This window comes from Pseudomonas sp. Irchel s3h9, assembly GCF_900187475.1.
GTDB lineage: Bacteria > Pseudomonadota > Gammaproteobacteria > Pseudomonadales > Pseudomonadaceae > Aquipseudomonas > Aquipseudomonas neuropathica.
This window is the reverse complement of the sequence record NZ_FYDH01000013.1, coordinates 1-54,566: the sequence shown is the minus strand read 5'-3', so window position 1 is coordinate 54,566 and position 54,566 is coordinate 1. Positions and strand designations below refer to the sequence as shown.

Annotated in this window: 59 protein-coding genes and 1 pseudogene (1 of these 60 running past the window's edge); 29 read left to right on the top strand and 31 right to left on the bottom strand. The window is 57.8% G+C overall.

Features of this window, described 5'->3' with window-relative positions:
• Window positions 1-307, bottom strand: partial view of an MFS transporter gene (locus tag CKW26_RS21145; protein ID WP_095050034.1) — the beginning only. The gene continues 1,061 nt to the left of window position 1, outside the view; the window shows 307 of its 1,368 coding nt (coding positions 1-307); it begins with the start codon at window positions 305-307; its stop codon lies off the left edge, out of view.
• A 117-nt stretch (window positions 308-424) separates the two neighbouring features.
• On the opposite strand from CKW26_RS21145, the gene CKW26_RS21140 reads away from it, so the two are divergent.
• Window positions 425-1,345, top strand: a complete 921-nt coding sequence (locus CKW26_RS21140; protein WP_095050033.1) for a LysR substrate-binding domain-containing protein — start codon at window positions 425-427, stop codon at window positions 1,343-1,345.
• A 118-nt stretch (window positions 1,346-1,463) separates the two neighbouring features.
• On the opposite strand, the gene CKW26_RS21135 is transcribed toward CKW26_RS21140, so the two are convergent.
• The 6 genes from CKW26_RS21135 to CKW26_RS21110 all read right to left on the bottom strand — a co-directional run bounded on the left by CKW26_RS21135 (window position 1,464) and on the right by CKW26_RS21110 (window position 9,160).
• Entirely contained in the window at window positions 1,464-2,069 is a 606-nt protein-coding gene (locus CKW26_RS21135) for a DUF6338 family protein (protein ID WP_095050032.1), read from the bottom strand.
• A 102-nt stretch (window positions 2,070-2,171) separates the two neighbouring features.
• The gene (locus CKW26_RS21130) at window positions 2,172-3,785 is read right to left on the bottom strand and encodes a GMC family oxidoreductase (RefSeq protein ID WP_095050031.1); all 1,614 of its coding nucleotides are present in this window, start codon (window positions 3,783-3,785) and stop codon (window positions 2,172-2,174) included.
• Between the two features lie 163 nt (window positions 3,786-3,948).
• Window positions 3,949-5,166, bottom strand: a complete 1,218-nt coding sequence (locus CKW26_RS21125; protein ID WP_095050030.1) for a mandelate racemase/muconate lactonizing enzyme family protein — start codon at window positions 5,164-5,166, stop codon at window positions 3,949-3,951.
• 1 nt (window position 5,167) lies between these two features.
• Entirely contained in the window at window positions 5,168-6,487 is a 1,320-nt protein-coding gene (locus CKW26_RS21120; protein WP_095050029.1) for a nitrate/nitrite transporter, read from the bottom strand.
• A gap of 82 nt (window positions 6,488-6,569) precedes the next feature.
• Entirely contained in the window at window positions 6,570-7,994 is a 1,425-nt protein-coding gene (aldA, locus tag CKW26_RS21115) for an aldehyde dehydrogenase (RefSeq protein ID WP_095050128.1), read from the bottom strand.
• 233 nt (window positions 7,995-8,227) lie between these two features.
• Window positions 8,228-9,160, bottom strand: a complete 933-nt coding sequence (locus tag CKW26_RS21110; RefSeq protein ID WP_095050028.1) for a LysR substrate-binding domain-containing protein — start codon at window positions 9,158-9,160, stop codon at window positions 8,228-8,230.
• Between the two features lie 186 nt (window positions 9,161-9,346).
• Here CKW26_RS21110 and CKW26_RS21105 point away from each other — a divergent pair, with 186 nt between their 5' ends.
• Both CKW26_RS21105 and CKW26_RS21100 read left to right on the top strand, forming a co-directional pair.
• Window positions 9,347-10,525, top strand: a complete 1,179-nt coding sequence (locus tag CKW26_RS21105) for a hypothetical protein (RefSeq protein WP_095050027.1) — start codon at window positions 9,347-9,349, stop codon at window positions 10,523-10,525.
• A 209-nt stretch (window positions 10,526-10,734) separates the two neighbouring features.
• Window positions 10,735-11,610 (top strand): LysR substrate-binding domain-containing protein, encoded by an 876-nt coding sequence (locus CKW26_RS21100; protein ID WP_095050026.1) that lies wholly within the window; start codon window positions 10,735-10,737, stop codon window positions 11,608-11,610.
• Window positions 11,611-11,910: 300 nt separating this feature from the next.
• On the opposite strand, the gene CKW26_RS21095 is transcribed toward CKW26_RS21100, so the two are convergent.
• The 5 genes from CKW26_RS21095 to CKW26_RS21075 all read right to left on the bottom strand — a co-directional run bounded on the left by CKW26_RS21095 (window position 11,911) and on the right by CKW26_RS21075 (window position 17,101).
• Window positions 11,911-13,275 carry an MFS transporter gene (locus CKW26_RS21095; RefSeq protein WP_095050025.1) on the bottom strand — a complete coding sequence of 455 codons (1,365 nt, stop codon included), beginning with the start codon at window positions 13,273-13,275 and terminating at the stop codon, window positions 11,911-11,913.
• 169 nt (window positions 13,276-13,444) lie between these two features.
• Window positions 13,445-14,878 (bottom strand): NAD-dependent succinate-semialdehyde dehydrogenase, encoded by a 1,434-nt coding sequence (locus CKW26_RS21090; protein WP_095050024.1) that lies wholly within the window; start codon window positions 14,876-14,878, stop codon window positions 13,445-13,447.
• Window positions 14,875-15,909, bottom strand: a complete 1,035-nt coding sequence (locus tag CKW26_RS21085; RefSeq protein WP_095050023.1) for an aldo/keto reductase — start codon at window positions 15,907-15,909, stop codon at window positions 14,875-14,877. Before CKW26_RS21085 ends, CKW26_RS21090 begins: the two co-directional genes overlap by 4 nt.
• Before the next feature lie 10 nt (window positions 15,910-15,919).
• Window positions 15,920-16,432 carry a formaldehyde-activating enzyme gene (gene fae, locus CKW26_RS21080; RefSeq protein WP_093437400.1) on the bottom strand — a complete coding sequence of 171 codons (513 nt, stop codon included), beginning with the start codon at window positions 16,430-16,432 and terminating at the stop codon, window positions 15,920-15,922.
• Window positions 16,433-16,765: 333 nt separating this feature from the next.
• Window positions 16,766-17,101: a hypothetical protein gene (locus tag CKW26_RS21075; protein WP_095050022.1), complete on the bottom strand. Its 336-nt coding sequence runs from the start codon at window positions 17,099-17,101 to the stop codon at window positions 16,766-16,768.
• A 184-nt stretch (window positions 17,102-17,285) separates the two neighbouring features.
• Here CKW26_RS21075 and CKW26_RS21070 point away from each other — a divergent pair, with 184 nt between their 5' ends.
• Window positions 17,286-17,525 carry a hypothetical protein gene (locus CKW26_RS21070; protein ID WP_016983018.1) on the top strand — a complete coding sequence of 80 codons (240 nt, stop codon included), beginning with the start codon at window positions 17,286-17,288 and terminating at the stop codon, window positions 17,523-17,525.
• Between the two features lie 68 nt (window positions 17,526-17,593).
• Here the strand turns inward: CKW26_RS21070 and CKW26_RS21065 are convergent, their stop codons facing one another.
• Window positions 17,594-17,791: a DUF2188 domain-containing protein gene (locus CKW26_RS21065; protein ID WP_095050021.1), complete on the bottom strand. Its 198-nt coding sequence runs from the start codon at window positions 17,789-17,791 to the stop codon at window positions 17,594-17,596.
• 223 nt (window positions 17,792-18,014) lie between these two features.
• Between CKW26_RS21065 and CKW26_RS21060 the strand changes: the two genes are divergently transcribed.
• On the top strand, window positions 18,015-18,377 hold the full coding sequence (locus tag CKW26_RS21060) for an NUDIX hydrolase (RefSeq protein WP_095050020.1): 363 nt from the start codon (window positions 18,015-18,017) through the stop codon (window positions 18,375-18,377).
• A 4-nt stretch (window positions 18,378-18,381) separates the two neighbouring features.
• Here CKW26_RS21060 and CKW26_RS21055 read toward each other — a convergent pair whose 3' ends face one another.
• From CKW26_RS21055 to CKW26_RS21045, 3 genes are all read right to left on the bottom strand, one after another.
• Window positions 18,382-18,624 (bottom strand): DUF1652 domain-containing protein, encoded by a 243-nt coding sequence (locus CKW26_RS21055; RefSeq protein WP_095050019.1) that lies wholly within the window; start codon window positions 18,622-18,624, stop codon window positions 18,382-18,384.
• 110 nt (window positions 18,625-18,734) lie between these two features.
• The gene (locus tag CKW26_RS21050; protein ID WP_095050018.1) at window positions 18,735-19,634 is read right to left on the bottom strand and encodes a polysaccharide deacetylase family protein; all 900 of its coding nucleotides are present in this window, start codon (window positions 19,632-19,634) and stop codon (window positions 18,735-18,737) included.
• A gap of 131 nt (window positions 19,635-19,765) precedes the next feature.
• Window positions 19,766-20,713: an ABC transporter substrate-binding protein gene (locus tag CKW26_RS21045; RefSeq protein WP_095050017.1), complete on the bottom strand. Its 948-nt coding sequence runs from the start codon at window positions 20,711-20,713 to the stop codon at window positions 19,766-19,768.
• A gap of 294 nt (window positions 20,714-21,007) precedes the next feature.
• Between CKW26_RS21045 and CKW26_RS21040 the strand changes: the two genes are divergently transcribed.
• The 4 genes from CKW26_RS21040 to CKW26_RS21025 all read left to right on the top strand — a co-directional run bounded on the left by CKW26_RS21040 (window position 21,008) and on the right by CKW26_RS21025 (window position 24,207).
• Window positions 21,008-21,988: an aliphatic sulfonate ABC transporter substrate-binding protein gene (locus CKW26_RS21040; RefSeq protein ID WP_095050016.1), complete on the top strand. Its 981-nt coding sequence runs from the start codon at window positions 21,008-21,010 to the stop codon at window positions 21,986-21,988.
• Between the two features lie 62 nt (window positions 21,989-22,050).
• Window positions 22,051-22,893 (top strand): ABC transporter permease, encoded by an 843-nt coding sequence (locus tag CKW26_RS21035; protein ID WP_095050015.1) that lies wholly within the window; start codon window positions 22,051-22,053, stop codon window positions 22,891-22,893.
• Between the two features lie 28 nt (window positions 22,894-22,921).
• On the top strand, window positions 22,922-23,602 hold the full coding sequence (locus CKW26_RS21030; protein ID WP_095050014.1) for an SOS response-associated peptidase: 681 nt from the start codon (window positions 22,922-22,924) through the stop codon (window positions 23,600-23,602).
• Window positions 23,603-23,934: 332 nt separating this feature from the next.
• On the top strand, window positions 23,935-24,207 hold the full coding sequence (locus tag CKW26_RS21025; protein WP_093437355.1) for a hypothetical protein: 273 nt from the start codon (window positions 23,935-23,937) through the stop codon (window positions 24,205-24,207).
• 45 nt (window positions 24,208-24,252) lie between these two features.
• Here CKW26_RS21025 and CKW26_RS30085 read toward each other — a convergent pair whose 3' ends face one another.
• The 3 genes from CKW26_RS30085 to CKW26_RS21015 form a co-directional block, all read right to left on the bottom strand.
• Window positions 24,253-24,399 carry a hypothetical protein gene (locus tag CKW26_RS30085; RefSeq protein ID WP_175559648.1) on the bottom strand — a complete coding sequence of 49 codons (147 nt, stop codon included), beginning with the start codon at window positions 24,397-24,399 and terminating at the stop codon, window positions 24,253-24,255.
• A 63-nt stretch (window positions 24,400-24,462) separates the two neighbouring features.
• Window positions 24,463-24,774 (bottom strand): AzlD domain-containing protein, encoded by a 312-nt coding sequence (locus tag CKW26_RS21020; RefSeq protein ID WP_174244501.1) that lies wholly within the window; start codon window positions 24,772-24,774, stop codon window positions 24,463-24,465.
• Window positions 24,774-25,472 carry an AzlC family ABC transporter permease gene (locus tag CKW26_RS21015; RefSeq protein ID WP_095050013.1) on the bottom strand — a complete coding sequence of 233 codons (699 nt, stop codon included), beginning with the start codon at window positions 25,470-25,472 and terminating at the stop codon, window positions 24,774-24,776. Before CKW26_RS21015 ends, CKW26_RS21020 begins: the two co-directional genes overlap by 1 nt.
• 186 nt (window positions 25,473-25,658) lie before the next feature.
• On the opposite strand from CKW26_RS21015, the gene CKW26_RS21010 reads away from it, so the two are divergent.
• Window positions 25,659-26,042 carry a DUF2784 domain-containing protein gene (locus tag CKW26_RS21010; protein WP_095050012.1) on the top strand — a complete coding sequence of 128 codons (384 nt, stop codon included), beginning with the start codon at window positions 25,659-25,661 and terminating at the stop codon, window positions 26,040-26,042.
• On the opposite strand, the gene CKW26_RS21005 is transcribed toward CKW26_RS21010, so the two are convergent.
• Entirely contained in the window at window positions 26,039-26,479 is a 441-nt protein-coding gene (locus CKW26_RS21005; protein ID WP_095050011.1) for an Rrf2 family transcriptional regulator, read from the bottom strand. The genes CKW26_RS21010 and CKW26_RS21005 overlap by 4 nt on opposite strands.
• Window positions 26,480-26,612: 133 nt before the next feature.
• Between CKW26_RS21005 and CKW26_RS21000 the strand changes: the two genes are divergently transcribed.
• Window positions 26,613-27,500: an NAD(P)/FAD-dependent oxidoreductase gene (locus CKW26_RS21000; protein WP_095050010.1), complete on the top strand. Its 888-nt coding sequence runs from the start codon at window positions 26,613-26,615 to the stop codon at window positions 27,498-27,500.
• A 19-nt stretch (window positions 27,501-27,519) separates the two neighbouring features.
• Here the strand turns inward: CKW26_RS21000 and CKW26_RS20995 are convergent, their stop codons facing one another.
• Window positions 27,520-28,047, bottom strand: a complete 528-nt coding sequence (locus tag CKW26_RS20995) for a DUF3087 domain-containing protein (RefSeq protein WP_095050009.1) — start codon at window positions 28,045-28,047, stop codon at window positions 27,520-27,522.
• Between the two features lie 223 nt (window positions 28,048-28,270).
• Here CKW26_RS20995 and ppnN point away from each other — a divergent pair, with 223 nt between their 5' ends.
• Window positions 28,271-29,644, top strand: coding sequence for a nucleotide 5'-monophosphate nucleosidase PpnN (gene ppnN / locus CKW26_RS20990; protein WP_007910770.1), 1,374 nt, complete (start codon window positions 28,271-28,273; stop codon window positions 29,642-29,644).
• 206 nt (window positions 29,645-29,850) lie between these two features.
• On the opposite strand, the gene CKW26_RS20985 is transcribed toward ppnN, so the two are convergent.
• On the bottom strand, window positions 29,851-31,245 hold the full coding sequence (locus CKW26_RS20985) for an FAD/NAD(P)-binding protein (protein WP_095050008.1): 1,395 nt from the start codon (window positions 31,243-31,245) through the stop codon (window positions 29,851-29,853).
• Window positions 31,246-31,809, bottom strand: coding sequence for a helix-turn-helix domain-containing protein (locus CKW26_RS20980; protein ID WP_093437325.1), 564 nt, complete (start codon window positions 31,807-31,809; stop codon window positions 31,246-31,248). It lies immediately after the preceding gene.
• Between the two features lie 85 nt (window positions 31,810-31,894).
• On the opposite strand from CKW26_RS20980, the gene CKW26_RS20975 reads away from it, so the two are divergent.
• The 7 genes from CKW26_RS20975 (at window position 31,895) to CKW26_RS20945 (ending at window position 39,136) form a co-directional block, all read left to right on the top strand.
• Window positions 31,895-32,830: a DMT family transporter gene (locus CKW26_RS20975; protein ID WP_095050007.1), complete on the top strand. Its 936-nt coding sequence runs from the start codon at window positions 31,895-31,897 to the stop codon at window positions 32,828-32,830.
• A gap of 248 nt (window positions 32,831-33,078) precedes the next feature.
• Window positions 33,079-35,997: a monovalent cation/H+ antiporter subunit A gene (locus CKW26_RS20970; RefSeq protein ID WP_095050006.1), complete on the top strand. Its 2,919-nt coding sequence runs from the start codon at window positions 33,079-33,081 to the stop codon at window positions 35,995-35,997.
• On the top strand, window positions 35,997-36,341 hold the full coding sequence (locus CKW26_RS20965; RefSeq protein ID WP_007910763.1) for a Na+/H+ antiporter subunit C: 345 nt from the start codon (window positions 35,997-35,999) through the stop codon (window positions 36,339-36,341). Before CKW26_RS20970 ends, CKW26_RS20965 begins: the two co-directional genes overlap by 1 nt.
• The gene (locus tag CKW26_RS20960; RefSeq protein ID WP_095050005.1) at window positions 36,338-38,017 is read left to right on the top strand and encodes a monovalent cation/H+ antiporter subunit D; all 1,680 of its coding nucleotides are present in this window, start codon (window positions 36,338-36,340) and stop codon (window positions 38,015-38,017) included. Before CKW26_RS20965 ends, CKW26_RS20960 begins: the two co-directional genes overlap by 4 nt.
• Window positions 38,014-38,502, top strand: coding sequence for a Na+/H+ antiporter subunit E (locus CKW26_RS20955; protein WP_095050004.1), 489 nt, complete (start codon window positions 38,014-38,016; stop codon window positions 38,500-38,502). The genes CKW26_RS20960 and CKW26_RS20955 overlap by 4 nt, the downstream gene beginning before the upstream one ends.
• Complete coding sequence (locus CKW26_RS20950; protein ID WP_007910754.1) at window positions 38,499-38,777, top strand: K+/H+ antiporter subunit F; 279 nt, start codon at window positions 38,499-38,501, stop codon at window positions 38,775-38,777. The genes CKW26_RS20955 and CKW26_RS20950 overlap by 4 nt, the downstream gene beginning before the upstream one ends.
• Window positions 38,774-39,136: a Na+/H+ antiporter subunit G gene (locus CKW26_RS20945; RefSeq protein ID WP_093437301.1), complete on the top strand. Its 363-nt coding sequence runs from the start codon at window positions 38,774-38,776 to the stop codon at window positions 39,134-39,136. Before CKW26_RS20950 ends, CKW26_RS20945 begins: the two co-directional genes overlap by 4 nt.
• A gap of 109 nt (window positions 39,137-39,245) precedes the next feature.
• Here CKW26_RS20945 and CKW26_RS20940 read toward each other — a convergent pair whose 3' ends face one another.
• Window positions 39,246-39,686 carry a DUF3995 domain-containing protein gene (locus tag CKW26_RS20940; RefSeq protein ID WP_095050003.1) on the bottom strand — a complete coding sequence of 147 codons (441 nt, stop codon included), beginning with the start codon at window positions 39,684-39,686 and terminating at the stop codon, window positions 39,246-39,248.
• A 94-nt stretch (window positions 39,687-39,780) separates the two neighbouring features.
• Here CKW26_RS20940 and CKW26_RS20935 point away from each other — a divergent pair, with 94 nt between their 5' ends.
• Complete coding sequence (locus CKW26_RS20935; RefSeq protein ID WP_095050002.1) at window positions 39,781-40,170, top strand: DUF2946 domain-containing protein; 390 nt, start codon at window positions 39,781-39,783, stop codon at window positions 40,168-40,170.
• Between the two features lie 92 nt (window positions 40,171-40,262).
• A complete protein-coding gene (locus CKW26_RS20930; protein ID WP_095050001.1) occupies window positions 40,263-42,395 on the top strand; it encodes a TonB-dependent siderophore receptor in 2,133 nt (710 codons plus the stop codon).
• 115 nt (window positions 42,396-42,510) lie between these two features.
• Here the strand turns inward: CKW26_RS20930 and CKW26_RS20925 are convergent, their stop codons facing one another.
• From CKW26_RS20925 to CKW26_RS20915, 3 genes are all read right to left on the bottom strand, one after another.
• Window positions 42,511-43,527: an ABC transporter substrate-binding protein gene (locus tag CKW26_RS20925; protein WP_095050000.1), complete on the bottom strand. Its 1,017-nt coding sequence runs from the start codon at window positions 43,525-43,527 to the stop codon at window positions 42,511-42,513.
• 127 nt (window positions 43,528-43,654) lie between these two features.
• Window positions 43,655-43,852, bottom strand: coding sequence for a hypothetical protein (locus CKW26_RS20920; protein ID WP_095049999.1), 198 nt, complete (start codon window positions 43,850-43,852; stop codon window positions 43,655-43,657).
• Entirely contained in the window at window positions 43,849-44,298 is a 450-nt protein-coding gene (locus tag CKW26_RS20915; protein ID WP_176471300.1) for a hypothetical protein, read from the bottom strand. Before CKW26_RS20915 ends, CKW26_RS20920 begins: the two co-directional genes overlap by 4 nt.
• Here CKW26_RS20915 and CKW26_RS29720 point away from each other — a divergent pair.
• The 3 genes from CKW26_RS29720 (at window position 44,293) to CKW26_RS20905 (ending at window position 45,257) form a co-directional block, all read left to right on the top strand.
• Entirely contained in the window at window positions 44,293-44,616 is a 324-nt protein-coding gene (locus CKW26_RS29720) for a hypothetical protein (RefSeq protein WP_141231802.1), read from the top strand. The genes CKW26_RS20915 and CKW26_RS29720 overlap by 6 nt on opposite strands.
• 102 nt (window positions 44,617-44,718) lie before the next feature.
• The gene (locus CKW26_RS20910) at window positions 44,719-44,970 is read left to right on the top strand and encodes a hypothetical protein (RefSeq protein WP_095049997.1); all 252 of its coding nucleotides are present in this window, start codon (window positions 44,719-44,721) and stop codon (window positions 44,968-44,970) included.
• 50 nt (window positions 44,971-45,020) lie between these two features.
• Entirely contained in the window at window positions 45,021-45,257 is a 237-nt protein-coding gene (locus tag CKW26_RS20905) for a DUF2789 family protein (protein WP_095049996.1), read from the top strand.
• Between the two features lie 6 nt (window positions 45,258-45,263).
• Here CKW26_RS20905 and CKW26_RS20900 read toward each other — a convergent pair whose 3' ends face one another.
• From CKW26_RS20900 to CKW26_RS20890, 3 genes are all read right to left on the bottom strand, one after another.
• The gene (locus CKW26_RS20900; protein ID WP_095049995.1) at window positions 45,264-45,467 is read right to left on the bottom strand and encodes a hypothetical protein; all 204 of its coding nucleotides are present in this window, start codon (window positions 45,465-45,467) and stop codon (window positions 45,264-45,266) included.
• 111 nt (window positions 45,468-45,578) lie between these two features.
• Window positions 45,579-46,802: a methyl-accepting chemotaxis protein gene (locus CKW26_RS20895; protein WP_371917972.1), complete on the bottom strand. Its 1,224-nt coding sequence runs from the start codon at window positions 46,800-46,802 to the stop codon at window positions 45,579-45,581.
• A 609-nt stretch (window positions 46,803-47,411) separates the two neighbouring features.
• A complete protein-coding gene (locus CKW26_RS20890; protein WP_003225981.1) occupies window positions 47,412-47,816 on the bottom strand; it encodes a TraR/DksA family transcriptional regulator in 405 nt (134 codons plus the stop codon).
• Window positions 47,817-48,217: 401 nt separating this feature from the next.
• On the opposite strand from CKW26_RS20890, the gene CKW26_RS20885 reads away from it, so the two are divergent.
• From CKW26_RS20885 to CKW26_RS20865, 5 genes are all read left to right on the top strand, one after another.
• Window positions 48,218-49,126, top strand: a complete 909-nt coding sequence (locus CKW26_RS20885; protein WP_095049993.1) for a MurR/RpiR family transcriptional regulator — start codon at window positions 48,218-48,220, stop codon at window positions 49,124-49,126.
• 61 nt (window positions 49,127-49,187) lie between these two features.
• On the top strand, window positions 49,188-49,793 hold the full coding sequence (locus CKW26_RS20880; protein WP_016982987.1) for a glutathione S-transferase: 606 nt from the start codon (window positions 49,188-49,190) through the stop codon (window positions 49,791-49,793).
• 2 nt (window positions 49,794-49,795) lie between these two features.
• Window positions 49,796-50,908 (top strand): DNA alkylation repair protein, encoded by a 1,113-nt coding sequence (locus CKW26_RS20875; protein WP_095049992.1) that lies wholly within the window; start codon window positions 49,796-49,798, stop codon window positions 50,906-50,908.
• Between the two features lie 127 nt (window positions 50,909-51,035).
• Window positions 51,036-52,154 (top strand): phospholipase D-like domain-containing protein, encoded by a 1,119-nt coding sequence (locus CKW26_RS20870; RefSeq protein WP_095049991.1) that lies wholly within the window; start codon window positions 51,036-51,038, stop codon window positions 52,152-52,154.
• A gap of 75 nt (window positions 52,155-52,229) precedes the next feature.
• Window positions 52,230-54,299, top strand: coding sequence for a P-loop ATPase, Sll1717 family (locus CKW26_RS20865; RefSeq protein ID WP_095049990.1), 2,070 nt, complete (start codon window positions 52,230-52,232; stop codon window positions 54,297-54,299).
• Between the two features lie 114 nt (window positions 54,300-54,413).
• On the opposite strand, the pseudogene CKW26_RS20860 reads toward CKW26_RS20865, so the two are convergent.
• A pseudogene (locus CKW26_RS20860) lies at window positions 54,414-54,566 on the bottom strand (IS4 family transposase); the annotation flags it as partial.

Sequence of the window (54,566 nt, the reverse complement as noted above, 5' to 3'; positions counted from 1 at the left end):
TGGCCGCTGCGCCCCAGGTGAACATGATCCGCGTCAGCCAGACCCGTGCCCCGTAACGTTGCAGGAGCATGTTGGACGGCACTTCGAAAAGCGCATAACCAATAAAGAACAGACCGGCGCCGAGGCCATAAGCCGCAGCGCCGATGCCCAGATCGGTCTCCAGGTGACTGCGCACAAAACCGATGTTGACCCGATCGATGTAATTGACGATGAACATCACCACGAACAGCGGCAGCACGTGGCGCTTGACCTTGGCGGCGGCACGGGCGAGAACCGTGACGTCCAGCGGACTCTGGAGGGTTTTCAAGGGCGACTCCCGATTTTGTTTTTTTAGGGATGGCGTGAAGCGTTGAGCCGATCATGGACGGGGTCATTGATCCCGTCTAATCTAACTTGGCATTCGATTGATACCCGGATTAGATCAATGTTCGAACTGACTCAACTGCGCTGCTTCACCACCGTCGCCACCGAACTCAACTTTCGCCGCGCCGCCGAGCGACTGAACATGACGCAGCCGCCGCTGAGTCGGCAGATTCAATTGCTCGAACATCACCTCGGCGTCGAGCTGTTCACCCGCAGCACTCGTAGCGTCGCGCTGACGGCTGCCGGTCGGGCGTTCTTCGTCGAAGCACAGAACCTGCTGGAGCGCGCACAGCAAGCGGCGGTCACTGCCCGGCGGTTTGCCGAGGGCGATATCGGTTCGGTGAACATCAGCTTTGTCGGCAGCGCGGTGTATGAGTTTCTGCCCAAGGTGATCGCCGAGGCGCGACTGAAACAGCCGCAGGTGAAAATCGATCTGACGGAAATGAACACGTACCAGCAACACGAAGCCCTGCGCGCGCGCCGCATCGATCTGGGCATCGCCCGCGCGCCGCTACTGGAACCGGGGTACGCCACCGAGTGCCTGGTGCGCGAGCCGTTTGTGCTGGCAGTGCCGAGTGAACACCCATTGGCAACGGCGGCTGAAGTGGCGGTCAGTGACCTGGATAAACAACCGTTCCTGATGTATTCACACGCAGCTTATCCGCCGTTCAACGAATTGCTGACCGGCATGCTGCGCTCAGCGCGGGTTGCGCCGGATTACGTGCAGTGGCTGGGCTCGTCGCTGACGATACTGGCACTGGTCAATGCGGGCATGGGCCTGGCGCTGGTGCCGCGTTGCGCTACCAGTGTGGTGTTCAAAAATGTAGTGTTTCGCGATATCGATTTGGGCGAAGGGGTGCAGAGCGAGCTGCATCTGATCTGGCGGGAGAACAACGACAACCCGGCGTTTGCGATGTTGCTGGAAGCGATTCGCCGGGCGGTGGCTGAGGGGTGGGGCCAGGTGACTGGCGACGCTGATTAGCGCTTTGGCGGTGGAGGCGCACTGGGTCCTTTAACCAGGGGTTTTGCCAATGGCTTGCCGTCTGGGCCCACGAAGAGACGTGCCACGTGAGGTGGCATGGGATTGGGTGCTTTTGCGCTCATGAAACAACCTCCTCGACAGAATTGAATTCGACCCACTGAACTTTTGAGGAATCTATCACCATTAATTCGGCGCCAAAAGTAAACACCTCGCCACCATCGCCAAGCCATTGTGGATTCAGCAAGATAAATTGCCCCTCCGAGGGACTGGAAGGCCACTCCAAAGGCCAGCCAAACAATCGCCTCTCGTCATTCAGTTGCAAAGTGACAAGGCGATCCTGTCGTTCAAAAGCGCTGTACCACTCGCTAGGATGGGAGCTTTTGCGTGTCAGGTGTCGCTTGCGTAGCCACACATGCAACATCCCGTTTGAAGCCAAATAACAGAAAAGCCCGGCGAGACATACTGAAACAATAAATGCCCACAATGCTTCCGCCCGAGCATCCCATTTCCCTAAAGAAAAGCCTTTCGAACCCACCCACAGACAAATTGCCCCAATCCCCAATACCGCGCCCTGAATCACAAACGTAAAAATCAGCGCCTGCACAATCTGCCCAAACGTATCCGGTCGTTTGAACGCCGTCAGCGAGTAAAAAATCCACGCCGACAAAAAACCGGGAATCAGGTACTGCAACAGCGGAATAACTTCTTTGACCAGATCATCCATGATCCGAGGCTCCTTGAAAGACCGGCCGATCTGACTATCGACCGCCCCTCAAAAGCCTAGTGCACACGGCTGAAAACCCTCACGCGCAACTGTCACCACTCATTACGCATCCTGCAAAATCAGATCCGCGCCCTTCTCCGCCACCATCAACACCGCCGCGTGAGTATTACCCGATGTCACGTTCGGAAAGATCGACGCATCAACAATCCGCAACCCTTGGAAACCGTGCACCTTCAGCCGCTTGTCGACCACCGACGTCTGCTCGTCAGCGCCCATCGCGCACGAACCACAGAGGTGATAGATCGAGCCACAGTTATCACGGAAGTACTGCAACATCTGTTCGTCTGTTTCTACCGCCGGCCCAGGCAAAACCTCGTCAACGGTAATGGACTTTAGCGCCGGCGCATTCATGATCTTGCGCATCAGGCGACTGCCTTGAACCACCTCGTCGATATCCTTTTGCGTGCTCAGGTAATTCGGATCGATCAGCGCCGCATCCCGGGGATTTTTCGAGGCGATTTCGATATGCCCACGGCTGGTCGGCCGGCACGGATTGAAGCACAGCAGAAAGCCGGAATACGGCTCAGGCTTGAGGCTGGCCTTGTTGTTTTTCGGGATCTGGTACGACAGCGGGTTGAAATACAGCTGCAGGTTCGGATGATTCTGCTGCGCGTCGCCACGGAAAAAACCACCGGCCTGATTGACGCTCATGGCCAAGGCGCCCTTGCGCGTCAGCAGGTATTTCACGCCGAGTTTGAACTGACCGAACAGCGAACTCAGTTCATCGTTGAGCGTCGGGATATTGGCCTTGTAGTAATAGCTGGCGCACAGGTGATCCTGCAGGTTCTGCCCGACTGCCGGCAGGTGTTTGACCAAGGGAATCTGATGTTTGGCCAGAAGCTCACGATCCGCCACGCCGGACAGTTGCAGGATCTTCGGTGTGTCGACGGCACCTGCACACAAGATCACTTCCTTGCGTGCGGTGAAGGTTCGTACCACGCCATGCTGAGTAATCGAGATCCCGGTCGCATGTTGTTGCGCGTCATCAAACAACACCCGATCCACCAACGCGAAGTGTTCGACCGTCAGGTTCGGCCGCTTCAGTGCTGGATGCAGGTGCGCGAAGCTGCTGGAGCAGCGCTGACCGTTCTTGGTGTTAACGTCGTAGAGACCCGCCCCTTCGAACTTCGCTCCGTTGAAATCTTCACTGCGCGGATAGCCAAGTTCCGAGCAGCCCTCAAGAAACACATCGCAGATCGGATGGGTCTGGCCCTTCATCGGCGTAATACTGATCGGGCCGCTGCCACCGTGATATTCGCTGTCACCCAGTGGATGATTTTCCAGTTTGCGGAAGTACTGCAACACGTCCTTGAAGCCCCAGCCGTCGTTGCCATTGGCGGCCCAATCATCAAAATCATGAGCCTGGCCGCGCACGTAGATCATCGCATTGATCGAGCCGGAGCCGCCCTGCACCTTGCCGCGCGGTGCATAGATTTCGCGGTTGCTCAGTTGTTTCTGTGGCTGGCTGTAATACATCCAGTTGAAGGTCGGGTTGTAATACATTTTGGCGAAGCCGACCGGAATCTTGAACCACAGGGAACTGTCCTTGCCGCCCGCTTCCAGCAACAGCACGGTGTATTGGCCCGAGGCCGAGAGCCGGTTGGCCAGCACGCAGCCAGCGGCGCCAGCGCCAGCGATGATGTAGTCGTATGTCATGCACGGTTACCGCGTAAGTCGTTGTACAAAATTCGCCGCCCTTGTGGGAGCGAGCTTGCTCGCGAAGACTGCCTGTCAGCTTGCAGTTTCATTGCCTGACACCCCGTCGGTTCGCGAGCGAGCTCACGTCAACAGGGGACTGGCCTGGCAATTAAAGCCTCTGTCAGCCGCGAGCTGGTGAGTTGTCTTTCACGTCCACCGGGGTCGGCGCCATCTGCAGGTGCAAACGCTCGCCGGTGTACGGCGAATGCTTGCGCACCACGTCCATGTTCAGCTCAACCCCCAGGCCCGGCTCCGTGGACGGAATGATGTAGCCGTCCTCCCACTGCAACGGTTTGGTCAGCACTTGCGCGTGGAAGCCACCCCACGTCTCGATGCTTTCCTGAATCAGGAAATTCGGCGTACAGGTCGCCAACTGGAAACTCGCCGCCGCGCCAATCGGCCCGTTGTACAAATGCGGGGCGATTTGCGCGTAGTAGGCTTCGGCCATGCTGGCGATCTTCTTGGCTTCGAGCAGACCGCCGCAGCGCGCCACGTTCATCTGCAGAATCGACGCGCCGCCAGCCTGCAACAGCTTGAAGAATTCGTACTTGGTGGTCAGGCGCTCGCCAGCGGCGATCGGGATGCTGGTCTTCGCCGCGACCTGCGCCATGGCCTCTTCCTGCCCCGGCGGCACTGGCTCTTCGAACCACAGCGGGTCGTATTTCTCCAGACGCTTGGCCAGGCGGATTGCCGACGAGGGCACCATCTGCCCGTGGGTGCCGAAGAGCAGGTCGCACTTGTCGCCGACTGCTTCGCGAATCTTGCGGCAGAAGGTTTCGCATCGCTCCAGCACTTCCAGCGAAATCTGGTGCCCGGAGTACGCGGTGTAAGGGCCGGCCGGATCAAACTTCACGGCGGTGAAGCCCTTGTTCATGTTCTCTATCGCGCACTCGGCGGCCAGATCCGGATCGTCGTAGTCGTACTCGCCACGGCTGTTGACCGGGTACAGGTAGGTGTAGGAACGCAGACGTTCATTGACCTTGCCGCCGAGCAACTCGTAAACCGGTTTGTTCGCGGCTTTGCCGATGATGTCCCAGCAGGCCATCTCCAGACCGCTGACCACGCCCATCATGGTCAGATCGGGACGCTGGGTGAATCCGCTGGAATACGCCTGGCGAAAGAAGCGCTCGATGTGGTGCGGATCGTGATTGAGCAGGTAGCGTTCGAACACGTCCTCAATAATCGGCAACATGGCTTTCGGGCCGAAGGTCGCGGCGTAGATCTCGCCGACACCTTCAATGCCACAATCGGTCTTCAGCTTGACGAACAGCCAGTACATGCCGCCGATGTGCGGTGGCGGTACGGCAACGATATGGGTTTCAAGGGCGATGATTTTCATCTCAGGCACCTGCTTTTTTCGAAGATTGACGATTGATTCGGGCACGCAAGGTCACAGCAGCGAGGGTGCCGATCAGACCGATAGTCGCGATGTAGCCGAAGTAGAGCTTGTAGCCGAGGGCGCCGGGAAAGTGCTCGGTGAGGTAGCCGTTGATCAGCGGGATAAAGGCATCCGGCATGTAACCGACGACCGAGACGATGCCGATGGCCAGACCGGTGATGCGCAGCGGAATGTTGCAGCTGTCGAGAATCGCCCAGTACAGACCACGAATCGCGTAAGTCATCAGACCGATGAAAATCACCGTGCCGATCAGCAGCCCCATACTGTTGAGTCCCGGAAATACGATAAGCCCGACGATGGCCAGACTGGCCAGCAGCAGCGCGACGATCAGCACCGAGATATTCGAGAATTTGTCGCCCAGCCAGCCGCCACCGATGCCGCCGATCGGGCGCATCCACAATTTGATCGTGGTGATGGTGCCGGCCATGACCGCCGTCATGCCGCTGCCTTGCAAGTAATCGGAGAAACTGTAGGTCGCCCAGAAGATGTGATACCCGCAGAACACGATGGCGGTCACCAGCCACAGCTCCGGGATCTTCACCAGCGTGCCCAGATCGCTGAGCAGATTGAACTTGCCCTTCTCCACCGCGGGCGTGTCTTCCATCGACTTCGGGTCCTTGATCAGCACCAGCAAGCAACCGATGGCGATACAGGTGAAGGCATACAGATAAACCACGTGTTTGAAGCCTTCGGCGGTCGACTCGCCCCGTGTCTCCGTGGCAAACGCGAACAGACCCAGCGCGACCGTCGCCAGCAACGCCTCAACCAGCCCGCGACCACCGTCGAGAATCCCGAAGAACCGGCCCTGTTCCGTGTGATGAGCAATCATCTTCACGCGCTTGAGCACCGAGGCCCAGAAGGTCAAACCGGTGGTCACCCCCCAGCAACCGAAGATGATCATCAGCCCGCTCATCGACGGTGCCGTCGAGTACCACAGGCCCAGAGCACCGGTGGCCACCAGCGAGAAGAAAATCAGAAAGCGCGGCGCAATGCGGTCGGCCAGCCAACCGCTAGGCAAGTAGCTGAGCAGAAAAATCGTGCCGAGCATCGAGTACAAATAACCCAGCTCGCTGTGGTTGATCTGGAACACCTCGAGCATGGTCGTTTGATAGACCTGACGAAGATAGAGAATCGGATAGATTGCGCCGGCGGCGAGCACCAGCAACATCAATTGGAAATAGCGACTTCCCTTGTCGCTCTGGCTTTTCACAGCCGACGTGGAACCCTGAACAGCGGCAGCAGAGGATGCATGCTTGGACATTGAAGTGACCTCGGGCGACCCGTGCTCCGGGCGCCCCTGATAATTGTTTTTATAGGTGCAGCGTGAGGCGTGTTGCGGTGGATCAGTACTTCATGACCACGAGTCGGGTCTGGGTGAATTCGAGCATGCCGTGCTTGCCGTCATCGCCGCCCAGGCCCGAGCGTTTCCAGCCGGCGTGGTAGCCCTGATACGGGTCGGCCGGGGTGCGATTGACGTACAACTCGCCGGCTTCGATGGCGTTGGCGACTTTCTGTGCGGTCCGGTAGTTCTCGGTGTAGAGCACCGATGACAGACCGAACTGATGATCGTTAGCCATCGCCAGCGCTTCATCAATGTCGCAGTACTTGAGCACCGGCAGCACCGGACCGAATATTTCTTCTTGGACGATTTCCATGTCCTGACGGCAACCGCTGAGCAGAGTCGGCGGATAGAAATGCCCCGGCCCTTGCGGCAACACGCCACCGCTTTCGAGCGTCGCGCCGGCAGCGATGGCGCGCTCGACCAAAGCGTGGATGTTCCGCTGCGAACTGGCGTTGACCAGCGGTCCCATCAGGTGGGCGTCGGTGGCGCGGTCGCCGAATTTCACTGCAGCGATTTTGGCCTTGAGCAGTGCGAGGAACCGGTCGTAGACACTTTCCTGCACATATACACGCTCTACCGCCGTGCACAACTGGCCGCAATGCGTGGTTTTCGACGCGATGATTGCTGTCGCGGCCGCTTCCAGGTCGGCATCCGCTTCGATGATCGCCGGGGTCTTGCCACCCAGTTCCAGCGAAGGTTTGGCGATGTTTGCCTTGCAATAATCGAGAACGATGCGCCCGGCGTTGACGCTGCCGGTTAGGGTAATAAGGCCCACGGCTTTATGGGTGCAAACGGCCGCTGCCGTGGCGTGATCCATGGTCAGGATGTTGATCACACCGGCCGGCATGCCCGATTGCTGCACCGCTTTGGCAATTTCAAATGCCGAGGTCGGTGTGTTGTTGCTCGGGCGCACCACCACGGTGTTACCGGCGATCAGCGCCGGGGCGATTTTGCGCAGCAACGTGTAAACCGGGTAGTTGAACGGGATCAGGCAGGCAACGACGCCGATCGGCTCGCGGTGCAGAAACAGGTTTTCGTCAGGGCTGTCGCTGGGGATGATTTCGCCTTCGATACGGCGCGCCCACTCTGCGTGGTAGCGAGTGATCTGCGCGGCGTAACGGGCTTCGTTGCTGGCATCGCTAACGCTTTTGCCGGATTCGGCGGCCAGTGCGGCACCGATGGTTTCAGCGCGATCTTCAAGGGCGGTGGCCAAGGCTCGCAGATGTTCGGCGCGCTCGATGCTGGTGAGTTTGCCCCAGACATTTTGTGCCGCTGCCGCCGCATCGACCGCCGCGGTGGCTTCTTCGGCGGTGGCACCCGACACATGACCGAGCAACGCTTCGGTGGCAGGGTTGTAGACCGCGATCAGCGCCGCGCTGGCAGGCTCGATAAATTGGCCGTTAACAAAATTTCGCTCGGTTCGCATGTGCATCGCCCATCGTTTGTTTTTATCAATGCAACTAGTCTTGTCATCGATGGCGGGTTGAACAAACGATTTATCGGGCGGTGGAACATTCGAAAAATGCAGGTTACCCCCGTATCAGCATAAACCCCCTGTAGGAGTGAGCCTGCTCGCGATGGTGGTGGTCAGTCACATATTTTTCGCTGAGAGACCGCCATCGCGAGCAGGCTCACTCCTACAAGGGAATCTGGGCTGACTCAGATAGCAGCGGTCGAGGGCTCTAACTGGCGCTGCGCCAGCCAGATTTCCTCTTGCAGCCATTGCGAAAAAACCTGCAACTGCGGCATCTCGGTCTGCTCCGGCCGGGTCACCAGCCAATACGACTGGTGCCCCTCCACATGCACATTCAGCACTTGCGTCAACTGCCCGCTGGCCAACTCGGCCGCGACCATGTGCCAGTCGGCAATGGTGATGCCCAGACCATCGGTCGCCGCCCGAATCGCCAGATCCAGTAGATCGAACTCGTAGCCGCCCTGGGTATCCACGCCGGTGATCCGCGCCGCATCGAGCCAATGTTTCCAGGTCAGATAACGCTGATCCTCCCTGGCCAATACGTGCAACAACGTCAGGCGATTGAGATCAATGCCCGACTCGCCACTTTCGCGGGCATACAGAGAGGGGGCGCACACGGCGATATGGCGCTCCTGAATCAACAATGAACTGTCGAGACCGTCCCACTCGCCGTCGCCAAAACGGATCGCACAATCGAGCGTGCTGGTTTCCGCGAGGCTGTCCTGCAAGCGTGTGGTGATGCTCAACTCAAGCTCCGGGTGTTGCTCGCGCAAACGGCCCAGACGCGGCATCAACCAGCGGCTGGTAAAGGTTGGCGGCGCATTGATATGCAAGCGGTTGGAGTGGGTTTTCTGCTGAATGCTGCGCACTGTCAGCTCGATCTTGTCGAATGACTGGTGCAATGCCCGCAGGAGGATCTTGCCGGCACCGGTCAGCTCCAAATGGTGATGGCGGCGCTCCAGCAAACTCTCGCCGAGCTGTTCTTCCAATTGCCGCACCTGCCGGCTGACGGCGCTTTGGGTGACATTGAGCAACTCGGCGGCGCGGGTAAAACTACCGGTGCTGCCGGCCACCTCGAACGCTTTGAGTGCGTTCAGGCCGGGCATTTTGCGTTTCATATCAAGGCACTCGAAAACCACTGACAGGGCGCAAAGCATCCCACGACTGTGCCGGACTGTCCTACAGGAATTTCCGAGTAACATGCATTCGACGCAGGTTTACTCACCGTTTTTATCGTTTGTTCAACCACCAGCGGATGGCAAAACTGCGCGGCATCTCTAATAAAAACAATCGAGAGCCGCTCCATGCCCTTCTCTGCTTCCTTTCGCTTGCGCACCACGTCCATCGTCCTGTTCTGCAGCATTGCCGCTCCGGCGATGGCTGTGCAGGTCACCGACAATCTTGATCTGGGCGGCGCCATTCGAGCGCGCTGGGACCTGGACCCGGATCGCGACATTCAGAAGTTCGGCCTCGACACGGTATTCCTCAGTGCCAAGTACAATTCCGACAGCTGGATCGGTGAAGCGCAGTACCGCTTTTACGGTCGTTCGTATCCCTACCAGTACACGAAAAACTACGGCGACATCCAGTTCGCCAAGTTCGCGTGGGTCGGCTACAAATTCAATCCCGATCAGCAAGTGCAGGTCGGCCTGAACACCGTGCCGTTCGGCTTGCAGCCGTACTTCGGCAGCACCTTCTACGAAACCCTTGGCAACGTTATCGGCCTCGAAGACGTGCAACAGGTCGGCGCCAAGTACATCCAGCAAAGTGGCGACTGGAACGTCCAGGCCGGTTACTACCTGCGCCCGGCGTGGCAAGGCAAAGGCACCAGCAATGGCGTGAGCTACTCCAGCATCGTCTCCGAGGCCGACAGTTACGTGGCTGACGGCAGCGACAATCAGGAGCGCAACACCCTGGTGCTGCGCGTGGCCAAGGCACTCGATCTGGGCCCGTGGAAGTCCGAGGTCGGCGTCTCCGGCCTGACTTCCAGCCTGCAAAACCGCGACACCCACAGCGATGGCCGGCGCAACGCCGTGGCCATCCACTATCTGGGCAAGAACGGGCCTTGGGGCGTGCAACTGCAAGCGGCGCGGCAACAGATGTCGCCGCGCAATCCCGGCAGTGATGAAGTGGTCACCCTCGGCGGCTACGACGGCACCTACAACGTCGCCAGTCGCGGCAATCTGTACGTGGCCGACCTGAGCTATGACGTCGGAGGCAAATACCTCTTTGATCAGGTCAGCGGGGTCAAGCTTTACGCCAACTACAGCGCCTTCGACAAATCCGCCAGCGGCTACAAGACGTCAGAGCGGATGATCCTCGGCAGCTCGTTTTCGGTGAGCAAATTGTGGGTCGCGGCCGAGTGGTTGTTTGGCCGGAATGATCCGTACATTGGCGGCAGCAGTTACACCCAGAGTCTGGCTGCGGGTGGGCTGGATCAGTGGGAGAACCAGTTGTATGTGAACGTTGGTTACTACTTCTGATCCCGACATGATTGCGCCGATGAGATAGCTTTCGCGAGCAGGCTCGCTCCCACATTGGAATTGCATTCCAGGGTAGGAGCGAGCCTGCTCGCGAAGGCGCCCGCACAAACTCCACTTGCATCAAACCCTCACCAATAGTCAGATACCCCCTACAAACAAAACCTACAAAAACAAACCGAGCCAAACGCTCGATCCGGGGTTCTGCCTCCATGCGTAAACTGCCCTCCCTCAACACCCTGCGCGTGTTCGAAGAAGTCGCGCGTCATCGCAGCTTCAGCCAGGCCGCACTCGGCCTTAACGTCACCCAGGGCGCAGTCAGTCGCCAGATCAAACAACTCGAAGACTACCTCGGCGTCGCGCTGTTCGTGCGCACCCCGCAAGGCCTCTCGTTGACCGAAGCCGGCAGCAATCTCAAACCGCATCTGGCCGAAGCCTTCGACCATATGGAACGCGCCCTGCAAGCGGTACGCGTGCCCAATCTGCGCCAGCGCCTGCGCGTACTCGCCCCACCGACCTGGGCGACACGCTGGCTGTCGCCACACCTGCGCGCGTTCTGCCAGCGCTACCCCGATATCAGCCTCAGCGTGACCAATCAGGCCAGTCACGACAGCCTCGCGGACATCGATTGCCACATTCGTTTTGGCCTCGCCGCGTCAACCCACTGCGCCAGTCAGTTATTGGTCATGGAACGGCATATTGCGGTGGCCAGTCCGGAGCTGTTTAACGGCGATCAAGCGCCAGACCTGCACGAGTTTCCGTTGTTGCACATTCTGCATGACGGCAAGCGTCTGAAGGTCTGGGAGAACTGGTTGGCGGCGATGGGGCGAGAGGATATCGATGCGGGACAAGGCTTGGAATTCAGCACGCTGGATCAGGTGATTCACACCGCACTGGCGGGTGGCGGACTGGCGGTGATTGATCGGCAGATGATCGAGAAGGAGTTGGCCAACGGCAGCCTGGTGCCGATCACTCCGATTGAAGTGATCGGCCCGTATGGGTATTGGCTGGATGTGGCGAATGACAAGCAAGGCCTGTCGAAAGTGAAGCTGTTCACCGATTGGCTGAGCCTGGTGAGCAATCCCTGAAAGAGCCCCTCACCCTAGCCCTCTCCCGGAGGGAGAGGGAACTGACGGTGGTGAATGTGCGAAGTGCGGCAACCTGAAATATCGAGTCGGACGTAGATTCTGAATACTACATAGATCTGCCCCCTTTCCCCCTCGCCCCACAAAGGAAGAGGGAACTGGTCGGGGTGAATGTATGGGGGACACCGATCTGAAATCTCGAGTCGAACGCAAACGTTGAAAGCCACAAAGATCGGCCCCCTTTCCCCTCGCCCCTCTGGGGAGAGGGCTGGGGTGAGGGGGGGAGGTTTTAAGCCTTGCACATCAAATCGGCGTGACGACTTTGCTCACCACAATCGAACTCCCCTCCACCGTGGTCTGCGCCTTGCACGCCTGACTCAACGTCAGCGACTTGGTCTCCGGCGCCCACGCCCACGACAGCCATGCACCAATCGCCAGAATCGCCGCGAGAATGCCCATCGTCGGGCTCAATCCGATCCCGGCCACACTCACCGGCAGCAGGAACGTACTGACGGCCGACCCCAAGCGACTCACTGCCGTCGCCAGCCCGATACCGCTGGCGCGAACCTCGGTCGGAAAGCTCTCCGCCGGGAACACCCCGACCAGATTGCTCACCGCCGACAACACCAACGTAAACAGACCAAACACCAGCACCATCAGCCACGCCGCACTGCCCGGCAGTACCGCCAGCAGAAACAGCGCCGCCGCGAGAATGATGAACGAGTTGATGAGGAATCCACGCCGGGTGAATTTGATCGTGCACCAGATACCGATCAGCGCGCCGAGGATCAGCAGCATGTTCAACATCAACTCGGTACCAAATCCTTCGGCCAGGCCCATCTTCTGCAAAATCGACGGCAGGAACGTGTAGATCGCAAAGTACGGCATCACGATGCACACGAAGAACAGGCAGTTGAACGCGGTGCGCTTGCGGTACTCACGGCTGAACAGCACCGCATACCCGGAACGGGTTTCCGTAGAGCGGGTTTCGTCGAGTTCGACGTTATCGCCCAAGTGTTTTTTGACGATCGCCCGCGCCTCGGCGATGCGTCCCTGATTGACCAGCCAGCGCGGTGATTCCGGCGTGCCGATGCGCGCGATCAGGATCAACGCCGCCGGAATCGCCGACGATGCCAGCATCCAGCGCCAGGCATCATCACCAAGGCTGAGCATCGCCGTGCCAGCGAAGGTTGCGGCAACGTAACCGAAGGTCCAGATCACGCTGAAAGAACCGAGCAAAACGCCGCGATGTTTTTTCGGCGAGAACTCGGCCAGCATCGCGTGGCCGACGCTGAAGTCGCCGCCCAAGCCGATGCCGATCAGCACTCGGCAAAGAAACAGACTCATCGCTGTTTCGACATAAAACTGCATCACCGAGGCCACGGTGATCAGCACAAAACTGACCAGAAAGATTTTCTGGCGGCCGACCTTGTCGGAGATCCAGCCGAAAAACAGACTGCCGAGAAACAGCCCGATCAACGCCGACGCGCCGATCAAGCCTTGCCAGAACGCATCCAGCTGCATCTGCGGACTGAGCAAGGTGAACGCGATACCGATCAGGCCGAGAATGTAGCCGTCGGTGAAGTGCGCGCCGAAGGTCAGGCCGGCGATCTTGATGTGAAACCGGCCGATCGGCAGGTCATCGATTTTTATGGGTTGAGCGGACATGTTCGTCTCCAATTGTTGTTATTGACGGAGAAACCGATTGCTCTTGCTTTTGCTTTTTGTGGGAGCCGAGCTTGCTCGCGAAGGCGGCATGTCAGTCACATTACTTTCCACTGATAGACCGTCTTCGCGAGCAGGCTCAGCGCCCACAAAGATTGTTGTTTTCGGGGAATCAGAGACCACCCATCAACAGGTATTTGATCTCCAGATAGTCATCCAGACCGTACTTCGAACCTTCGCGACCGAGGCCCGATTCCTTGATTCCGCCGAACGGTGCCACTTCAGTGGAGATGATCCCTTCGTTGATCCCGACCATGCCCGCCTCCAGGCCTTCAGCCATACGCCAGACCCGGCCGAAGTCGCGGCTGTAGAAATACGCCGACAACCCGAAAGGCGTGTCATTGGCGCGTTTCAGCACTTCGGCCTCGTCCTTGAAGCGGAAGCACGCTGCCACCGGACCGAAGGTTTCGTCCTGGGCAATCAGCATGTCGCCGTTAACTTCGGTGAGGATGGTCGGCTCGTAGAACGTGCCGCCCAAGGCGTGGCGGCGGCCGCCGCACAACAGTCTCGCGCCCTTCTCCAGGGCATCGCTGACATGGCTTTCCACCTTGGCCAGCGCCGCGCTGTTGATCAGTGGACCTTGTTCGGTGTCACCGTCCAGTGCACTGCCGACGCGCATCGCCGCCACCGCTTCCGCAAGCTTGCCGGTGAAGGCTTCGTAGACGCCGCCCTGAATAAAGAAGCGATTCACGCACACGCAAGTCTGCCCGGTATTGCGGAATTTCGAGGCCATTGCGCCTTTGACTGCGGCATCCAGATCAGCATCGTCGAAGACAATGAACGGCGCGTTGCCACCCAGTTCCAGCGAGACCTTTTTCAAGGTGTCGGCGGCCTGACGCATGAGCAACTTGCCGGTGCGAGTAGAGCCGGTGAAGGACAATTTGCGCACGATGCTCGATGCCTGCAGCGCGCCACCGATGGCGACGGCATCGCCGGACACAATGTTGAAGACACCGGCCGGAATCCCCGCCTGTTCGGCCAACACGGCCAAGGCAAAGGCCGACAGCGGCGTCTCTTCCGATGGTTTGAGAATCATCGTGCAACCCGCCGCCAGCGCCGGCCCGACCTTGCGAGTGACCATCGCCAACGGGAAATTCCACGGGGTGATCGCCGCGACCACACCAATGGCTTCCTTGACCACGATGATTCGCGCATCGGCCTTGTGGCTCGGGATCACATCGCCGTAGGCCCGCTTGGCTTCCTCGCCGAACCACTCAAGAAAACTCGCCGCGTAAACCACTTCGCCCATGGCCTCGGCCAGCGGCTTGCCTTGTTCACGACTGAGCAGCGTGGCCAGATCCTTCTGGTTGGCGAGCATCAATTCGCTCCAGCGCTTGAGGCGTTGACTGCGTTCCTTCGCGGTCAATTTGCGCCACGCCGGCAGTGCGCGGTGGGCGGCGTCGATGGCCAGGTTGGTCTCTTCGGCGCCAGCCTTCTGCACCTCAGTGATCAGCTCGCCGTTGGCCGGATTGCGCACCGGATAGGTCGCGCCGCCCTGCCCCCACTGGCCATCGATGAAGTTGCCGTGACGGATCAAATCGCTCATGCCACCGCTCCCTGCAGAGTGAAACGCTCAAGCCCCGGACGCGCCGAGCGGAGGATGCGTTTGCCGGCGGTGTAATCGTTGATCACGTCGCACGGGGTGTAATTGCGTTCCAGCTCATGCAATTCATCAGCGTCGAGCCTGGTTTCAAGTGCGGCCAATGCGCTGTCGAATTGCGCGGTGGTGTCGGCGCCGACCAGCATGCAATCAACGCCCGGATGGTTCGCCACCCAAGCCTGGGCGATCTGCGCATTCGACACACCGCGAGCTCGGGCTACGCGCTGCACCGAGTGGGCGATTTCGAACGAGGCTTCGTCGCTGTACATCTGCTGAGTGAAAAAGTCGGTCTGGTTGCGGGTCGACTGCACGTCACCGGTCAACAGACCACGCGCCAAAGGACTGAACACCGATACGCCGATGCCCTGATCGCGACAGAACGGAATCATTTCGCGCTCTTCTTCGCGGTAAGCGCAGTTCAGTTGCAGCTGCATGTTGATCGGTTTGACCCAACCATTGCGCTCGCAGGCCATGAGGATCTTCGCCAGTTGCCCGGTGAGCATGGTCGAAACGCCGATGTAACGGGCCTTGCCGGAGCGCACGATGTCATTCAAGGCGCCCATGGTTTCTTCGACCGGGGTGTTCACATCGAAGTAATGCAGCATGAAGACGTCGACGTAATCCATGTCCAGACGCTTCAGCGAGGCATCGATGCTGTCCATGATGTGCTTGCGCGAATGGCCGCTGGCGTTCATGCCGCTGCGGGTGCCGTAACCGACTTTGGTGGTGATCACCAGATCTTCGCGACGGGCCAGACGCTTGACGATGCGACCCACCACCTCTTCGCCGACACCGGCGGAATAGAAGTCGGCGAGGTCAATGAAGTTCACGCCGTTGTCCAGTGCGTGCGCGACGATCGGCTCACTCTGCTTTTCATTGAAGATCCACGGTTTCCAGTCCGGCGTGCCCATGTTCATGGTGCCCAGGCACAGACGCGAAACCTGCAGGCCGGAGTTGCCCAAACGGATGTATTGCATGGCGTCGACCTCAGGCTTTTGGCGTGTAGAAAGGATTGCTGATGTGCGCAACGACGTCTTTCAGTTGCGCGGTTTCCGGCTTGCCGGTCAGTGCCGCGCGGATCGCGGTGCGGCAGGCGTTGTAGTTGTTCAGGTACACCGCATCGAGGTCGTCGCACGCCGGGTTGACCCAATTGGCGGTGACGATTGCCCATTCGTCTTCGGCTTCCGGCGGCAGCGTGCCGTCGAGCAGCGCTTCGAGCACGGCTTTGGCGATCCCGGCCTGCGAGGCGCCCCACGTGGCGTTGCCGTGCAGGTCGCTGCTGATCGCGGCTTTATTCACGTACAAGGTCATCGGTTTGACCGGGATGTTCGGCTGCGCAATCACCATGAACGGGCAGTGCCCCTGGCTCGGCGACGCGAGGCTGTTGGCGAACGCCTGCCCGGCCGGGCCGTTACGCGGGCCAATCAGAATATTGATGTGCGCGGCGTTCACGCCCGGGCCTTCGAAACCTTCACCGATGTACAGGTCGAGTTCTTTCATCAGTCATTACTCTTGTGCGATACGAGGGATGTTCGATAGCTCACACGGGCCGAGTGGCGTGTGTGGTCAATAACGGGCGCGGTGAGTTGCGGCGGGAGAAATGGGACATGGCTGCAAACGCTCTCTGGTTGTTATTGATGAGCTGTGTTTGCGATTTTTTAACACCGGGACTGGAGCCGGCCGTAACCATTAAAAATCATGGGGCAATGAGTTTTAGTCATAGCCCTTCTCGCGGGCAAAAAAAACCCGCTCAGAGAGCGGGATGGTTGAAGGCGATGCGTCCGGATTGGCCATTGATGGCCGGCGCTCGATGCACACCGCCTGCAGGCGTGGTTACAGGCAGTCACGCACCGATTGGCGCAACGACCCGGACTTGGCCCACGGAGGCCCCTGATACAGCGAAACCCGACTGCCATCCTTGTACTTGACGATGTCGAGAATCTCGTCCGCCGTGATGATGCTCGGCGCGGTGATGCGGTAGCCGTTGGAAATCGACGTCTGCGAGGTTTTCGCGACATCCCGCTGCCACAACGGTAATAAACACGCAGCATAGTCCTTGGGCGACTTGGCGCTGGTCTTGCTGATATTCGGCTCACCCGGCACCAGCGATGCCGGCAACGAGCAACCTGCCAACAGGGTCAACGCCAGACTCCCGATCCATATCCGCATGGTGTATTCCTGATCTGAAAAAAGTGAATGTAGCGTGTAAGCGGCACTACATCCATCGTGGCACCGCGCCCTTGGCGCAATCTGCACAACTTTTCACAACCGTTCAGCGTGCTGACGAACAGGCTTTGCCCATCGACGAAAAATGCGACTACTCTTTTCTACCGAGAATGTTCTGGAGGTGATCATGCGGCTCAATGAATACGAACACGAACTTCAACGCGACCTGCAAAGCGTTGCATCGGACTTGAGATGGTCGGCGGTCGACCTCAAACGTATCGCAGAACAACTGCGCAAATCCGGTAACGAGGCAGATGCGCAAAGCGTGCTGAGATCCTGTGAGGTACTGCAAAGCGATGAGGAACGGCTGCAACTCTATGCCAAGGAAGTGAAAGCCCGCGCCATCAGCCGAACCAAGGTCCACTGAGACCCACCCGCCCTACCCTAAACAAAAGCCCCGACACATGCCGGGGCTCTTTCGTTACAGCCTGCCTGTCAGTGGGTTTTGTGACTTTGCGCGCGCGTCGAGCGTTTTTTGTAGCCAGGCAGTGCGGCGGCATAGGCCAGTGCTTCCTCCTGGCTGCCAAACGACGCCAGCCGATCGCCCTGGGTGCAAACCCGCCATGGGCCATTGTTCACGCTTAGCACGTCATAGCCGTTCATGTGCATCTTGTTCAACATCGGCATGCTCATGGACACCTCCATTTCGCTAACGGTCAGATCCAGCTTCACGCTTTTACCTTACACCCTGATCCGCCCGAAATGCCGACCGGGTGTCGCAAGCCGCATCCGTCATGGATCTGGCACTTTTCCCCGCCGCAAACGCTCCAAACTCCAAGGAAACCTTTGTTGCTGGCCCCGGCTCAAATATTGCAGTTTTATTACTATCTCGTGACAAGCAGTAAACAGGTAACAGATGAAAGTACGCGCAACCGTTATATGCGAACAGGATCGCCACGTTCTCCTGGTACGCAAACCCCACTGCCGCTGGACATTGCCCGGCGGCAAGGTCGAGCCCGGCGAAACCCGGGCAGAGGCAGCCGTGCGCGAATTGCAGGAAGAAACCGGCCTTGCCGCCGACGATGTGTTGTACCTGATGGAACTGCATAGCGGCAGCACGCGGCACCATGTCTACGAGGCGTCCGTGCCGGACTTTGAGCAAGTGCGCCCCCAGAACGAGATCACCGATTGCATCTGGCACCCACTGGACGCGGTGCGCAATCTGCACACCAGCGAGGCGACGCTGCGCATCGTTGAAGCGTTTCAACGGCGTTTATGAGGTGTTAGCCCGCGAAGGCTCGACGGCCAGCGCTCATTTCGGTGCGTAATTCACCGATGAAGTTGGAAATGTCACGGATCGTGACGAGGTGTTCCGGGGAAACGCCAGTGAGCAGCAATTCGACGCGCTCGCTGTCAGCCTCATAAACCTTGATCTGCAGCAGGCCCTGCGAATTCGGAATGCACTCGCACTTGAACGCAGGAAAGCCGGATTCGACAATCCGGCAAATTTCGTTAATGGCAAGCATGAGTGCACGCCTCGCAGGCGATGGGTCGGTCGACTCGTTGAGCATAGATGAGCCAGTTGTGGCTTGCCCGATACAAAATGCCAACCCGATCACAACTTTCCACCCCGCCCTCAGTGCGCGTCGTGATCCCATATCCAGTTCCACATCCCCGGCAAGCTCACCGGCTCTGAGCTTTTTTCTACCGTACGAGCCAATGCGGCTTTCTCAAGCTCAGCGTGATCATCGTAGAAAGGCTTGTCAGCCAGCTTCACGCCCGTGGCGGCGGCGCTATCGAGCAGAATCTGCAGGTATTCGCGCGTGTGCCGCGCGGTATAGCGGTTGAGATCATGGAACGTCACCACCACCGGAATCACCCCGTCCACAGTCGGCAGCTCGCCGAGGGCAATCCGTTCACGGACTTCCGATAACTGCCGCAATAGGTTGGCCCGGCGCCTCGGGCTGGCATTGAAGCCCCAGATCTTGCCGTCGTTGGTACTTAAATCCGTGAGCAACACATGCAAGCCGTGCTGCTGATAGGCGGCAAAGGTACGTTTGTCGTAATTCCAGAACGGCGGGCGCAGCAACTTCGGTGGCGCGCCAGTGATGGCAGCGATATCAGCCGTGCCGTTGGTCAGCGATTCTTCGAGTTCTTGCGGGTCGAGCAAACGATGATTGGTGTGCCAGTGGGTGGCCGTGTGAAACGCCAGTATGTGGCCCTCCTCATGCTCACGCCGCATGATGCCGCGACCGATGTCACTGTTGCCCGCTCGCGGTGCGCGCGTCTGCACAAAGAACACCGCTTTGATGTCTGGCTGCAGCGGATTGTCCTTGAGACTGTCGAGCACTGTGGCCGACGGATTCCACAAACTCGAAGCGCTGGGGCCATCGTCGAACGTCAACAGAAAACGCACCGGCGCCTGGGTCTTCAGGCGCGTTTCGGTTTGCGCAGTCATTTCTATCGGGGCGGCGATGCAACCGGCCAGCCCAAGCGCAATCAGCGCAGCACAAAGAAGTTTGAATCCGGATGTCATGTTTTGCCTTGAGCACGGCGACGGCCGTCATGTGATCGATTGGCAAAACTCCCTCGCCCTTATCCATCCCTGCGCTCGGATATTCGAGCCGAGGTTGGATAAGGTACACAGGGTTTGGTTCCGGCGCTCGCTCAGTGCGTCAATGCCTGCTGAAAAGACGTGTCTATAATCGCGGCGGTGGCCAACGGCGCCGGCAGCGCTTTCACTTTGAACAGGAAGTCGGCAGTGCTTTGCAGGTCTGAAGCCGCCTGCTCGTCTACAGGTCCCACAGTCATGTGCGCCTGACGCAACCAGTGCCGAGACACCTGCTGATCGAGATTGGCTTTCTTTGCCCACAGATCGGCGTAGTCATCGGTGTGGCTGTCGACCCAGGCTCGCGCCTGTTTCAAACGGCCGAGGAAATCCGCGATGGCGGCACGCTTGCTGTCGATGGACGGCGTCGACGCGGCGATAGCGCTGAGCCCCGGCATCAGATTTTTTGCGGTCAGGATCGGTCGCGCGCCGGAGAACACGATCTGCTGGGAAATGTACGGTTCCCACACCGGGAAAGCGTCAATACTGCCCTGTGGCAACGCTGCGGCGGCATCGATCGGCATTAGCTTGACGAAATCGACGTAGTTTTCCGGCAGACCGCCCTGCTCCAGGGCGCGCAAGGTCAACTGCTGACTCCAGGCGCCAGGCCAATAAGCGACTTTCTTGCCCTTCAGATCAGCGATGGTTTTTACCGGCGAATCCTTTGGCACGAGTAACGCGATGGTGTCCGGATTCTGCCGCGATACGCCAATCAGTTTCACCGGCGCCTGCTTGGCAGCCAGAAACAGAAAACCGGAATCGCCCAGAAAGCCCAGATCCAGCGAACCGGTTTGCAAGGCTTCCGCCAAGGGTGCAGCGGCCTGGAAGTGCTTCCAGTCGACGGTATAAGGCGCGTCTTTCAACACGCCGGACGCCTCCACCGAGGCACGGATGTTGTAGTAGTTCTGATCGCCGACGTGCAGGACCAAGGGCTCGGCTGCGTAGGAAAGCGGCGAGGTAAATAATGCAGTGATTAACCCACTGCCGAGGAAACGAGAAAGCTTCATGGCGAGTCCTGCGAAAGTAATTACATAGACCATAACGCTGTTGATTCGCGGTTTTGAAATTCGATAAATGCATAAGCTCATCACGGTTGATACTTGCTGTTTGCTTGGCAACAGTTGCGAACCACACTGTTTCCCACGCAACAGCTGAAATCCTGCACCTGGCGTTAAAACCCTTATAAACCGGCGCTCTCAAGCACATGGCACAGAGCCTGCAATATTCCATTCATGCAGGAAGCATTCGATAAAAATATCTTTTTGGACATAAGAAACCTGTGCCTTTGCCGGAGCGCCCCCATGACATCGTTCTTTCCCCGACTCAAAACCCTGCTGGCTGCCAGCGCCATGGTGCTGAGCCTGCAACCGCTCGCCCACGCGGCTGAAACCGCGCCGGCTGAAGTGCATCTCGACTACGCCTATTACTCGCCAGTCAGCCTGGTGCTTAAGCACTTCGGCTTCCTCGAAAAGGCCTTGCCGCAAACCAAAGTCAGTTGGGTATTGAGCCAGGGCAGCAACCGCTCGCTGGAATACCTGAACAGTGGGGGCGTGGATTTCGCCTCCAGCGCCAGCCTCGCCGCCGTGCTAAGCCGGGCCAATGGCAGCCCGATCAAATCGGTCTACGTCTACAGCCGCGCCGAATGGACAGCGCTGGTGGTGCGCAAGGATTCGCCATATCAGACCGTCGCCGACCTCAAGGGCAAGAAGATCGCCGCCACAAAGGGCACCGACCCGTACCTGTTCACCCTACGCAGCCTGCAACAGGCCGGACTCAAAAAAGACGATGTGGAACTGGTTCATCTGCAACATCCAGATGGCCGCACCGCGCTGGAAAAAGGCGATGTCGACGCCTGGGCCGGCCTTGATCCCCACATGGCCGCCAGTCAGGTGCAGGCCGGTTCGCGCCTGCTCTACCGCAACCCGGCGTTCAACAGCTACGGCGTGGTCAGTGTCACCGAGCAATACGCCAAAGAACATCCGCAGACTATCGAAACCGTGATCAAAGCCTACGAACAGGCCCGCGACTGGGCGCTGAAAAATCCTGATGAGTTCGCCGCCCTCCTCGCCAAGGAGTCCGGCTTGCCGCTGGACGTAGCCAAGTTGCAACTGTCGCGTACCGATCTGAGCAGCCCGCAACTGACCCAACAGGACATCAGTGCCTCCAAGGCAGCGGCGCCGATTCTGGTCTCCGAGGAACTGGTGCGCCGTGGGGTGAATGTCGATCAAGTCATCGATCAATTGCTCGACAGCGGTGTGCAGCAAGCCGTCGCCCGCCAGTAACCGATCAGCCTCAGGACAAATCCGCGCCCGTCGCGGATTTGTTGTGAGCGGAGCCAAAAACCATGACCACTCACAGCAAAGACTTGCCCGCGCCACTTGCCGTATCGCGCCAGCGTCCTGCGCGTTTAAATCCGGCATGGCAGCGCCGCTGCAAGGGCCTGGCCCTGCCGCTGCTGATCATCGTTGCGCTGGAAATTATCGTACGCATCGGGTGGCTGCCGTCCTACCAGATGCCGGCACCGAGCGAGATTGCCCTGACCCTCACCGACCTCGCTGAGGGTGCGCTGTGGAAACACATCGGCGCCAGCCTGATACGCGTGCTGCTGGGGTTTGCCATTGGCGCCAGTCTGGCGCTGGTGTTTGCCGCCTGGGTCGGTTTGAGCCGCGAAGCCGAGGCCTATCTGGAACCGACTTTCGCCGCCCTGCGTTCAATCCCGAGCCTGGCCTGGGTGCCACTGCTGTTGTTGTGGCTGGGCATCGACGAGACCTCGAAAATTGTCTTGATCGCCATTGGTGCGTTCTTTCCGGTGTACGTCAACGTCGTCGCGGCCATACGCAACATTGACCGCAAACTGGTGGAAGTCGGCCGCATCTATGGCTTCAGCCGCTTGCAACTGGTGCGACGAATATTGCTGCCGGCCGCCCTGCCCGGCCTGTTCACCGGGTTGCGCAGCGGCATGAGTCTGGCGTGGATGTTTCTCGTGGCAGCGGAACTGATCGCGGCCACCAAAGGCTTGGGTTATCTGCTCAGTGACGGCCGGGAAACCTCGCGGCCGGACATCGTGCTGGCCGCGATCATCGTGCTCGCCTTGCTCGGTAAATTCAGCGACGGCCTGCTCGCCATGCTCGAACGCCGCTGGTTGAACTGGCGCGACACATTCACCGGTCAGAGCGCCAGCGACTAAGCTGAAAACTCCAACCGGAGATCGGCCCATGTGCGGAAGACTCTCGCAGTACCGTGGCATTCACGACTTTGTCGCGGTGCTGAGCATTCCCGACGCGTTGATCAACCACGTTGGCGATGCGCCGCTTGATCGCTATAACGCGGCGCCGACCACCGCGCTGGCCGTCCTGCATCAACAAGAGCAACACCTGCAAGCCGACAATCTGCGCTGGGGCTGGCGCCCGCATTGGGCCAAGGATCGCCCACCACCGATTAATGCCCGGGTAGAGAAAGTCGCCCACGGACCGTTCTTCCGGGCGATCTGGCGACATCGCTTGATTGTGCCCGTGGACAACTGGTTTGAATGGGTTGATAGCGAAGACAAATCCCGACAACCGTGGCTGATTCGTCGGGCGGATCATGGGGCGGTTTTCTGCGCTGCCATTGGCCAATTTCCGACAGCCGAAACAGCGGCCCGAGACGACGACGGTTTCGTGATCATCACCGCCGATGCCGCCGGCGGCATGCTCGATATCCACGATCGCCGACCGGTGGTGTTCCGCGCAGAGTTGGTGCGCGAATGGCTCGACCCCGCGACACCCGTTGAACGCGCCGAGCAAATGCTGTTGTTCGAAGGTGAAGGCAGTGAAGTGTTCGAGTGGTACAAAGTCGGCAAAGCCGTCGGTAACGTGCGCAATCAGGGGGCCAGTTTGATTATCGAGGAGACTTAAACATTTACCGCCTTGACGCGTCTATCCATGTAGGAGCTGCCGAAGGCTGCGATCTTTTGACGCAGCGTTAGAAGAATAAAACTATTGCAACCTTCAGCGACTCATAAAGGCGAATCACTGCCGTTACAAACTCTGTTTCATCTTTGAAACGCTGCAAATAAAACACACGTTCGAGTGAACAAACCGCCTGTCTGACATTTCAACCGTCATACATACATTTAGATGCACTACGGCTAGCATGCGCGCCGCCTTTCCGATTGGTATACCAGTTGACCAAAGAGTCAACAAACCAGGAATCCCCACAACGTCTACAAGCCTTGCAGAGAAATAAGTTGCGCGACGATTTTGCAATCAAACAGGTCAGCGGCCTGGAGTGTATTTATCTGTCCATGACAGAACGCTTTGAACTCGACTGTTTTATCGGCCACTACATCAAGACCCGAAACCTGCGTGCCGTTCCCGATATCGAACGCATCCTGCGCACCACCCTCGAAGGGTATCCCGGCCACGCGCCGGTGATGGTCAACGAGCTGAATGCATGGATCGACCGAACATTGGGATATCGGGCTTCACACCCCGATTTCACGCAGCTGGACGATCTCTGAACCCAAAAAAAGCCCCGCATGTGCGGGGCTTTTTCGTAAAAATCTTCAAAACTTGCGGTCTGGATCTGAAAGCTCTGTGGATTCATCGCGCTTCCAGGTCTGTTCGTTGTGTTTCTCCCGCTCTATTTCTTCTTGCGTCGGTTGATCCGTGTCTTGGTCATCCGTCTCTGGCTGCTTTGGCTCAGTCGTCATGTACACCTCCCGTCATCAGTTACCCGTCATCCTTGAAGCGTAGAACAGTTTCAAACGCACAACTTACAACCACCACCGCAGCAAAAAGAAGAACGCCATGCTCAACAACATACTGAGCAAAGTACTGCGCGTGTAAATCACCAGAGCGATCGCTACCAGCGAACTAAGCAGGTACGGATTGTCCCACTGCAGATTCAGCTGTTTGTCCGGCATGAAGACAATCGGCCCGCAGATCGCGGTGAGCATCCCCGGTACTGCAAAACCGAGAAACTGCCGCGCATTACTACTCAAGCGCACCGGCAAACGCGGTTCAAGAAACACGTAGCGATTGAGAAACACCAGAATCCCCATGCCGAAAATCACCGCCCAAACCATCATGTGCGCTCCCAATACAGCTTGTTGCAGATAAACCCTGCCGTCATCCCGGCCAGGCCGGACAACACCAGCGCCGAGCCCCATTGCCAGTAACTGAACAACACCGAACAAAACAGCGACACTGCCACGCAAACCACCGTCGGCACGTTGCGCACTACCGGTGTAATCAGGGCAATGAAGGTGGCGGCAATCGAGAAGTCCAGCCCCAGGTGCTCAAGCCCCGGAATGCTGCTGCCAAGGACAATGCCGGCGAGGGTGAACAGGTTCCAGGCGATGTAGAACGTCAGGCCGACGCCGAGCGCATACCAGCGATTGAATTGTTGACGATCATGTTGACTGGTCAGTGCAAACAACTCGTCGGTGAGCAAAAAGCCCAGACCGATGCGCCAGCGCCCCGGCAGTGGCGAAATCACCGAACGCATGCTCATGCCATACAGCAAGTGCTGTGAAGTCAGCAGCAGCGTGGTCAACAGAATCGAAAAAAAACCCGCCCCGCCCTTGAGCATACCGATCGCCACCAATTGCGCCGCCCCGGCAAACACGATGCTCGACAAGCCTTGGCCTTGCAGCGGCGTAAGGTTGGCTTCGATCGCCATCGAGCCGGCCAACAGTCCCCACGGCGCGGTGGCCAGAGACAACGGCATGATCGCCACAGCGCCGCGAAGGAACGCACTGCGCGGCATAAGTGCATCAGACATAAACGTTCTTCAACCAGGAAAACGGTCGAAGACTGTGCCAGCCATTTCGCTTTTCTGGCTTGAACAATCTTGCGCACTTGTGGGAAATCGGCCAGATGCGCGCGTAATTCGCTGACTTTCGCACTGACCTTTAATGCCCTGAGCGGCGTAACATAGCGCCATTCATAATCGCGTCAGGGAGACGACATGCTGTACCGAATCGCAGCCGACGGGCTGGTGCTGTTTCATTTGTCCTTCATTCTGTTTGTGCTGTTTGGCGGGCTGCTGGTCCTCAAATGGCCACGGGTGATGTGGCTGCATTTGCCGGCCGCTGCTTGGGGCGTGGCGGTCGAGGTGCTGCACTTGACCTGCCCGCTGACCTACTGGGAAAACCTCATGCGCCACGCCGCCGGGCAGACCGAATATGCCGGCGGCTTCATCGAACATTACATCTGGCCGATCATCTACCCGGCCGGGCTCACCCCGCAGATTCAACTGGCACTCGGCAGCGTGGTACTGGCGATCAACCTGTTGGTGTACGGGCGGGCAATTCGCTCATGGAAACATCGTCGCGCCGCTTCGCCGCTTTAATTATCCTCGCCGACTGACTTGAAGCGGGCCTCGAAATCCGCTGCCAGGTCCGCCAGGGTGATGCCGCCCAACCGCGCCAGCAACAGCGCCTGCGCCTCATCGAAGGTTCGGGTCAGTGCGGCGTTCACCGCTTGCTCGACCAGACACTCCGGGTGATCCGTCGACAAACCGATGGAAAAAATCGACTGCGTGCCCAACGCTTGGTGGATATCCAGCAGGGTGATCTGCGCCAGCGGTTTGGCCAGCGCCCAGCCACCCTGATGGCCCTTCTCTGACGTCACAAAACCCTGCTCCTTGAGCAAACCCATGGTGCGCCGCACCACTACCGGGTTGGTGCCAAGCATGCCGGCGATGGTTTCCGAGGTCGCGCGCTTTTCATGGCGGGCCATGTGAATCAACACATGGAGCATGCGCGATAACCGCGTGTCGTTTCTCATCGATGATCCTTTTTTCAAGCCTTTGAGAAGATGCGCCGAGTATCGCTTGCAAGGTCTGAAGTTACGAGACTATTGACAGCAATATTTCTCGTAACTTACGGTGTGCCTTGAAAACTCAAGAGGAGATTCGCTCATGGTTTACGACGTCATCATCGTTGGCGGCAGCTATGCCGGGCTGTCCGCCGGCCTGCAACTGGCCCGCGCCCGACGCAATGTGCTGGTGCTGGATTCGGGCCTGCGACGCAACCGTTTTGCCGAAACATCCCACGGTTTCCTCGGCCAGGATGGACGTGCTCCGGAGCAAATTGCTGACGAAGCACGCGCACAATTACTGGCTTACCCCAGCGTGCAATGGCTAACGGATACAGCAGTTGAAGCGACTCGGACTGACAGCGGATTCGATTTGCGCACAGAGAGCGGCCAATGGCTCAGCGCCAAGCGACTGATCCTGGCCTCGGGCGTCATCGACGAGTTGCCGGACATCGACGGTCTCAGGCAACGCTGGGGCCAAAGTGTTTTCCATTGCCCCTACTGCCACGGTTATGAACTGAATCAAGGCGCGATCGGCGTATTGGCGACGTCACCCATGTCGATTCATCACGCCCTGCTACTGCCGGATTGGGGTCCGACCACGTTCTTCACCAACGGTGTCTTCGAGCCGGATGCCGAACAATTGGCGGAACTGGATCGCCGCGGTGTAATTCTGGAAACCCGGCCGGTCAGTCACATCCGTGGCGAGCGTGCGGACGTGGTGCTCAGCGATGGTCAGGTCATCGCCGTTGCAGGCCTGTTTGCCATGCCGCGCACACGCATGGCCAGCCCGCTGGCTGAACAATTGGGATGTACATTCGAGGATGGCCCGATGGGGCCGTTTATTCAGACTGACGCGACACAACAAACCAGCGTCGCCGGCGTATTTGCCTGCGGAGATGCGGCATTGGCTGCCGGTTCAGTAGCGCTAGCAGTTGGCGATGGGGCCCGCGCCGGTGCAGGCACTCATCGCTCAATGATCTTTGGCTGAAACTTATACTGCGGACGTTTCAGCGCGAAGTTGGCTTCAACGCCTCCAGCCAGGCCGGATCCAGGCGCGTCTGCTCGGTATCGAGTCCCAGAGCCTGCATCCGCTCCTTGTGCGTTTCAACTTCCCGCCACAGTTGCCCGTGATCACTGGAGTTGCCGTCCAGTTCGTGCATTTGCGTTAACCCGAGATGGTAAAAGCGCAGAACCTTCATGGCCGTCGGATCATTCTGCTCCACGGCTGCAGTGACCTGATGCATGACGTTGGTGATGCTCATCAGATTGCGCTTGAGCCGCCAGCTGTACACCGCTGGCGCCATCCAGCTCTGATTCCAGAAGCGCCCGCGCAGTAACGCTGCGGTCAGCAGAAACGCCACAAACACGCCGCCGACATTGAAGCGCAGGTTATCGCCGCCAGGCTCGCCGAACAGCGCCACCGCCACGCTGGAAAACAACATCGCCAGCACCAGGAACAGCACCGCGATGATGATCGTGCTGCGGCGGGTCTGCTGGCGAAAAGTGGCGGCATCCATCGGCTGAATCTCGAACATCACAAATGACTTCCTTGAGCGACAAAAGGGCTAACTGAAAAAACCGGCCGGCGCATTATCGCCTCTACCGCGGATTTAGCTATGCTGGGGCTCCTTTTCATCTTTTCAGCGTCCAACGGGGACATGGCGGTACAGCGCAGATCGTGCCATCTTCATTCATGGATACACACTATTCGGATGCCATCGCCTAGTCTTGAGATGACATCGTTTTAAGGATCATTGCATGACCCAACGACACGTAATCAATGCCTCGGTCAGCCCGAAAGGCAGCCTGGAAACCCTTTCTCAACGTGAAGTTCAGCAACTGAGCGAAGCCGGATCCGGCAGCACCTACACCCTCTTCCGCCAGTGCGCCCTGGCCATCCTCAACACCGGCGCCCATGTCGATAACGCCAAGACCATCCTCGAAGCCTACAAGGACTTCGAAATCCGCATTCACCAGCAGGATCGCGGTGTACGCCTGGAGCTGCTGAACGCTCCGGCCGACGCCTTCGTTGACGGCGAAATGATCGCCAGCACCCGCGAAATGTTGTTCAGCGCCCTGCGCGACATCGTCTACACCGAAAACGAACTCGACAGCCAACGCATCGACCTGAGCACCTCGCAAGGCATCAGTGATTACGTCTTCCACCTGCTGCGCAATGCGCGCACGTTGCGTCCGGGTGTCGAGCCGAAAATCGTCGTGTGCTGGGGCGGCCACTCGATCAACACCGAAGAATACAAATACACCAAGAAAGTCGGCCACGAACTGGGCCTGCGCAGCCTCGACATCTGCACCGGCTGCGGCCCCGGCGTGATGAAAGGCCCGATGAAAGGCGCGACCATTGCCCACGCCAAACAGCGTATTCATGGCGGTCGTTACCTGGGTTTGACCGAGCCGGGCATCATTGCTGCCGAAGCGCCGAACCCGATCGTCAACGAGCTGGTGATCCTGCCGGACATCGAGAAACGTCTGGAAGCCTTCGTGCGCGTTGGCCACGGCATCATCATTTTCCCAGGCGGCGCCGGTACGGCTGAAGAGTTCCTCTATCTGTTGGGCATCCTGATGCACCCGGACAACAAGGGGCTGCCGTTCCCGGTGATCCTCACCGGGCCGAAACATGCCGCGCCGTATCTGGAACAACTCGACGCCTTCGTCATCGCGACTCTGGGCGAAGCGGCCAAGCAGCACTACGAAATCATCATCGACGACCCGGCCGAAGTGGCGCGGCAGATGACTCAGGGCCTGAAAGCGGTGAAGCAGTTCCGCCGCGAGCGCAACGATGCGTTCCACTTCAACTGGCTGCTGAAAATCGACGAAGGCTTCCAGCGCCCGTTCGATCCGACCCACGAAAACATGGCCAACCTGAAACTGCACCGCGACCAGCCACCGCACGAACTGGCGGCCAACCTGCGCCGAGCGTTCTCGGGCATTGTCGCCGGCAACGTCAAGGACAAGGGCATTCGCCTGATCGAAGAACACGGGCCGTACCAGATCCGTGGTGACGCGGCGATCATGCAACCGCTCGATGCGCTGCTCAAAGCCTTCGTCGCCCAACACCGGATGAAACTGCCGGGCGGCGCGGCGTATGTGCCGTGTTATCGAGTGGTGGCGTAACTCTTTCGGTTACCACGCAACAAATGTAGGAGCGAGCCTGCTCGCGATAGCGGTATATCAGTCGCTGTGATGTCGACTGATCCACCGATTTCGCGAGCAGGCTCGCTCCCACAGGGTCTGGTGTGTAGCGCAAAGGGTGTTTACAACCCAAGTCCCCTGTGGGAGCGAGCCTGCTCGCGAAGAGGCCCGAAAGAACACCATCAACCTTATCCCACCAACCGCGCCGCCAACGCCTTGGCCTGCAACGCCACATCCGTCACCGCCGTGCTCTCCCACCACATCCCGCGCAATGGCGGCCCCATGGCAAACAATCGGTCAGCCGCAAGCCCCTCGGCATCCAGCACCGCGCCATCCACTGCCGCTGCGATTCCCAGCGCCAATGGCCCCGGCTGCACCAAACCCCGCGCCAGCACCTGCTGCGGCAACGGTCGCGCCACTCGGCGCCAGTCGTATTCGATACCGCTGGAATTGATCAACGCGGCGCCTTGCACCACGCAGGTTTGCGACTCACCGCGCCGCCGAATGCGAATACGGACGCCACCGTCCGGACTTGCCTCAAGCCCTTTGAACGAAGCTGCCTGAATACGCAATCGCCCTTCTTTATAAAGACGCTCAACCAGCGCCGCACTCAGCGGCGGCGAACGGTGGTGATGACTTTCCCACCACGGACGTACATGCCGTACGAATTGTCGACGCTGCGTGTCAGTCGCCTGGCTCCATAAGCGGGCGATGTGCACGCGAACCGTGTCCAGCGGCGCTTGCCAATCGATGCCTTGTGCGATGGCTGCCTGGCATTGCCGACGCAATTCGCGCAACAGCTGCCGAGGCGTGCACAGGCTGTGATCGTCGCCAAGAAAATCCATCCAGGCCGGCGGTTGTCGGCGCACATGGGGCAACAAACCGTGCCGGGAAAACACTTCAATTGGCCCGCGATGCCCGGCCTGCTCCAACGACACCACGGCATCGACCATGGTCAGGCCAGAGCCGATGATCAATACGGTCGATTGCGGGTCAAGTTGACGCATCTCCGCGACATCCCACGGATCCAGCGCGGCGGCGTTGAGGCCGCTGGAGGTTTTCTGCGGGGTTCGCGCGGCCGGGAACATTCCAGTCGCCAGGACCGCGTAGCCACCGCGCAGTGCCTGGCCATTGCTCAGTGTGAGCTGCACTGAATCGGCCTCGACTTGCAGGTCGACGACCTCCGCGCGAAGGTGTTCAACGCTTGAGCCATTTCTCGCACCGACAAGGCGCGCTTCGGCCAAGCGCTGCTGCACATAGACCCCGAACAATCCACGCGGCGGAAACAGTTCACTGATCGGCACCTTCTGCTCGGCAGACTCTGGCCAGCCGCCAGCAGTAATGTGCTCGGTGAGCCACTGCGTCAGGTCATCGGGATTATCCGGATCAACGCTCATGCGCGCGGCGTTGCCGTTGAGCGTGTGACCCAACTCGACCGCGCTATAGGCCTCGCCTCGACCGATCTCGGCACGCGGTTCGATAATCAGGACATGGCGCCGGCCCGGCAGACGCAACAATTGCACGGCCAGCATCGTGCCGCTGAGGCCGCCGCCGATAATCAGGATGTCTGCACGCTGATTCATTCAAATCACCACATTACGAACAAACCGCGCCGGCACATCCCCATCGTTGCGATAGGAATGCGGCTGGTTACTGGCAAACATAAAAAACTCGCCCGTGCCGATGTGCTGCGGCTGATCGCCGAGCATCAGGGTCAGGCAACCCTCAAAGACGAAAATCTGCTCGCTCCAGCCCTCGGCATCGGCTTGCGAGGGGTAGACCTCGCCCGGTTGCAGGCACCATTCCCATTGCTCGACTTCGCGCGTCGCCGTGGCTTTGGAGAGCAGCACCGCTTTGCTGCCTGGGTGAGTGCCCGCCCAAGCCACCTCATTGATGCGGCTCGGATCACGCGCATCCGGCGCCTGGATCAGATCGCTGAACGCTACATCGAGCGCTTCGGCGACGCGATCAAGGGTGGTCAGGCTGACATTCTTCTCGCCCGCCTCGATCGCCACCAGCATTCGCCGACTGACACCGGACTTTTCTGCCAGCGCGGTCTGACTCAGGTCGGCGGCATGCCGCAGACGCCGGACGTTCTGGCTGACGTGTTGCAGGACGGATGCCCGTTGCATTGAATCTTTGTGCACTATATTGCTCACTCGGTGAGGTTGGGCAGTATACTGCGCAACGTTGGGCGCATTGTGCGGCCTCCTTTTTATAGTGCGCAAGGTCATGACGTCGCAGAACAGCTCCCCCACTCCCCTCCGTTTCTCTCGTTTCAGCAAAGCCGAGTGCGTGCTGGTGCTGATTACCATGGTCTGGGGCGGCACGTTCCTGCTGGTGCAGCACGCGATGACGGTCAGCGGCCCGATGTTTTTTGTCGGCCTGCGTTTTGCGGCAGCGGCTTGTATCGTTGCGCTGTTCTCATGGCGTCATCTACGCGAACTGACCCTGTTCGAACTCAAGGCCGGCGCCTTTATTGGCGTGGCGATCATGCTTGGTTACGGCTTGCAGACGGTCGGCTTGCAAACGATCCCGAGCAGTCAATCTGCATTTATCACCGCGTTGTATGTGCCGTTCGTGCCGTTGCTGCAATGGCTGGTGCTCGGGCGTCGTCCGGGCTTGATGCCGAGTATTGGCATCATGTTGGCGTTCACCGGTTTGATGCTGCTGTCGGGGCCGTCCGGGGCTGAGCTGAATTTCAGTCCAGGTGAAATCGCCACATTGATCAGTGCGATCGCGATTGCCGCCGAAATCATTTTGATCAGTACCTACGCCGGCCAGGTGGATGTGCGTCGGGTCACCGTGGTGCAACTGGCCACGACTTCGGTGTTGTCGTTCCTGCTGGTGGTGCCGACTGGCGAATTGATACCGGACTTTTCCTGGACCCTGCTGGTGACCGCGCTGGGGTTGGGCGCGGCGAGTGCGGCGATTCAGGTGGCGATGAACTGGGCGCAGAAGAGTGTTTCGCCAACCCGGGCGACGTTGATCTATGCCGGTGAGCCGGTGTGGGCCGGGATTGTCGGGCGGATTGCCGGGGAGCGGTTGCCGGCGATTGCGCTGGTGGGCGCCGGGTTGATTGTCGCGGCGGTGATTGTCAGTGAATTGAAGACCAAGGGGAAGGTTGCAGAAGCCGAAGCAGAGCTGGAGCGAGAAACTCAAGGTTAATCTGCAATATCTTTAGTGCCTGGACTATAGCTATCGCGAGCAGGCTCACTCCTACACTTGAAATGCGTTCCCCCCTGTAGGAATGAGCCTGCTCGCGATGAGGCCATTCCAAGCAACATCGATCTACCTGAAACAATGCCAAACAGAAAATTCCAGACTACTTTGTAGGATTCTGAGACATCCTGGCGTTTGGTGATCGGGGAGCTGGCACGTATGATGCTTCACAAACTTCCGCAGATTAGAAGCCTATGTCCCTGATAGTTCTACTGCTTCTGCCATTCATTGGCAGCTGTCTGGCAGCGGTGCTGCCTCACAACGCGCGTAATACCGAATCACTGTTGGCAGGTCTGGTCGCTTTGATCGGCACCGTCCAGGTCGCGATGTTGTACCCGCAAATTGCCCACGGCGGCGTGATCCGCGAAGAGTTCATGTGGTTGCCCAGCCTCGGTCTGAACTTCGTTCTGCGTATGGACGGTTTCGCCTGGCTGTTCTCGATGCTGGTACTCGGCATCGGTACGCTTGTTTCTCTCTATGCCCGTTATTACATGTCGCCGGACGATCCGGTGCCGCGTTTCTTCGCGTTTTTTCTGGCGTTCATGGGCGCCATGCTCGGTCTGGTCATCTCCGGCAATCTGATTCAGATCGTGTTTTTCTGGGAGCTGACCAGCCTCTTCTCGTTCCTGTTGATCGGTTACTGGCACCACCGCGCCGACGCCCGTCGCGGTGCTTATATGGCGTTGATGGTCACCGGTGCCGGCGGGTTATGCCTGCTGGCGGGGGTCATGATTCTCGGCCATGTCGTCGGCAGCTATGACCTCGACAAGGTCCTGGCCGCCGGCGACATGATTCGCGCACATTCCCTCTACCCTATCCTCCTTCCCCTTATTCTCATTGGCGCCCTCAGCAAAAGTGCGCAGTTCCCTTTCCACTTCTGGCTGCCCCACGCAATGGCGGCGCCGACACCGGTTTCGGCCTATCTGCATTCGGCGACCATGGTCAAGGCCGGGGTTTTCCTGCTCGCGCGTCTGTGGCCGTCGCTGTCCGGCAGCGAAGAATGGTTCTACATCGTCAGCGGCGCTGGTGCGTGTACGCTGTTGCTCGGCGCCTATTGCGCGATGTTCCAGAACGATCTCAAAGGCTTGCTGGCTTATTCGACCATCAGCCACCTCGGCCTGATCACGCTGTTGTTGGGTCTCAATAGCCCGTTGGCCGCTGTGGCGGCGGTATTCCACATCCTCAATCACGCGACATTCAAAGCCTCGCTGTTCATGGCCGCGGGCATCATCGACCATGAAAGCGGTACTCGCGATATCCGCAAACTCAGCGGCCTGATCAAACTGATTCCCTTCACAGCGACGCTGGCCATGGTTGCCAGCGCCTCGATGGCAGGCGTGCCGCTGCTTAACGGCTTCCTGTCGAAAGAGATGTTCTTCGCCGAAACCGTGTTTATCAATGCCACGGCGTGGGTTGAAGCGGCGCTGCCGATTGTCGCGACCATCGCCGGTACATTCAGCGTTGCCTACTCGTTGCGCTTCACCGTCGATGTGTTCTTCGGCCCGCCGGCCACCGACCTACCCCACACCCCGCACGAGCCACCACGCTGGATGCGCGCGCCAGTGGAACTGCTGGTATTCACTTGCTTGCTGGTGGGGATTTTCCCGGCGCAGATCGTCGGCCCATTGCTCGCGGCAGCGGCATTGCCCGTCGTCGGCGGCGAACTGCCGGAATACAGCCTGGCGATCTGGCACGGTCTGAACGCACCGATGATCATGAGCCTGATTGCCATGTCCGGCGGCATCGTCGTCTATCTGTTGTTGCGCAAACAGCTCAAGCGCGGGCGCTTTAAATACCCGCCACTGGTGGGGCGCTTCAACGGTAAGCGCCTGTTCGAGCGTAGTCTGGTCGTCATGATGCGTATGGCCCGACGCTTGGAGCGACGACTCGGCACCAAGCGCTTGCAGATGCAATTGTTCCTGATGGTAATGGCGGCGGTACTCGCCGGCCTGATCCCGATGTTGCACAGCACGCTGAGCTGGGGCGACCGGCCGAAAATCCCCGGTTCCATTGTCTTCGTGACCCTGTGGTTGCTGGCCATCGCCTGCGCGCTCGGCGCCGCGTGGCAAGCCAAGTATCACCGTCTCGCCGCCCTGACCATGGTCAGCGTCTGCGGCTTGATGACCTGCGTGACCTTCGTCTGGTTCTCCGCACCGGATCTGGCCCTGACGCAACTGGCAGTGGAAGTGGTCACCACCGTACTGATTCTGCTCGGCCTGCGCTGGTTGCCACGCCGCATCGAAGAAGTCTCGCCACTGCCGAGCAGCCTGCGCAAAGCACGCATTCGCCGCCTGCGCGACTTACTATTGTCGATTGCCGTCGGCGGTGGCATGGCGCTGCTGTCCTACGCGATGCTGACGCGGCAAACGCCGAACGACATCTCCTCGTTCTACCTCAGCCGCGCCATGCCTGAGGGCGGCGGCAGCAACGTGGTCAACGTGATGCTGGTGGATTTCCGTGGCTTCGACACCCTCGGCGAAATCACCGTGCTGGTTGCCGTGGCGCTGACCGTATTCGCCCTGCTGCGGCGCTTCCGTCCTCCAAAAGAAAGCCTGCAATTGCCAGCCCAGCAACGCTTGCTGGCACCGGACGTGGTCACCGATCTGGTCAACCCGCGTTCCGCCAGCGATACCGCGCTCGGCTTCATGATGGTGCCGGCAGTGCTGGTGCGTCTGCTGCTGCCGATTGCGCTGGTGGTGTCGTGCTACCTGTTCATGCGCGGGCACAACCAACCGGGCGGCGGTTTCGTCGCCGGCCTGGTGATGTCGGTGGCTTTCATCCTGCAATACATGGTCGCCGGTACACAGTGGGTCGAGGCACAAATGAGCCTGCGGCCGTTGCGCTGGATGGGCACCGGATTGCTATTCGCCACCGCTACAGGTCTGGGCGCGATGCTGGTCGGTTATCCGTTCCTGACCACACACACCTGGCATTTCAGCTTGCCAGTGCTGGGTGACATCCATGTCGCCAGCGCGCTGTTCTTCGACATTGGCGTGTACGGCGTGGTGGTCGGTTCGACGCTGTTGATCCTCACCGCACTCGCCCACCAATCGGTGCGGGGTCACAAGACCGCATCGCTGCCCAAGTCCGTCGCTAGTAAAGGAGCCGTCTGATGGAAGAAGTCATCGCAATCGCCATCGGCGTGCTCGCCGCGTCCGGCGTCTGGCTGATCCTGCGGCCACGGACATTCCAGGTGGTCATGGGCCTGTGCCTGCTGTCGTATGGCGTCAACCTGTTCATCTTCAGCATGGGCAGCCTGTTCATCGGCAAGGAGCCGGTGATCAAGGACGGTGTCACCCAGGATTTGTTGCACTACACCGACCCGCTGCCACAGGCACTGGTACTCACCGCGATCGTCATCAGTTTCGCCATGACCGCGCTGTTCCTCGTCGTGCTGCTCGCTTCACGCGGTTTGACCGGCACCGACCACGTTGACGGCCGGGAGCCTAAGGAATGATGGCGATGACTCACCTGATCGCCGCACCGATCCTGCTGCCGCTGCTGACCGCAGCCATCATGCTGATGCTCGGCGAGCGGCACAGACCGTTGAAGGCAAAAATCAACCTGTTCTCCAGCCTCGTCGGCCTGTTCATTTCGGTGCTGTTGCTGCAATGGACGCAAACCACCGGCGTGCCCGGCTCCATCGGGGTTTACCTGCCGGGCAACTGGCAGGCGCCGTTCGGCATTGTGCTGGTGGTTGATCGCCTGTCGGCGCTGATGCTGGTGCTGACCGGGATCATCGGCGTCAGCGCCCTGCTGTTTGCCATGGCCCGTTGGGACGGCGCCGGTTCAAGCTTCCACGCGCTGTTCCAGATTCAGTTGATGGGCCTGTACGGCGCGTTTCTGACGGCGGATCTGTTCAACCTGTTCGTATTCTTCGAAGTCTTGCTCGCCGCGTCTTATGGCCTGTTGCTGCACGGCTCGGGTCGGGCACGGGTCTCGTCGGGGTTGCATTACATCTCGATCAACCTGCTTGCCTCGTCGCTGTTTCTGATTGGCGCGGCCCTGATCTACGGTGTCACCGGCACGCTGAACATGGCCGATCTGGCGCTGAAGATTCCACTGGTGCCGGAGGCCGACCGCGGCTTGCTGCACGCCGGCGCGGGGATTCTCGCTGTCGCCTTCCTGGCCAAGGCCGGCATGTGGCCGCTGAACTTCTGGCTCGTACCCGCCTATTCTTCCGCCAGTGCACCGGTGGCGGCGATGTTCGCGATCATGACCAAGGTTGGCGTGTACACCCTGCTGCGTCTGTGGACCCTGTTGTTTTCCGGCCAGGCCGGAGCGTCGGCATTCTTTGGTGGCGACTGGCTGATCTACGGCGGCATGGCGACGATGGCCTGTGCGGCGCTGGCGATTCTGGCCGCGCAACGGCTGGAGCGCATGGCCAGCCTGAGCATTCTGGTGTCGGCGGGGATTCTGTTATCGGCCGTCGGTTTCGCCCAGCCAAACCTGATCGGCGCGGCGCTGTTCTATCTGGTCAGCTCGACCCTGGCGCTGAGTGCACTGTTCCTGCTGGCAGAACTGATCGAACGTTCGCGTTCGGCCAACGAGATCCCGCTGGAAGACGAAAGCGAACTGCTGCCACGCCCACAGGAATCCCTGCAACCGCCCAAAGGCATCAACCTCGATGACGAGCAGAAAGCCGTGGTCGGCCAGGTTATCCCGTGGACTATGGCGTTTCTCGGCCTGAGCTTCATCGCCTGCGCTTTGCTGATTATCGGCATGCCGCCGCTGTCCGGATTTATCGGCAAACTCAGCCTGATCGGCGCCTTGCTCAATCCGCTAGGCCTGGGCACCGGCGCGCCGATATCCAACGCGGCCTGGGCGTTGCTGGCACTGCTGATCCTCACCGGGCTGACGTCGTTGATGGCGTTCTCGCGCCTCGGCATCCAGCGCTTCTGGACCCCGGAGGAGCGCCCTTCGCCGCTGCTGCGCAAACTCGAATGCGCGCCGATCTTCCTGTTGCTGGGGCTGAGCATCGTCTTGACCTTCAAGGCTGAGCCGCTGCTGCGCTACACCCAGGCCACCGCCGAGGCACTGAACAACCCGCAGCAATACGTCATGGCGGTGCTCGGCACCCGTGCCGTACCGAGCCCGGAAGCCAAATCGGCGATGCTGGAGGTGCAGCCATGAAGCGCGTGTTTCCTGCACCTTTATTGTCGTTGGCGCTGTGCGCCTTGTGGCTGACCCTGAACCTGTCGATCAGCCCGGGCAATCTGCTGCTCGGCGCGATACTGGGTTTTGCTGCACCTTTGATGATGCGCAAACTGCGCCCGAAACAAGTTCGCATTCGCCGTCCGGGAACGATTCTGCGCCTGTTTCTGCTCGTGGGCCGTGATGTGGTGATGTCCAACCTGATCGTTGCGTGGGGCGTGCTCAATGCTGGTCGGCGCCCTCCGCGCTCGGGCTTTGTCAAAGTCCCGCTGGACCTGCGCGATGCTCACGGCCTCGCAACGCTGGCGATGATCTGCACGGTGGTGCCCGGCACGGTATGGTCAGAGCTGGCGCTGGATCGCAGCATTTTGTTGTTGCACGTCTGGGATCTGGATGACGAAGCGCAGTTCATCGAGCACTTCAAGAGCACCTACGAGCGGCCGCTGATGGAGATTTTCGAATGAGCCCATTACTGTCGAACGCGATCCTGCTGACGCTGTTCCTGTTCTCGCTGGCGATGGTGCTGACCCTGGTGCGCCTGTTCAAAGGCCCTTCGGCGCAAGATCGGGTCTTGGCGCTGGACTACCTGTACATCGTCGCGATGCTGATGATGCTGACCCTGGGCATTCGGTATTCGAGTGACACTTACTTCGAAGCGGCGCTGCTGATTGCGCTGTTCGGCTTCGTCGGCTCGTTTGCCCTGGCGAAATTCCTGCTGCGTGGCGAGGTGATCGAATGAATGCTGAATTGTCGCTATGGATCGAGATTCCGGTGGCGATCCTGCTGGTGCTTAGCGGGCTTTTTGCGCTGATCGGTGCGATCGGATTATTGCGTATGAAGGATTTCTTCCAGCGCATGCATCCGCCGGCACTGGCTTCGACGCTAGGCGCATGGTGTGTGGCGCTGGCATCGATCATCTGTTTTTCGGCGCTGAAGTCCGGGCCGGTCATACATGCCTGGCTGATTCCGGTTTTGCTGGCGATTACTGTGCCGGTGACTACTTTGCTGCTGGCGCGGGCGGCGTTGTTCCGCAAGCGCATGGCTGGGGATGATGTGCCGGCCGAGGTCAGTAGCCGCCGCACCGAGAGTGGTAGCTGAAGATTTGTAGGGGCTGATATGACGCCATCGCGAGCAGGCTCACTCCTACAGGGGAACGCATTCCAAATGTAGGAGTGAGCCTGCTCGCGATAGCGATATCCGACTCACCTCAAACCCAAGCCACCGCCAACAACCCCGCTCCCAATACCGCACACAACGGCGAATACACCCAGGTGTCGAGCCGCGCAAACCGTGAATCCGTCACTTCCTTGAAAAACCCGACCAGATTCGAATCACCAATCGCCCGGGCAAACATCAACAGCGCAATCGCGCTGATCACCCATTGCAGCGCTTTGTGTGTCACCGCCGGCACTCCCCAGCCAACCCGCATACACACCAACGCAGCAATCACCAGCAACGCCGCCGCCACGATCAACGTGAGCCAGCCTGACGGCTTGAACGCCGGCCGCACCGTTGCGACAAATCCGCGCACCGGCACCTGCGGCACCACCACCGCTGCCGCCCACTGCCCACCCAGCGCCCAATACACGTGCATCAAGGCGATCACCGCAAACGTTGTCACCAGCCATTGAGCCAACACAAAGGTCATGGTTGAAATCCTTGGAAAGGGATTTGAACAAATCAGCCTAGTCGCATTTTTTCCAAGTGCACGACCGATCAGCGGTACGGTAAAGTGCCGCCCCATGAAATTCTCCCGTTCCGATCGCTCACTACTGGCCTGGATGCTTTATTGCTGCGTCCTGTTCAACGTGTTCGCCTGCAGCATCGGTCACGGACAAATGGTTGGCATGCAGCTGAACGGTATCGGCGGCCAGTTCTGTACAGTCGACCCGGCCACTCAAGCGCCGCTCGCCAGCAACCCCACTGAAGAACAACTGCCGACCCTGTCCAAGGCATTTGGCTGCCCGCTGTGCTCGGTCGGCGGCGGCATGGGCCCGGCGTTCAACTCCAGCCTGACGCTAGCGATCCTGCCCGAACAACACAACCCACCACTGGCGCCCATCGTCAGCGCCGACCTCCCTGCCCGCATCACCTGGCCGTCGGCCAACCCTCGCGCCCCACCGCTCGCCTGAGTGTCTCTGCCTTTTTGATTTGTCAGCCCACTGCGCCAACGCGCGGCGTTTGCCTGTGCGCTGACTCCTAGACAAGCATTCAGGATTCAATGATGAAACAACTCACTCTGCTGGCGAGCCTGTGCGGCTGCCTGTCCGTTAACGTCTGGGCGCAATCCACCGTGGATCTGGCGCCGATCACCATCGATGGCGAGTCCGGCGCAGAACCGGGTCTGAGCCTCGACCAATCCAGCGGCATGGCCTCGCGACTGGGTTTGAGCGTGCGCGACACGCCGGCCTCGGTGGCCATCGCCAATCGCAATGACATCGAACGCCATGGCGCGCAGAACTTCCAGGACGCCGCCAACACCTTGCCTGGGGTCAACGCCAGCGCACCGCCGGGGTTCGGCGGCTTCGTCTCCTATCGTGGCTTCACCAGCAGCCAGATCACCCAGATGTTCAACGGCATCAACGTCTCCGGCGGACTCGCGCGGCCCGTCGATTCATGGATCTATGATCGTGTGGAACTGGTCGGCGGCCCGTCGTCGCTGATCAACGGCGCAGGCTCGGTGGGGGGATCGCTGAACTACGTGACCAAACTCGCCACCCGTGATGAACAAGCGGTTGAAGGCCGGGTCAGCTACGGCACCTACGACACCAGCGAAACCGCTTTCGGCCTCAACCACGCCCTCACCGACCCGAGCGCCGACGTGCAGCACTACGCGCGCCTCGACGTCAGTCACAACACCAGCAACGGCTACATCGACCGCCAGGAGCGCGATGCCTGGAGCGTGGCGTTCTCGCTGCTCAGCGATCTCACACCCGACCTGTCGCACACGTTGGCCCTGGAATATCAGGATGAACACGAAGACAGTCCGTACTGGGGCACGCCCGTGCTCAATCCCAAGGCCGGCGAGTTGAAGATCGATAAACACAACCGCTTCAATAACTACAACGTCGAGGACGGTCGCTACGAGCAGCGGACGATCTGGGTCCGTTCGATCATCGACTACCGGATCAACGACAGCACCACCCTGCGCAATACGCTGTACCACCTCGACAGCCAACGCGATTACCGCAACCTCGAAACCTACCAGTACAACGCCGACAACACCGCGGTGAATCGCTCCACTGCGTATCAGGTGCGTCATCAAGGCGAGCAGAACGGCAACCAGTTCGAGTTGCGCCATGACAACACGCTGTTCGGTCTCGATACGACGTGGTCGGGGGGCTTCGAATACAAGGTCAACCAGACCACCAACTCGCCGCTGAACGTCAAAGGTGCTAGCTCGGTTGACCCGAACAACTACCGTCCGGGGCATTTTTACGACATCCCGGGCACCAACCCCAAGCTGATCAGCGACAAAACCAACGAGGTCACCACCAGAGCATTGTTCGTGGAAAACCGTTTAGCGTTGACCGACAAACTGTCGCTGCTCACCGGTCTGCGCTATGACGACATTGACCTCGACGTGACCAACCATCGCACGGTAACCGCCACCAACCCGAAACACCTCAAGCGCAGTTGGGAACCAGTCACCGGCCGCGCCGGCCTGACTTACCAATTCATTCCGTCGGCCAACGTCTACGTGCAATACAGCACCGCCGCCGAGCAACCGAACGGCACGCAAGACTTCGACGTTTCCACCGGTAAGCAATGGGAGATTGGCAGCAAATTTGATTATCTGAACGGGCGCGGCTCGGCGACGATTGCGGCCTACACCATTGAGCGAAAGGACTTCGCCGTGACCGATCCGCTGGACCCGACCAGCAGTATTCCGGTCGGTCAGCAGACGTCGAAAGGTTTAGAGATCGCCAGCTCGTTGCGGATCACCGACAAGCTGCTGGCTGAAGGCAACTTCGCTTGGGTCGATGCGCAATACGATGATTTCACCGAAAAGAATGCCGCCGGCGTGGTGGTATCACGCAAGGGCAACACGCCGACCAACGTGCCGGATCGGGTTGGCAATCTGTGGCTGACTTATGATTTTTCGCCGCAATGGCAAGGTGGGGTGGATGCACGATATGTGGCGTCGGTGTATGCCGATACTGCGAATACCATGACCGTGCCGTCGTACACATTGTTCGGCAGCTTTCTCAGCTACAAGGTTGATTCGCATACCACCGTCACCGGGCGCGTGCGTAACCTGACCAATGAGGTGTATGCCGAGTTTGCGCATGTTTCGCCGGCGTATTACCTGGGGACACCGCGCACCTTCGAACTGGCCGTGCAGACGAAGTTTTAAAAGCATCGCGAGCAGGCCCGCTCCCACAGTGTTTGGTGTCGTACATAAAATTTGCATTCAACGACAATACCTGTGGGAGCGGGCTTGCCCGCGATGAGGCCGGGCGCTACAGCCTCTATTTCAGATCAGCGGATACCTTATCCGCCACATCCTTCGGCAACCAGGCCTGCCACACATCCGGGTGGGCCTTCATGAACGCCACCGCCGCATCACGCGGCGCCGTGTGCTTCTCGCTCATCTCGGCCAACGCCTTGTTCAACGGCTCGATCGGAAAGTCCACTTTGCTGAAGAATTCGGCAATTTGCGGATATTGCTTCTGGAACGGCGTAGACACACCAATCGACAGCTTCGAAGCCAGCGACCGGGTCGGTTTCGGATTGGGATTATCCGCATCGGTTAGCGTCTTCCAGGCTTCGGCATCAAACGGCGGCTCTTCAAGTTGCACCAGTTTGAATTTGCCCAGCAGCGGCGTCGGCGACCAGTAGTAAAACAGCACCGGCTTACCGCGACGAATCGAAGAGCTGATCTCGGCGTCCAGCGCCGCACCCGAACCACTGCGGAAATTGGTGTAATCGTCCTGCAGACCATAAGCCGTCAACTTCTGCTTGTTGACCACTTCCGACGTCCAGCCGATCGGACTGTTGAGGAACCGACCCTTGCTCGGATTTTCTGCATCTTTGAACACGTCCTTGTACTTTTTAAGATCACTGACACTGCGCAGGTCCGGCGCCAGCGGCTTGATGCCTTTGGCCGGGTCACCCTTGATCACGTACTCCGGCACCCACCAGCCCTCGGTAGCGCCCTTGACGGTATCACCGAGGCTAACGACTTTGCCTTCGGCCTCGGCCTTGACCCACACCGGACTGCGCCCCGCCCACTCCTCGCCAATGACCTGAATGTCATTGTTGGCCAGTGCGGTTTCCAGCGTGATGGTGGTGCCAGGCAAGGTGTCGGTTGGCAAGCCGTAGCCCTTCTCGACGATGATCCGCAGCACATCGGTAATCAGGCTGCCGCTTTCCCAGTTCAGGTCGGCAAAATGGATCGGCGCCTGGGCGGCAATCACCGATGGCACTGATGTCAGCAAACCGAACGTGGCCACGCTGGCGGCCAATAAGCGTCGAAATCCGTTCATGCATTGCACCTCGTGCTGTTCACAGCAATGGCAGGTTGGCCTGACAGAAGACCGCAAGCCTCTGAATACTCAGTCAACTGACTGTAGCCGAGGTTCCTGCTTTTTCCGGGTCATGCTGCGGACGAGGTTATGAATCAGACTTTTCCTGCAAGCTTTGCAGCTCGCGCCTGACCATGCTGGCGTATTCCGCGGGGCGCAACTGATAGATCTGCGCAGCCAGCCAATTCAGCCAGGCACCCTGCAGTTCCGCCTTGGCGGCGAACAACCGCTGGGCTTCCTTGCGTGCAGTATCGAGGTTCTGCGAATGGAAATCCGCGCGGCTCACTCGCTGGCCTTGAACGTCACCAGCTCACCCTTGCGCCACTTGGCGGCTTTGGCCGTAACGGCTTTCAGGGTTTTGGTCAGGCCTTCCTGCAATTGCTCATGGGCGGCGAACACGGTCACCACGCTATGGCCTTCCTTGAACAGGATGGCGTGCCCGTCAGCGGTTTCGACGAAAGCGTAATCACCCAGTCCATAGACCGTGAGTTTGATTTCGCGAAAACGCAGATCCATCTTGCCGCCTTCGCGGCTGGGCAAGACCGATGCACTGAAATGATCGCCGACCTTGAGCTTGAGCCCCGGTTTGTCATCGACCACCAAGGCACTTTCGGTGTCGATCTCGGCCACGTAAATGCCTTCGGCGTTCTGCTCGGTGATGTAAACAAAACGCGACTGGAACAGCTTGACCAGCTTTGCACGCAAATCACCCAACACGAACAAAGCATGCATATCGAGATTACTGACTGCCAAAGAAACATCCCCACATCTGAAAAAACCGCACACGGAAAACGCGCACGGCAAAAAAACGGCCAGGCCGATGTCACTGCAAACAAATCAATAAAGCCCGAATCGAGCAGAGTGCTCATTCAACGCGAGGTTGGTAAGACTACTGGATTGTCACTCGGGAAACTCATCCCGATGTCGCCAAAACCTGAAGGAAAATTCCTCAGCGTCAGCAAGAGCAGTCTGACTACGAACTTTAGGGAAAATTCTCACGAAAAAAAGCACTTCTCCGACATATCGCTGGCGAAAAATTGCTTTAGATAAGCCCTGTCGTCAACAGGTACTGGCGATTCTAGAGCAGCGATGCTCATTCCGACTACCCGAAACGGCCGGTAAATACCGGCCAACTGATGAAAAGGACTTCATATGTGCACTCGGACTCACTTTGCCATGACCGTTGACGCCCGGATCGAATCGTCGCTGATACTAAGTGCCACCACGATCAACGACGATTACCCGCGTTTCCAAGTGGTACCCGCCGGCAACGCTTTCTTCCATATAAAGGAAACATCGACCGGGCGCGTAAGAGGTTTCCGTGAAGATCACAACGAAGCCTGCGCCCTCGCCCGCTCACTTGAGTCGAAGATCGAACTCCTGGCGAATGGCTGCCTCAGATAAAGAGAGCGACCGATTGTGCCATCCCGGCGCAAATCAAAAAGGAGAACACGATGGATCTGGAAGGTTATAACTTGAAAACTCTGTTCGATCAGTTAGGTCTTCCTTCAGAAGGACCGGAGATCGACAGTTTCATCGACGCGCATCCTCTCGACGCTGACACCAAACTAGTCGATGCCCATTTCTGGTCGGACTCTCAAAGGCAAACGCTGCAAGAGTGGATCAGCAAAGACGATGACAGGGCAATCGTCTTCGACGAGCTGAACGTACGCCTTCACGACGGCAAGTAACCGAACTCAGTGCAGGCTGTCACCACACTCGGCTTGCAATTGCGCGAGCCACGCAGCCTTGCACTCCTCGGCCTCGTTGCGACTGGCAAACGCGGTGCCGCGACGCTCGCCATTGAGCAAAACCACCCAGCACACGCTCTGCCCCAACGCGCGCAAACCGGCCGGTACGCCACTGCCGATCATCACGGCAACATCAACTCTGCACTGCATGCAGCCCCCGAAATCATTAGCAACCTAACTAAGCGGGCAGATTAATGGTTTCTTTCGAGCGGAAACAGCAAGCTCCGTGCACAGATTCATTGCACCGCAAGTAACAATCTCTCAGCGCGGTTTCTCCGGCTTATAGCCCAGGCGCAATCCACCCCAGTGCCGGCCCTTAATCATGATCGGCACCGACAGGTCATGCATCAGTTCACCGGTGTCGCGGGTGTAAGTCTGCAACAGCACCGGTTGCTGATGGTTGCCGCAGCGAATACCGGTGCGATCCGCGAACTTGCGTTTGGTGCGATTGTTCACCGCATCGACCTGCGCATCGCCAGTCAACGGCTGACTGAACAGCTGATTGTGCGTTGGCACATAACCTTGCTGCGTGCAGGCAATAGCGAACACCAACCCCTCGTGACGCGGCAACAACGGCTCCTGAATCGCCGGCAGCACCTGATCGGTGTAACGGTCGAAACGGGTTTGAAACTTCGCCGGTTGGGTATTCGGGATCGGCTGATACTGGCGATCGAACAGATCCTCGAGGCTTATCTTTCCCTGCTCGACATCCGCTTCGAAACGCGCGGCAATCTGGCTCGCCCCTTCGCGGGCCAGATCGTAGATGCGCTGGTGATAGTCATCCAGACCGACTTCGGCCAGCCGCTCGCTGATGGTTTCCGCCTGCCCTTCCATTTGCACCGCCGCTTCAGCGAGGCGGCGAGTCTGTTGATCGCTGATCGCCAGATCGCTGCGCATCTGCTCGATGGCCTTGAACAGGCTGTCGAGCTGTTCGCGATTGGTTTCTGCACCATGAGCGATTTCACCGACCTGGCTTTCCACCCCCGCTGCCAGTCGCGCGATGTTCTGCAGATGCTGGCCGGTGTGTTCGACCTGCTCGACACCGATCTGCAGATCACTCGACAACTCGCGAATCTGCTCCACCACCTGCGCCGTCCGTTGCTGAATGTCGGCGACCATCTCACCCACTTCACCGGTGGCCGACGCCGTGCGCGCCGCTAATCCACGCACCTCATCCGCGACCACGGCAAAACCGCGACCATGCTCTCCGGCTCGCGCTGCCTCGATCGCCGCGTTCAATGCGAGCAGATTGGTTTGACTGGCAATCGACTGAATCACCAGGGTCACGCGCTGAATATCGTCACTGCGCAGGCTCAAGGCTTCGATCAACTCACGGCTGGCATTGGCGCGCTGACTGAGCTGATGCATGCGCGCGATCGAATCCACCAGTTCCGTGCGCCCCGCCGCGCTGCTGTGATGCGCCTGACTGGCCGCCTCAAGCGCGGCACGGCTGAGCTGTGAAGTGGCGTGCTCGGTCGCAATCATCACCTCAGCGTTGCTGACGATCTGCGCCGCCGCATCGAGTTGCGATTCAAGTTTGCTCGCCAGTTCCTTCACCGAAAACGCCACGCCGGCCGCCGACAAGGCGTTATGGCTGGTGGTGTAGGAAAGGTCGCGGGTCAGTTCGGACATGGCGCTGCCAGTGTCGGCAGGCTGGGCATCGGGGATGGCGCGGGAACGCAAGCGCGGCAGCCAGACAATCAGCACCGCCAGCGGCATGCCAATGTACAGCGACCATCCACCCAGTGTCATGCCGGCCAGCAACAGCATCAGGGCGATGCTTTGCAGGGTCGGCGCGATCCAGCGGTTTTTCGGCAAAAGCACTGGTGCAGGCAAAGCCCCAACCAGAGATCCGTCTCTCGTCATATCAACACCCCACGCTTGTTCTCATTATTGTGACTGCATTAAACGCCACTACAACGCCATTATCCATGGTCCGTTAGTCGTGGGGTCTGTGGCAGGTCAATGGAACGGCGCGGGCTTATTGCAGACGAGCAAAAACAAAGATCGCAGCCTTCAGCAACGCCTATGTAGGAGCTGCCGAAGGCTGCGATCTTTTCAAGGTGCCCCTGTTGAAAGGGTCACCCCACAGAATCAGGCCTGACGCTGGTGCTTGTCGATCTGCTCGTGACGCTCTTGAGCTTCGATGCAGTACTTGGTGGTCGGGCTGATCAGCAGGCGCTTCAGGCCAATGGCCTCGCCGCTATCGTCGCACCAGCCAAAGCTGTCTTCCTTGATGCGCTCAAGGGCTTGTTCCAGTTGCGGCAGCATGCGCTGGTCGCGATCGATCGCGTTCACCAGCCAAGTGCGCTCTTCTTCAACCGAAGCCGCGTCCGCCGGGTCAGCCGGGGTGTCCAGGCTTTCGATGGCGATACGGTTTTGCTCAATGCGCTCGTGGGTTTCGACTTTCATGTTCTGCAGCAGCTCAGTGAAGAAAGCGTGCTGCTCTGCATTCATGTAGTCATCTGCCGGCATGGCCAGCAACTTGTCCTTTGTCATTGATATCTCTATAAAAAAACGTGCATTAAGGCGAATTAGGGAGCGTTTCGGCGAACCGCGTGCGGTCGGCGAAAAGGCATCGTTTATTGCAAATGCCACCCGGCACTCAATTTACGAGGGGCGGCAGTCTAAGGCCCGATCGAGGCCTCAGCAACTGTAAATACAGGGAATTTGTCCGACAACGCCCGGAAACTGCTCTGACACAGGGTTCACACGGCCATCGGAGTGCGTTTATAGCAAGAAATTCAGTCGAGCGGCTGTATATAGAAGACAAACGGCTAACCACGCAGCGCTCAGACGCAATTTTTTACCACGCACTGCATCGTTTCAGCAAAGCAGAACCGCAAAAGCCCCCCTAATATCAGGCCCACCGTGTGATCAACCAGCCTGAAGGATGACCTATGCCCCGCCCCGATCTGCCGGCCACCGACGAGGTTTCACTCGCCAGCCCCCCGATCAATGCCGAGCGCCTGCTGCAACTGATCACCGACGAATACGACGCCCTGCCGCGCCAGCTCAAACGCATCGCCAGCTACATCAGCCAACAGAGCGACCGGATCATGGTCGACCGCATCAGCGACATCGCCCGCGAGTGCGAAGTGCACCCGTCCGCCATCGTGCGCTTCTCGCAACGCTTCGGTTTCAGCGGCTTCAGCGAAATGCAGGCGCTGTTCCGCAGCGCCTACACGCACAAAGCCTCGCCGGTGCAAAACTACCAGCAACGCATCCGCAGCATGATCGCCGACCAGTCGCAGCAAGCCAGCGCCGGCGACCTCGCCCGCGAATGCATCGACGCCACCCGCTCCGGCATCGAACGCCTGGGCCGCGAACTCGACGACGCCGCCTTCGAAAAAGCCGTCGAGCTGATCGTCAACGCCGACAACATTTATGTCGTCGGCGTGCGCCGCTCCTTCGCCGTCGCCGACTACCTCGTTTACAACTTGCAACACACTCAGAAGCGCATTCACCTGGTTTCGGGGCTGGGCGGTAGCTATCGCGAGCAAATGCGCAGCGTGCGCGCCAACGATCTGGTCATCGCCATCAGCTTCGTGCCCTACGCCAAGGAGACCCAACACTGCCTGCGCTTCGCCCGCCAGCAACAGGCCAACACCCTGATCCTCACCGACAGCCAGCTCTCGCCGCTGGCGAAACTCGCCAACAGCGTATTGCTGGTCAACGAAGGCAGCGCCCTCGCCTTTCGTTCGCTGAGTGCGACGTTGTGTTTGTGTCAGGCGCTGTTTGTGGCAGTGGCGTATCGGCTGGAACTGAATGTTGATGAGATTCACGAACAACCCGGCTTCGACGACTGACAATTGCCTCAGCGTCGGCTAGGTTATGCCTTCCCACCGGTTTGACTTGAAGGAACGCGTCATGAAACTGATCGGCATGCTGGACTCCCCTTACGTACGCCGCGTAGCCATCTCCGCCAAACGCTTGGGGATTGACCTCGAACACGAGTCGGTCTCGGTGTTCCGCCACTTCGAGCAATTCCAGCAGATCAACCCGGTGGTCAAAGCCCCCACGCTGATCCTCGACGACGGCGTGGTCCTGATGGACTCGACCCTCATCCTCGACTACCTCGAAGCCAGTTCCGGCAAAAGCCTGCTGCCAACCGACCTGAAACAACGCGCCCACGCCCTACGCCTGATCGGCCTCAGCCTCGCCGCCTGCGAAAAAGCCGTACAGCTCTACTACGAACGCAACCTGCGCCCGGCCGACATTCAATACCAACCGTGGGTCGAACGCGTCGAAGGCCAACTCGCCGCCGCGTTCACCGCCCTTGAGCAAGAACTGGAAAAAACCGGCCTGCCCACCGACGGCACCCTCACCCAGGCCGGCATCAGCCTCGCCGTCGCCTGGAGCTTCACCGACCTCGTCGTCCCCGACCAGATCGACACCCGCCGCTACCCCCACATCGCCCAATACACCGCCTACGCCGAAACCCTCGAAGCGTTCGTCAGCACCCCGATGACCTGACCATGAGCACCACCGACACCGCCGCCCCGGCGTTAAAGGAAATCTTCAACGCCGAGCGCTTGCAACACATCGCCCGCGAAATGAGCGCCGTGTACCCGGCATTCAAGGCCAAGGCATTTCTCAAACATGCCCAGGACGGACTCGCTGAATTATCAGTGATGCAACGTATGGCGCGGGTTAGCGAAAGCCTGCATGCCGTGTTGCCGCTGGATTACGAAGATTCCCTAGAAGTGCTTTTCGAACTCGCACCAAGGCTAAACAGCGGATTCGTTAGCATGTGTTTGCCGCACTACGTCGCGAGCTACGGCGGGCATGCGTTCGACACCTCCATGGACGCCCTGAAGTACTTCACCACCTTCGGCTCCTCCGAATTCGCCATCCGCCACTTTCTGCGCAGCGACCTCGAGCGCTCGCTGGAACAGATGCACGACTGGACCCGAGACGAAAACCACCACGTCCGACGCCTCGCCAGCGAAGGCAGCCGCCCTCGCCTGCCTTGGTCGTTTCGGTTGGGAGCGGTGCAGGCGGATCCGCAGTTGGCAGCGGGGATACTGGATCGGTTGAAGGCGGATGAGAGTTTGTACGTGCGCAAGTCCGTGGCGAATCATTTGAATGATGTGACGAAGGTGCATCCGGAGTGGGTGTTGGACACGATTGAAGGTTGGTCGCTGGAGAACAAGTACACGGCTTGGATTGCTAAGCATGCTTTGAGGAGTTTGATTAAGCAGGGGGATTTGCGGGCGCTGACGGTGATTGGTGCGGGGGCGAAGGCTGAGGTTGAGTTGTTGGATGTGCGGGTTGAGCCGGCGGTGGTTAGGTTGGGGGAAGCGATTACGTTGTCGTTTGTGGTGAAGTCGACGGTGGCGCATGAGCAGCGGTTGGTGATTGATTATGCGATTGACTATGTGAAGGCGAATGGTGGGATTTCGGCTAAGGTTTTTAAGTTGAAGATGGTGGTGTTGGCGGGGTATGGGAGTGAGGTTGTGGGGAGGCGCCAGGTGATTAGGGATTTTACGACGCGAAAACACTATTTTGGGCAGCACCTAGTACATGTACTGGTAAATGGAGCTAAATTGGCGAACTCATCTTTCGCAGTTAGCGCTGAACAAGCCTAAAAAGCAGTCCTTTTACTTGTGCCTTAAGCAAACGGTAAGACTGAGAAGGAGCACTTACCTTGACAAAAAAACAATTTGACAATCACCCCAAAAAGCGAAGCCTTGAGAAAAACTCAGGCCCAACGAAATGCTGATCTCCAACTTTGATAGCAATAACAATCACATGAGCCACACCAAAAAGCTATTAGAAGAGTGTAAAGATCACTTTATTATTGCTTCTCCTTTTTTAGCCTCCAACATGTCGGAGTTCCTGAAAAATTTTAATTTCTCAAACCTTAACACCATCGAACTTATTACAACGCTAAGACCTTATAGCGAAGAACAGCTAACGAAACCATATCAAATCATAGCCTTCTATAATTTTTTTTCACAAAACCATCCTAAAATAAAATTAAACATCCACATCAGCAACAAATTACACGGCAAGATTTATTTATCAAAAAGCCAAAAAACAATGATTTTAACATCAGCAAACTTCACCAACAATGGACTAGTAAGCAATCACGAGTGGGGGTTCCTTACGAAAGATGAAACCATCATCAACAAGACTGCCACAGAACTATTCCACCACATTGAATACAAAGAGCTTACCTTACACCAATTACTGAAGGCGTGCATGTTTTCAGAGCAATACAAAAAACTCAACCCTGAATGGGTCACCCTTCCAGATATATCGTGCGATATTCTCAAAAGCATTTATAGCGATACAAGCGCGAACAACACAACCACCCAATATTTTCTTAAACCGATCGGTCACAGTGAAAGACCTGTAACACTTAATGACCAACAAGACTTTTCAGGATTGCACCAGAACTTACACTTTTCTAAGAAAAAACCAAAAGGCTTGAGAAAAGGCGACATAATAATCACTACTGCTGTAGGCGCGGGATCAATATTATCATACTTCCGAATAACCGGCGGCCTACAATATGTCGCTGATGCACAAGTAAAAATAGAACCTTGGGTCCAAAGATGGCCTTGGTATCTGGAAGGGCGTAATCACTCACCGAAATTTGGAGGGTCGTGGTGGATACACGATTTAAAACGGCAGGATCTACTTGACGAATTTAGACAAATCCATCCAAACACAGCCATCACCAATGCCGGCGGCTTTAGCTTAGGAACCATTAACATGGGAAGTGACAAGGTCAAAATCACAAAGGAGTTTGGGGAATTCTTGATAGAAAAAATCAATTCGATTGAAAAACAACTCAACTCCGAACCTTACCTACAACATGAAAACTAGACACTTATAAAAATCGCATTCACCAAGGCAGCATAAGCTCTCTCACTTAAGAAAAAAAACAGCAAGGAATAGAGAATGAAAGGAAATATACTTGGTGACATCCGAGCAGAGCATGATGCAAAGATGCTCGAAACCTCCTTCTGGCCGACTACGGACTACAAATCTTTATTAGAGTCTAATGACAGATGCGTTATAGTTGGGCGCCGCGGGACAGGAAAGAGCGCATTAGTTTACATGCTTTCTAAACACTGGCACAGCAAACCAAAAACACACACAATCACCATAACGCCAGTAGAAGAGCAAATAATTGGATTAAGAGATATTGTCTCACTGTTTGGCGAGAACTACCTACACATTAAGGCAGGAAGCAAACTTGCCTGGCGTTATGCAATCTACATGGAGATCATTTCCGAGATAAGCGATCACTATAAACTGCAAGGTAACTTGACGGACCCTACTGCATTAAAGCACCTCAGCATCTGGGGTGCAAAGCGGCAAAACATCAGTGGAAAAATAAGAAAAAAACTACTCAGCATACTGGAAAACACAAAGGACCAGTCTCCGGCTCGTCGAATATCAGAGCTCTCAGATGGCTTCGAACTTGATGAATTGGAAGACGCAATTCTCGAAGCGCTAGAAAGAAATAAATTTCAGTTTGTTATTTTTGCCGATAGATTAGATGAAGGTTACACGCCAGATGATGTAGGCGTCGCTATTGTAGACGGTTTCATTCAATCAGTTATCGATATAAAACAGACCTTCAAAGAACGAGTAATAGCCTTCGCATTCGTCCGAGACAACATACACCGCGCCATATCTAAAATGGACCCAGACTTTACAAGAAATATTGAAGGACAAGTACTCAGACTACACTGGGACGAGTACAATCTATTCAACTTGGTCTGCAATCGAATTCGATCAGCTTTTGATTCAAAGATAGAGAATAACACCCGACTATGGAATGCCTATACAGCAAACAGCCTCCAGTCCAGCACTGGCTTCCGTGAAGCACTAAAACTCACTCTATATCGGCCTAGAGACATACTTGTTTTGCTCAATGACGCCTTCCTGCGTGCTTTTGTTCAAGATCGAGATAAAATTATAATCGACGATATAAATGCAACAGCAAATACAATCTCACAAAACAGACTAAATGACTTGCTCAAGGAGTACGAGACAGTATTTCCAGCCCTGGACGTGTTCACATCGCTATTCTCAAACAAGAAACCAGACTACCAAGTCTTAGAGACCGCAAAATTAATCACAACTGCAATGGCATCCCCAGTACTTGAAAGCAAAATAAAGCAACAGGATATCCTTCTCCTTGACGGGCCCATTCAAGTTATCCAGCGTCTCTACAGCATTGGGTTTTTAGGACTTTACAACACACAGTCGTCTTCGTACGTATTTTGCCATGACGGAAAAGAACCTGAAAAAGATTTTTCAGAAAGTTCTAAGATATTAATTCACCCTTGCTACTGGCTAGCACTAAGCATCCAAGAATTTGATATTGACAGCAATGCAGCCGAAGACATTCATGACGAGTACGACATAGAAGTTAGCTCTGTTTCGGAAGAACAGCGCAAACAACGAATTGGATCACTACTCAAAGATTTGAGCGAGATACCTGAAGGAAAAGCCGGAGCTGTCGACTTTGAGGCATGGTCTTTAAAGGCAATTAAAATACTTTTCGCAACAAACCTTGCAAATATCGAATTGCACGCCAATAAAAATGGACTTCAGCAAAGGGATATTATCGCCACCAATCTCGCTGACTCAGGAGTTTGGTCTCGAATCCTTACAGATTATCAAACACGGCAGGTCATCTTCGAAGTCAAAAACTATCGAGATTTGACATCATCGGACTATCGCCAAGTTAACGGCTATCTTTACAAAGACTACGGGCGATTAGCATTCATCATCAATCGAGATTTCAACGACAACCTCGAAAAACACAGAGAGCTACAATGGGCGAAAGAAATCTATGACAATCACAACAAAATAATAATAAAAATTTCACATAAATTTCTAGAGCGCCATCTTTCAAAAATGAGAAGCTTACAAAAGCACGACGAAGCAAATAAACAACTAAGCAAACTGATCGATCTTTACATCAGAACATACCTAACGCACAAATCGCGATAAACAATAGACTTAAACCAAGGATAGAGCGCTATTAAACTGGGTCTCCTTTTTCTCCTTAATCGGTTGAATCCTTACCAGATACTATATAAAAAAGGGGACTGATTTGAATGGCACTTACTTAACATGTTTTGGGTGCCCGTTTTTTCTGACATCTGCCCTTGCTGACCGACGTGGTTTGGTCAGCAAGGGGTAGGCTTGAGGTCTTCGTTTTATGGCTCGCGGCTCGATACGACCAGGCCGATTTCCGACGCGCCTCTGAGCAATCAG

What these genes read in the sequence shown, in the direction of transcription:
- CKW26_RS21140 (WP_095050033.1), top strand. Translation starts at nt 425, where the DNA reads ATGTTCGAACTGACTCAACTGCGCTGCTTCACCACCGTCGCCACCGAA.
- CKW26_RS20960 (WP_095050005.1), top strand. Translation starts at nt 36,338, where the DNA reads ATGATGGCGATGACTCACCTGATCGCCGCACCGATCCTGCTGCCGCTG.
- CKW26_RS21050 (WP_095050018.1), bottom strand. Translation starts at nt 19,634, where the DNA reads ATGACATCCGGATTCAAACTTCTTTGTGCTGCGCTGATTGCGCTTGGG.
- CKW26_RS21095 (WP_095050025.1), bottom strand. Translation starts at nt 13,275, where the DNA reads ATGTCCGCTCAACCCATAAAAATCGATGACCTGCCGATCGGCCGGTTT.
- CKW26_RS21065 (WP_095050021.1), bottom strand. Translation starts at nt 17,791, where the DNA reads ATGAGCATGCCGATGTTGAACAAGATGCACATGAACGGCTATGACGTG.
- CKW26_RS21030 (WP_095050014.1), top strand. Translation starts at nt 22,922, where the DNA reads ATGTGCGGAAGACTCTCGCAGTACCGTGGCATTCACGACTTTGTCGCG.
- CKW26_RS20955 (WP_095050004.1), top strand. Translation starts at nt 38,014, where the DNA reads ATGAAGCGCGTGTTTCCTGCACCTTTATTGTCGTTGGCGCTGTGCGCC.
- CKW26_RS21060 (WP_095050020.1), top strand. Translation starts at nt 18,015, where the DNA reads ATGAAAGTACGCGCAACCGTTATATGCGAACAGGATCGCCACGTTCTC.
- CKW26_RS20880 (WP_016982987.1), top strand. Translation starts at nt 49,188, where the DNA reads ATGAAACTGATCGGCATGCTGGACTCCCCTTACGTACGCCGCGTAGCC.
- CKW26_RS20975 (WP_095050007.1), top strand. Translation starts at nt 31,895, where the DNA reads ATGACGTCGCAGAACAGCTCCCCCACTCCCCTCCGTTTCTCTCGTTTC.
- CKW26_RS21070 (WP_016983018.1), top strand. Translation starts at nt 17,286, where the DNA reads ATGCGGCTCAATGAATACGAACACGAACTTCAACGCGACCTGCAAAGC.
- CKW26_RS21130 (WP_095050031.1), bottom strand. Translation starts at nt 3,785, where the DNA reads ATGACATACGACTACATCATCGCTGGCGCTGGCGCCGCTGGCTGCGTG.
- CKW26_RS20985 (WP_095050008.1), bottom strand. Translation starts at nt 31,245, where the DNA reads ATGAATCAGCGTGCAGACATCCTGATTATCGGCGGCGGCCTCAGCGGC.
- CKW26_RS21100 (WP_095050026.1), top strand. Translation starts at nt 10,735, where the DNA reads ATGCGTAAACTGCCCTCCCTCAACACCCTGCGCGTGTTCGAAGAAGTC.
- CKW26_RS20995 (WP_095050009.1), bottom strand. Translation starts at nt 28,047, where the DNA reads ATGTTCGAGATTCAGCCGATGGATGCCGCCACTTTTCGCCAGCAGACC.
- CKW26_RS20915 (WP_176471300.1), bottom strand. Translation starts at nt 44,298, where the DNA reads ATGCATGCTTTGTTCGTGTTGGGTGATTTGCGTGCAAAGCTGGTCAAG.
- CKW26_RS20930 (WP_095050001.1), top strand. Translation starts at nt 40,263, where the DNA reads ATGAAACAACTCACTCTGCTGGCGAGCCTGTGCGGCTGCCTGTCCGTT.
- CKW26_RS20875 (WP_095049992.1), top strand. Translation starts at nt 49,796, where the DNA reads ATGAGCACCACCGACACCGCCGCCCCGGCGTTAAAGGAAATCTTCAAC.
- CKW26_RS21055 (WP_095050019.1), bottom strand. Translation starts at nt 18,624, where the DNA reads ATGCTTGCCATTAACGAAATTTGCCGGATTGTCGAATCCGGCTTTCCT.
- CKW26_RS20965 (WP_007910763.1), top strand. Translation starts at nt 35,997, where the DNA reads ATGGAAGAAGTCATCGCAATCGCCATCGGCGTGCTCGCCGCGTCCGGC.
- CKW26_RS21040 (WP_095050016.1), top strand. Translation starts at nt 21,008, where the DNA reads ATGACATCGTTCTTTCCCCGACTCAAAACCCTGCTGGCTGCCAGCGCC.
- CKW26_RS20905 (WP_095049996.1), top strand. Translation starts at nt 45,021, where the DNA reads ATGGATCTGGAAGGTTATAACTTGAAAACTCTGTTCGATCAGTTAGGT.
- CKW26_RS21020 (WP_174244501.1), bottom strand. Translation starts at nt 24,774, where the DNA reads ATGGTTTGGGCGGTGATTTTCGGCATGGGGATTCTGGTGTTTCTCAAT.
- CKW26_RS20925 (WP_095050000.1), bottom strand. Translation starts at nt 43,527, where the DNA reads ATGAACGGATTTCGACGCTTATTGGCCGCCAGCGTGGCCACGTTCGGT.
- CKW26_RS21035 (WP_095050015.1), top strand. Translation starts at nt 22,051, where the DNA reads ATGACCACTCACAGCAAAGACTTGCCCGCGCCACTTGCCGTATCGCGC.
- CKW26_RS20885 (WP_095049993.1), top strand. Translation starts at nt 48,218, where the DNA reads ATGCCCCGCCCCGATCTGCCGGCCACCGACGAGGTTTCACTCGCCAGC.
- CKW26_RS20945 (WP_093437301.1), top strand. Translation starts at nt 38,774, where the DNA reads ATGAATGCTGAATTGTCGCTATGGATCGAGATTCCGGTGGCGATCCTG.
- CKW26_RS21000 (WP_095050010.1), top strand. Translation starts at nt 26,613, where the DNA reads ATGGTTTACGACGTCATCATCGTTGGCGGCAGCTATGCCGGGCTGTCC.
- ppnN (WP_007910770.1), top strand. Translation starts at nt 28,271, where the DNA reads ATGACCCAACGACACGTAATCAATGCCTCGGTCAGCCCGAAAGGCAGC.
- CKW26_RS20970 (WP_095050006.1), top strand. Translation starts at nt 33,079, where the DNA reads ATGTCCCTGATAGTTCTACTGCTTCTGCCATTCATTGGCAGCTGTCTG.
- CKW26_RS29720 (WP_141231802.1), top strand. Translation starts at nt 44,293, where the DNA reads ATGCATATCGAGATTACTGACTGCCAAAGAAACATCCCCACATCTGAA.
- CKW26_RS21120 (WP_095050029.1), bottom strand. Translation starts at nt 6,487, where the DNA reads ATGTCCAAGCATGCATCCTCTGCTGCCGCTGTTCAGGGTTCCACGTCG.
- aldA (WP_095050128.1), bottom strand. Translation starts at nt 7,994, where the DNA reads ATGCGAACCGAGCGAAATTTTGTTAACGGCCAATTTATCGAGCCTGCC.
- CKW26_RS20870 (WP_095049991.1), top strand. Translation starts at nt 51,036, where the DNA reads ATGCTGATCTCCAACTTTGATAGCAATAACAATCACATGAGCCACACC.
- fae (WP_093437400.1), bottom strand. Translation starts at nt 16,432, where the DNA reads ATGAAAGAACTCGACCTGTACATCGGTGAAGGTTTCGAAGGCCCGGGC.
- CKW26_RS20890 (WP_003225981.1), bottom strand. Translation starts at nt 47,816, where the DNA reads ATGACAAAGGACAAGTTGCTGGCCATGCCGGCAGATGACTACATGAAT.
- CKW26_RS21105 (WP_095050027.1), top strand. Translation starts at nt 9,347, where the DNA reads ATGCCCTTCTCTGCTTCCTTTCGCTTGCGCACCACGTCCATCGTCCTG.
- CKW26_RS21045 (WP_095050017.1), bottom strand. Translation starts at nt 20,713, where the DNA reads ATGAAGCTTTCTCGTTTCCTCGGCAGTGGGTTAATCACTGCATTATTT.
- CKW26_RS21010 (WP_095050012.1), top strand. Translation starts at nt 25,659, where the DNA reads ATGCTGTACCGAATCGCAGCCGACGGGCTGGTGCTGTTTCATTTGTCC.
- CKW26_RS20865 (WP_095049990.1), top strand. Translation starts at nt 52,230, where the DNA reads ATGAAAGGAAATATACTTGGTGACATCCGAGCAGAGCATGATGCAAAG.
- CKW26_RS20935 (WP_095050002.1), top strand. Translation starts at nt 39,781, where the DNA reads ATGAAATTCTCCCGTTCCGATCGCTCACTACTGGCCTGGATGCTTTAT.
- CKW26_RS21085 (WP_095050023.1), bottom strand. Translation starts at nt 15,909, where the DNA reads ATGCAATACATCCGTTTGGGCAACTCCGGCCTGCAGGTTTCGCGTCTG.
- CKW26_RS20895 (WP_371917972.1), bottom strand. Translation starts at nt 46,802, where the DNA reads ATGATTGCGACCGAGCACGCCACTTCACAGCTCAGCCGTGCCGCGCTT.
- CKW26_RS20940 (WP_095050003.1), bottom strand. Translation starts at nt 39,686, where the DNA reads ATGACCTTTGTGTTGGCTCAATGGCTGGTGACAACGTTTGCGGTGATC.
- CKW26_RS21075 (WP_095050022.1), bottom strand. Translation starts at nt 17,101, where the DNA reads ATGCGGATATGGATCGGGAGTCTGGCGTTGACCCTGTTGGCAGGTTGC.
- CKW26_RS20910 (WP_095049997.1), top strand. Translation starts at nt 44,719, where the DNA reads ATGTGCACTCGGACTCACTTTGCCATGACCGTTGACGCCCGGATCGAA.
- CKW26_RS21110 (WP_095050028.1), bottom strand. Translation starts at nt 9,160, where the DNA reads ATGAAACGCAAAATGCCCGGCCTGAACGCACTCAAAGCGTTCGAGGTG.
- CKW26_RS21125 (WP_095050030.1), bottom strand. Translation starts at nt 5,166, where the DNA reads ATGAAAATCATCGCCCTTGAAACCCATATCGTTGCCGTACCGCCACCG.
- CKW26_RS30085 (WP_175559648.1), bottom strand. Translation starts at nt 24,399, where the DNA reads ATGACGACTGAGCCAAAGCAGCCAGAGACGGATGACCAAGACACGGAT.
- CKW26_RS21005 (WP_095050011.1), bottom strand. Translation starts at nt 26,479, where the DNA reads ATGAGAAACGACACGCGGTTATCGCGCATGCTCCATGTGTTGATTCAC.
- CKW26_RS21015 (WP_095050013.1), bottom strand. Translation starts at nt 25,472, where the DNA reads ATGTCTGATGCACTTATGCCGCGCAGTGCGTTCCTTCGCGGCGCTGTG.
- CKW26_RS21090 (WP_095050024.1), bottom strand. Translation starts at nt 14,878, where the DNA reads ATGAGCGATTTGATCCGTCACGGCAACTTCATCGATGGCCAGTGGGGG.
- CKW26_RS21135 (WP_095050032.1), bottom strand. Translation starts at nt 2,069, where the DNA reads ATGGATGATCTGGTCAAAGAAGTTATTCCGCTGTTGCAGTACCTGATT.
- CKW26_RS20900 (WP_095049995.1), bottom strand. Translation starts at nt 45,467, where the DNA reads ATGCAGTGCAGAGTTGATGTTGCCGTGATGATCGGCAGTGGCGTACCG.
- CKW26_RS20950 (WP_007910754.1), top strand. Translation starts at nt 38,499, where the DNA reads ATGAGCCCATTACTGTCGAACGCGATCCTGCTGACGCTGTTCCTGTTC.